This window comes from Flavobacterium sp. FPG59 (assembly GCF_002150205.1).
GTDB lineage: Bacteria > Bacteroidota > Bacteroidia > Flavobacteriales > Flavobacteriaceae > Flavobacterium.
The window spans coordinates 1-57,671 of the sequence record NZ_MTCA01000003.1; the positions used below are offsets into that span (position 1 = coordinate 1).

The 57,671-nt window shown below is 34.5% G+C and carries 44 protein-coding genes and 1 tRNA gene (1 of these 45 running past the window's edge); 17 read left to right on the forward strand and 28 right to left on the reverse strand.

Going from position 1 to position 57,671, the window contains the following annotated elements; genetic code table 11:
- Positions 1 to 224: 224 nt before the first annotated feature.
- The 6 genes from FPG59_RS00585 to FPG59_RS00610 form a co-directional block, all read right to left on the reverse strand.
- Complete coding sequence (locus FPG59_RS00585) at positions 225 to 587, reverse strand: nuclear transport factor 2 family protein (RefSeq protein ID WP_086452684.1); 363 nt, start codon at positions 585 to 587, stop codon at positions 225 to 227.
- 76 nt (positions 588 to 663) lie between these two features.
- On the reverse strand, positions 664 to 1,572 hold the full coding sequence (locus FPG59_RS00590; RefSeq protein WP_086452685.1) for a pseudouridine synthase: 909 nt from the start codon (positions 1,570 to 1,572) through the stop codon (positions 664 to 666).
- 320 nt (positions 1,573 to 1,892) lie between these two features.
- On the reverse strand, positions 1,893 to 2,849 hold the full coding sequence (locus FPG59_RS00595; protein ID WP_086452686.1) for a geranylgeranylglycerol-phosphate geranylgeranyltransferase: 957 nt from the start codon (positions 2,847 to 2,849) through the stop codon (positions 1,893 to 1,895).
- 89 nt (positions 2,850 to 2,938) lie between these two features.
- On the reverse strand, positions 2,939 to 3,877 hold the full coding sequence (locus FPG59_RS00600) for a mevalonate kinase (RefSeq protein WP_086452687.1): 939 nt from the start codon (positions 3,875 to 3,877) through the stop codon (positions 2,939 to 2,941).
- A 51-nt stretch (positions 3,878 to 3,928) separates the two neighbouring features.
- A complete protein-coding gene (locus FPG59_RS00605; RefSeq protein WP_086452688.1) occupies positions 3,929 to 4,123 on the reverse strand; it encodes a hypothetical protein in 195 nt (64 codons plus the stop codon).
- Between the two features lie 41 nt (positions 4,124 to 4,164).
- Entirely contained in the window at positions 4,165 to 5,247 is a 1,083-nt protein-coding gene (locus FPG59_RS00610) for a diphosphomevalonate/mevalonate 3,5-bisphosphate decarboxylase family protein (RefSeq protein WP_086452689.1), read from the reverse strand.
- A 110-nt stretch (positions 5,248 to 5,357) separates the two neighbouring features.
- Between FPG59_RS00610 and FPG59_RS00615 the strand changes: the two genes are divergently transcribed.
- On the forward strand, positions 5,358 to 5,834 hold the full coding sequence (locus tag FPG59_RS00615; RefSeq protein WP_086452690.1) for a TspO/MBR family protein: 477 nt from the start codon (positions 5,358 to 5,360) through the stop codon (positions 5,832 to 5,834).
- Positions 5,835 to 5,881: 47 nt separating this feature from the next.
- Here FPG59_RS00615 and FPG59_RS00620 read toward each other — a convergent pair whose 3' ends face one another.
- From FPG59_RS00620 to FPG59_RS00665, 10 genes are all read right to left on the reverse strand, one after another.
- Complete coding sequence (locus FPG59_RS00620; RefSeq protein ID WP_086452691.1) at positions 5,882 to 6,619, reverse strand: hypothetical protein; 738 nt, start codon at positions 6,617 to 6,619, stop codon at positions 5,882 to 5,884.
- 83 nt (positions 6,620 to 6,702) lie between these two features.
- Entirely contained in the window at positions 6,703 to 7,923 is a 1,221-nt protein-coding gene (locus tag FPG59_RS00625) for an NAD(P)/FAD-dependent oxidoreductase (protein ID WP_086452692.1), read from the reverse strand.
- Between the two features lie 225 nt (positions 7,924 to 8,148).
- Positions 8,149 to 8,556, reverse strand: a complete 408-nt coding sequence (locus tag FPG59_RS00630; protein ID WP_086452693.1) for a GxxExxY protein — start codon at positions 8,554 to 8,556, stop codon at positions 8,149 to 8,151.
- Positions 8,557 to 8,658: 102 nt separating this feature from the next.
- Positions 8,659 to 9,336 (reverse strand): glycerophosphodiester phosphodiesterase family protein, encoded by a 678-nt coding sequence (locus FPG59_RS00635; RefSeq protein WP_086452730.1) that lies wholly within the window; start codon positions 9,334 to 9,336, stop codon positions 8,659 to 8,661.
- 81 nt (positions 9,337 to 9,417) lie between these two features.
- Positions 9,418 to 11,070, reverse strand: a complete 1,653-nt coding sequence (locus tag FPG59_RS00640) for an alpha-amylase family glycosyl hydrolase (RefSeq protein WP_086452694.1) — start codon at positions 11,068 to 11,070, stop codon at positions 9,418 to 9,420.
- A gap of 86 nt (positions 11,071 to 11,156) precedes the next feature.
- Positions 11,157 to 12,962: a glycoside hydrolase family 13 protein gene (locus FPG59_RS00645; RefSeq protein ID WP_254906625.1), complete on the reverse strand. Its 1,806-nt coding sequence runs from the start codon at positions 12,960 to 12,962 to the stop codon at positions 11,157 to 11,159.
- Positions 12,963 to 13,216: 254 nt separating this feature from the next.
- The gene (locus FPG59_RS00650) at positions 13,217 to 15,520 is read right to left on the reverse strand and encodes a glycoside hydrolase family 65 protein (RefSeq protein ID WP_086452696.1); all 2,304 of its coding nucleotides are present in this window, start codon (positions 15,518 to 15,520) and stop codon (positions 13,217 to 13,219) included.
- Between the two features lie 104 nt (positions 15,521 to 15,624).
- Positions 15,625 to 16,281 (reverse strand): beta-phosphoglucomutase, encoded by a 657-nt coding sequence (gene pgmB / locus FPG59_RS00655; RefSeq protein WP_086452697.1) that lies wholly within the window; start codon positions 16,279 to 16,281, stop codon positions 15,625 to 15,627.
- Entirely contained in the window at positions 16,274 to 17,803 is a 1,530-nt protein-coding gene (locus FPG59_RS00660; protein ID WP_086452698.1) for an MFS transporter, read from the reverse strand. The genes pgmB and FPG59_RS00660 overlap by 8 nt, the downstream gene beginning before the upstream one ends.
- 274 nt (positions 17,804 to 18,077) lie before the next feature.
- Positions 18,078 to 19,097 carry a LacI family DNA-binding transcriptional regulator gene (locus FPG59_RS00665; RefSeq protein ID WP_086452699.1) on the reverse strand — a complete coding sequence of 340 codons (1,020 nt, stop codon included), beginning with the start codon at positions 19,095 to 19,097 and terminating at the stop codon, positions 18,078 to 18,080.
- Positions 19,098 to 19,334: 237 nt separating this feature from the next.
- Between FPG59_RS00665 and FPG59_RS00670 the strand changes: the two genes are divergently transcribed.
- From FPG59_RS00670 to FPG59_RS00690, 5 genes are all read left to right on the forward strand, one after another.
- Positions 19,335 to 22,277, forward strand: coding sequence for a SusC/RagA family TonB-linked outer membrane protein (locus tag FPG59_RS00670; RefSeq protein ID WP_086452700.1), 2,943 nt, complete (start codon positions 19,335 to 19,337; stop codon positions 22,275 to 22,277).
- Positions 22,278 to 22,287: 10 nt separating this feature from the next.
- Positions 22,288 to 23,901, forward strand: coding sequence for a RagB/SusD family nutrient uptake outer membrane protein (locus tag FPG59_RS00675; RefSeq protein WP_086452701.1), 1,614 nt, complete (start codon positions 22,288 to 22,290; stop codon positions 23,899 to 23,901).
- A gap of 21 nt (positions 23,902 to 23,922) precedes the next feature.
- Positions 23,923 to 24,921, forward strand: a complete 999-nt coding sequence (locus FPG59_RS00680) for a SusF/SusE family outer membrane protein (protein WP_086452702.1) — start codon at positions 23,923 to 23,925, stop codon at positions 24,919 to 24,921.
- 10 nt (positions 24,922 to 24,931) lie between these two features.
- Positions 24,932 to 25,678, forward strand: a complete 747-nt coding sequence (locus tag FPG59_RS00685; RefSeq protein ID WP_086452703.1) for a SusE domain-containing protein — start codon at positions 24,932 to 24,934, stop codon at positions 25,676 to 25,678.
- Between the two features lie 186 nt (positions 25,679 to 25,864).
- On the forward strand, positions 25,865 to 28,753 hold the full coding sequence (locus tag FPG59_RS00690; protein WP_086452704.1) for an alpha-amylase family glycosyl hydrolase: 2,889 nt from the start codon (positions 25,865 to 25,867) through the stop codon (positions 28,751 to 28,753).
- Between the two features lie 112 nt (positions 28,754 to 28,865).
- Here the strand turns inward: FPG59_RS00690 and acs are convergent, their stop codons facing one another.
- The 9 genes from acs to FPG59_RS00740 all read right to left on the reverse strand — a co-directional run bounded on the left by acs (position 28,866) and on the right by FPG59_RS00740 (position 40,230).
- Entirely contained in the window at positions 28,866 to 30,773 is a 1,908-nt protein-coding gene (gene acs, locus FPG59_RS00695; RefSeq protein WP_086452705.1) for an acetate--CoA ligase, read from the reverse strand.
- A gap of 15 nt (positions 30,774 to 30,788) precedes the next feature.
- Positions 30,789 to 32,687, reverse strand: coding sequence for a propionyl-CoA synthetase (locus FPG59_RS00700; protein WP_086452706.1), 1,899 nt, complete (start codon positions 32,685 to 32,687; stop codon positions 30,789 to 30,791).
- A 15-nt stretch (positions 32,688 to 32,702) separates the two neighbouring features.
- A complete protein-coding gene (locus tag FPG59_RS00705; protein WP_086452707.1) occupies positions 32,703 to 33,065 on the reverse strand; it encodes a response regulator transcription factor in 363 nt (120 codons plus the stop codon).
- A gap of 3 nt (positions 33,066 to 33,068) precedes the next feature.
- Positions 33,069 to 35,774, reverse strand: coding sequence for a sensor histidine kinase (locus FPG59_RS00710; protein WP_086452708.1), 2,706 nt, complete (start codon positions 35,772 to 35,774; stop codon positions 33,069 to 33,071).
- Between the two features lie 351 nt (positions 35,775 to 36,125).
- Positions 36,126 to 36,350, reverse strand: a complete 225-nt coding sequence (locus FPG59_RS00720) for a DUF6814 family protein (RefSeq protein ID WP_086452709.1) — start codon at positions 36,348 to 36,350, stop codon at positions 36,126 to 36,128.
- Positions 36,351 to 36,361: 11 nt separating this feature from the next.
- Entirely contained in the window at positions 36,362 to 37,912 is a 1,551-nt protein-coding gene (locus FPG59_RS00725; RefSeq protein ID WP_086452710.1) for an MFS transporter, read from the reverse strand.
- Between the two features lie 19 nt (positions 37,913 to 37,931).
- Entirely contained in the window at positions 37,932 to 39,311 is a 1,380-nt protein-coding gene (locus tag FPG59_RS00730; RefSeq protein ID WP_086452711.1) for a porin, read from the reverse strand.
- Between the two features lie 101 nt (positions 39,312 to 39,412).
- Entirely contained in the window at positions 39,413 to 39,832 is a 420-nt protein-coding gene (locus tag FPG59_RS00735; protein ID WP_086452712.1) for a helix-turn-helix domain-containing protein, read from the reverse strand.
- A gap of 325 nt (positions 39,833 to 40,157) precedes the next feature.
- A tRNA-Phe gene (locus FPG59_RS00740) sits at positions 40,158 to 40,230 on the reverse strand.
- Between the two features lie 98 nt (positions 40,231 to 40,328).
- Here FPG59_RS00740 and FPG59_RS00745 point away from each other — a divergent pair.
- The 5 genes from FPG59_RS00745 (at position 40,329) to FPG59_RS00765 (ending at position 45,553) form a co-directional block, all read left to right on the forward strand.
- Positions 40,329 to 41,060 carry a type III pantothenate kinase gene (locus FPG59_RS00745; RefSeq protein ID WP_086452713.1) on the forward strand — a complete coding sequence of 244 codons (732 nt, stop codon included), beginning with the start codon at positions 40,329 to 40,331 and terminating at the stop codon, positions 41,058 to 41,060.
- Positions 41,057 to 42,307 (forward strand): hypothetical protein, encoded by a 1,251-nt coding sequence (locus FPG59_RS00750; protein WP_086452714.1) that lies wholly within the window; start codon positions 41,057 to 41,059, stop codon positions 42,305 to 42,307. Before FPG59_RS00745 ends, FPG59_RS00750 begins: the two co-directional genes overlap by 4 nt.
- Positions 42,308 to 42,378: 71 nt before the next feature.
- Complete coding sequence (gene lptC / locus FPG59_RS00755) at positions 42,379 to 42,894, forward strand: LPS export ABC transporter periplasmic protein LptC (protein ID WP_086452732.1); 516 nt, start codon at positions 42,379 to 42,381, stop codon at positions 42,892 to 42,894.
- An 11-nt stretch (positions 42,895 to 42,905) separates the two neighbouring features.
- On the forward strand, positions 42,906 to 43,109 hold the full coding sequence (locus FPG59_RS00760) for a hypothetical protein (RefSeq protein ID WP_086452715.1): 204 nt from the start codon (positions 42,906 to 42,908) through the stop codon (positions 43,107 to 43,109).
- A 347-nt stretch (positions 43,110 to 43,456) separates the two neighbouring features.
- Positions 43,457 to 45,553 (forward strand): peptidylprolyl isomerase, encoded by a 2,097-nt coding sequence (locus FPG59_RS00765; protein WP_086452716.1) that lies wholly within the window; start codon positions 43,457 to 43,459, stop codon positions 45,551 to 45,553.
- A gap of 74 nt (positions 45,554 to 45,627) precedes the next feature.
- On the opposite strand, the gene FPG59_RS00770 is transcribed toward FPG59_RS00765, so the two are convergent.
- Entirely contained in the window at positions 45,628 to 46,542 is a 915-nt protein-coding gene (locus tag FPG59_RS00770; protein ID WP_086452717.1) for a GYDIA family GHMP kinase, read from the reverse strand.
- 60 nt (positions 46,543 to 46,602) lie between these two features.
- Positions 46,603 to 47,919, reverse strand: a complete 1,317-nt coding sequence (locus tag FPG59_RS00775; RefSeq protein ID WP_086452718.1) for a hydroxymethylglutaryl-CoA reductase, degradative — start codon at positions 47,917 to 47,919, stop codon at positions 46,603 to 46,605.
- Between the two features lie 180 nt (positions 47,920 to 48,099).
- Between FPG59_RS00775 and FPG59_RS00780 the strand changes: the two genes are divergently transcribed.
- The 6 genes from FPG59_RS00780 to FPG59_RS00805 all read left to right on the forward strand — a co-directional run bounded on the left by FPG59_RS00780 (position 48,100) and on the right by FPG59_RS00805 (position 56,337).
- On the forward strand, positions 48,100 to 50,271 hold the full coding sequence (locus tag FPG59_RS00780) for a S9 family peptidase (RefSeq protein ID WP_086452719.1): 2,172 nt from the start codon (positions 48,100 to 48,102) through the stop codon (positions 50,269 to 50,271).
- Positions 50,272 to 50,306: 35 nt separating this feature from the next.
- On the forward strand, positions 50,307 to 51,998 hold the full coding sequence (locus FPG59_RS00785) for a peptide MFS transporter (RefSeq protein ID WP_086452720.1): 1,692 nt from the start codon (positions 50,307 to 50,309) through the stop codon (positions 51,996 to 51,998).
- Positions 51,999 to 52,085: 87 nt separating this feature from the next.
- Positions 52,086 to 53,744: a peptide MFS transporter gene (locus FPG59_RS00790; protein ID WP_086452721.1), complete on the forward strand. Its 1,659-nt coding sequence runs from the start codon at positions 52,086 to 52,088 to the stop codon at positions 53,742 to 53,744.
- 3 nt (positions 53,745 to 53,747) lie between these two features.
- Positions 53,748 to 55,259, forward strand: coding sequence for a peptide MFS transporter (locus tag FPG59_RS00795; RefSeq protein ID WP_086452722.1), 1,512 nt, complete (start codon positions 53,748 to 53,750; stop codon positions 55,257 to 55,259).
- Positions 55,260 to 55,311: 52 nt separating this feature from the next.
- Entirely contained in the window at positions 55,312 to 55,770 is a 459-nt protein-coding gene (locus FPG59_RS00800) for a thioredoxin family protein (protein ID WP_086452723.1), read from the forward strand.
- A 111-nt stretch (positions 55,771 to 55,881) separates the two neighbouring features.
- Positions 55,882 to 56,337 carry a thioredoxin family protein gene (locus FPG59_RS00805; protein WP_140344575.1) on the forward strand — a complete coding sequence of 152 codons (456 nt, stop codon included), beginning with the start codon at positions 55,882 to 55,884 and terminating at the stop codon, positions 56,335 to 56,337.
- 11 nt (positions 56,338 to 56,348) lie between these two features.
- Here FPG59_RS00805 and FPG59_RS00810 read toward each other — a convergent pair whose 3' ends face one another.
- Positions 56,349 to 57,671, reverse strand: partial view of a ComEC/Rec2 family competence protein gene (locus FPG59_RS00810; RefSeq protein WP_254906626.1) — the 3' portion only. Its footprint extends 723 nt past the window's final position; the window shows 1,323 of its 2,046 coding nt (coding positions 724-2,046); the start codon falls outside the window, past its right edge — the gene reads right to left on this strand; the stop codon is at positions 56,349 to 56,351.

Here is a 57,671-nt window from a genome sequence, read left to right on the forward strand (position 1 = left end):
ACAACAAGTAGGTTTTCTTAGCCATTAGACATACCAAAAAATGTATAAAAAAGGGCAGATAAACTGCCCTCATTTTTCGTATATGTATCAAATCTATTGCTAATTGGTTGCTCCTCAGCAGAGCCAATGTCCTCTTCAATTTGACTGAGCTAATTTAACTAATCTAAAATTAAAAATTACCAACTATTTTTGACCACATTACCTTTTTTGATATCAAAAACAGCTTACCCGTGGTATACGCGAGAAGCTATTATTTTATCATCTTTAATTTCAAGGACCTCTGCAACAAGTAAATCTTCTTCACCTACAACGGTACGAATATATTCCATAAAAACACGGTCGCCATTTGCAGTAAGTGATTTTACTTTGTAATTCAAACTCGGTAATCGTTCAAAGGCATCTTGCCACCAAGCTCTCAAAGCTTCTTTACCCGTTACAAAACCCTCACTTTCGGGTTTGTACATTTTTAATTTTGGACTATAATGTATGGCTTCATCATCATACAGAGATAGTAATTTTTCTAATTCTTTAGCATTGAAAGTTTCAAACCATTTAAAAGCAATAGATTGTAATTTTTCTGGAGTCATACGTGTTTGTTAGTGTATAAAAAAATCCCTTTTCGAAAAAAAACGAAAGGGATTAAAATGAAATTTTGAAAAGCGTTTAAACGTTTTTCAAATTGATTATTTCTTGTTCCGTAAGCAACCTCCAGTTTCCTCTTGGTAAATTCTTTTTAGTCAAACCAGCAAAAGCAACTCTGTCGATTCGCAATACATCATAGTCAAAATGCTCAAAAATAGAACGAACTACTTTTACATTAGCAGAACGCAATTGCAATCCAATTTCACTTTTTGCTTCACCATCAATGTAACTTACATCTTCTACAAAAACACGGTGACCGTCTAGCGTTAATCCTTTTTGAATTTTTTCTAAATCTTCAAATTTTAGATTTTTGTCTAATGAAACTTGGTAAATCTTAGATGATTTTTGACTTGGTAACGTAAATTTACGAATCATATCAGTGTCATTCGTGAACAACAACAAACCAGTTGTATTTTTGTCCATTCTCCCTACCGCACCAATTTTTGCAGTCGTTGAACCTTTAACCAGTTCCAAAACGTTACGGTATTCCTGACCTTCGTCCATGGCAGTCGTAAAGTTTTTCGGTTTGTTCAACAAGATGTATACTTTTTTCTCCGGAGTCAATGTAGATCCATCAAAATTCACAACATCACCTGGTTTTACCATGTATCCCATTTCGGTTACAGGAATTCCATTTACTTTTACCGTTCCAGATTGTATGTAAATATCGGCATCACGACGTGAGCACGCACCAGAATTGGCAATATATTTATTCAAACGAATTTCGTCTTTTACTTTCGGTCTCTTTGGTGCTTGATTTGGTTTTTTCTCTACTTTGTCAGTAGCAATATCGGCAACTTTAGTAGTAACTTTAACTTTTTTCGGCCCTTGAGCGCGCTTCTGCATGGCAGGTTTTGGCTTATTCGAACTTGGTCTTGAGCTGTTTGCTCTTGGACCACTTTTCTTATTATTGCCTTCCTTGTTATTCATAATATTCCAATAATTTATGCAAAGATACTATTTATATACTTGACAATCAATAACCACCAATTATAAAAACGCTAACTGGCTAGTTAGTAAGCTAATTAATATATTTAAGTATCGTTTTTTTTGGAGCTAATTCCCGCTATCCGTTGCAATCTTTTCTTTTTTAAAGGGAAAAAGAAAAGGATTTTCACTGCAAACGAAGTTCACTGAATTCCGCTGAAAGTAGAAATATAGTGAAGTAATCGGGGTTATCTTCAATGAAACATTTGGTAGTCTTTCAGCGTATTTATGCAACCTTTTTATATGCTAGAACTAGAATAAATTTAAACCCTCATCAATAATTTTTTTCCGTGCCACAGTACACTCGGATTAATGAGTACAATACAAAAAACACCTGCAACAATAAGAAATTTCAAGACGTTGTGAAGCAATAAAAATTGAGATTTAGCATTGGATTTCCACAAGTAAAGCAAGAAAAAAATCAAAACAATAAGGCTGGAGTAAAAGTAAATATCCATGTACCCCACATCATAAATAGCAATCAAAAGATATACAGGCACTATAGTGAGTAGTGTTAATAAAGTAATGACTTTTTTTGATTGTGATTCGCCATACACCACAGGAATAGTCTGGTAACTATTGATTAAATCGCCTTTTAAGTTCTCTAAATCTTTGATCATTTCTCGTATGAGCAGTAATAAAAATAAAAAGGATGCATGAGCAAAAATAACCCCAAGTTGTTGTTTGTAATTTTCAATTTCTTCAAATGGAATCCGCGTATAAAAATACAGAAGTATCGCAAAAAAAGGCATTACAGCTAGTAACGAAGCGGTAAGATTTCCTATTATAGGATGTTTTTTTATTTTATGGGAATAAAACCAAATGAAAAAGATGTATGCTGAAAAGAACAAAAATACACGCCAAGATACAAACAACGCCATCAAAGCTACGATAAAGTTTAGTGTAAAATAGACTTGTAATTTGGTTTTTTGACTCACCAAACGATCCAACATCGATTTAGTAGGTCTGTTGATTAAATCCTTTTGACTGTCGTAAAAATTATTGATGATGTAACCCGAAGCAATCGTAAGTGACGAGGCAAAAACCAGTATAAAAAGATTGAAATTGAGAACAATGTCAAGTGCTCTTTTTTCTGGTGCCAATATAAAAATCGCCGACAGATACTGTGCGATAATAATGACAGGAATGTTATATCCTCGCACAACAGAGAACAAACTTGCAATTTTCATTATAAGAAGTTTGTGTTGTCTGCTTAACATTTTAAATTGGTTAAAGAGTATTTGAGTACGTGGTACAAATGAGTGTATTAAGAAACTCCCTGATGAATGAGTCAGGGAGTTTGTATTTTTTAAAACTGATAAACTACTTCTAGTTTGTAATCTTTAAGAGAAGCTTTGGCTCTTTCTAAGTCTTCGGTAAAACCAAGAATGTAACCACCTCCACCAGATCCGCAAAGTTTCAGGTAATAGTCATTGCTGTCAATACCTTGTTGCCAGATTCCATGAAATTGCTCAGGAATCATCGGTTTGAAGTTATTCAAAACTACTTTTGAAAGTTTCTTAGTATTCATGAATAGTGATTTCATGTCTCCACCCAAGAAATTCTCAACGCAAGCATCGGTGTATTTTACAAATTGATTTTTCAACATGGTTCTAAAACCTTTGTCTTTCAGGTTTTCCATAAAGATATTTACCATTGGAGCGGTTTCGCCCACAATACCTGAATCTAACAAAAATACAGCGCCTTTGCCATCAAAACTTTGAGTAGGAATTCCTGTTGCTTCGATATTATCTTTCGAATTAATCAAAATTGGAATACTCAAGTAACTATTCAAAGGGTCTAAACCAGAACTTTTCCCGTGGAAAAAACTCTCCATTTGAGAAAAGATATTTTTTAACTGCAATAATTTTTCACGAGTTAGGTTCTCTAAAACCGTGATTTTGTGGTGAGCGTATTTATCATAAATAGCTGCAACTAAAGCGCCACTACTACCTACGCCATATCCTTGTGGTATGCTAGAGTCAAAATACATTCCCGTATTAACATCTTCTTTTAACAAGTCAAGGTCAAACGTAACCAAATCCGGTTGATCTGTTTGCAAAGTTTCTAAATAAACAACAAATCGTTTTAAATGCCCGTTTGATTTGATTGCTTCATCAGATGGATTTTCATCTCTTTTTAAAGCGCCGTTGTAAAAGTTATAAGGAATAGAAAGCCCTTTTGAATCACGAATGATTCCGTATTCTCCAAAGAGTAATATTTTTGAATAAAATAATGGTCCTTTCATATGTATTTTTAAATTAACAATTTGGGGTTGGTAATTATACTGTATTTATTTTTATAAATCCAATTGATCGCCTCGATTATCTTCTTGGATTTTAATTTCAATCTGTTCTTGTTCTTCGGCTGATAGCTCCGTCCAAACGGTTTGCTGTTGTGTTTCAAAAACGTTTCTAACTGCTACTAATAATGAAGCATCAGTAGTTGCGAGTAACATTTTGATCAATTTTATTTTTTCTGATTGAATATCCATCACGTTCTTTTTAAGAATGTTTAAAGATACACAAAAAAAGATTAAACAAGCGTTGCTCCGTTTCCTATTTGATCACAAATGTACTGCCCATTTTGACAATAGCCAACTAATTCGTCCTTAATAAATTGTAAAACTTTTTCGCTAACGTTTTCGGGATACAAAACGTGTACATTGGCACCTGCATCTAGCGTGAAACAAACAGGTATTTTGGTCTCATTCCTGAATTTCCAAATGGCATTAATGATTTGTAATGTGTTTGGTTTCATCAAGATAAAATACGGCATGGATGTCATCATCATGGCGTGCAACGTCAAGGCTTCGCTTTCTACAATTTTGATAAACGCGTCTAAATCGCCACTTTCAAAAATAGTAATCAGTGCATCTAAATTTTCATGCGCTTGAGCAAATCGCCTTTCGGCAAAAGGATGGTTGTGCATCAAGTCATGACCAACGGTGCTCGAGACTTGTTTTTCACCTTTATCAACTAGTAAAATTGTATCTTGAAAATTCTTAAAATTAGTATGAATCGCGTGCGGAAATTCCAGTCCAAATAAGTCTGAACTTCCAGGAATGTTGGCCTGATTTCCCCAAACCACGACTTGTCCTTTTACACTTCGGCAAGCACTTCCGGAACCCAAACGGGCAAGTAAAGACGCTTTTTGATAAAAATAATCTTCAGACATGGCTGGGTTTAACGCTTTTTCTAAACTCATCAAGTTCATTGCTAGAGCTGCCATTCCTGATGCCGATGATGCAATTCCGGAACTGTGCGGAAACGTATTTTCGGTATCAATTGTAAAATGATAGTCTTTTAAAAATGGCAAATAGATTTCTATTCGCTCCAGAAATTTTTGAATTTTCGGTTTGAAATCTTCTTTTGGTTGTCCTTCAAAAAGCAAATCAAAAGAGAAAGAACCGTCGTTTTCTTTTTTGGCGAAAGCCAATTTTGTAATCGTTTTGCAATTATTCAACGTAAAACTCACCGATGGATTAGCTGGAATTTGATTCTCTTTTTTCCCCCAGTATTTTACAAGTGCAATATTACTAGGTGCGCTCCATTGAAAACTCCCGCTTTCAACAGTATTGGTATATGATGATGGAATAAAATCGTTTGCTGCAATCATAAAATGAAAAATTTACGCAAAGATACTTTTTTTACTGTATTTGTTTCTTGGTTTAGTACGCAATTAGTTGCAAAGTTTTGAGTACTTTTGGATGGTAAAATAAAAGTCCCATGAACAAATTTCTCAAAATAATCATAGCGGTCGCAGCTTGTCTTGCCATTGGATATACATCAGGAATGGTGACTCGCTCATCTATTACAACTTGGTATCCTACTTTGATCAAACCAAGTTTTAATCCGCCCAATTGGATTTTTGCACCGGTTTGGAGTACCTTGTATGCCATGATGGGTGTGGCTGCAGGATTCGTGTGGAGCGAAATTAAAAGCAATGAAGAGGTCGTAAAAAAAGCCTTAATTTTCTTTTTGATACAACTAGGACTAAATGCTTTATGGTCGTATTTGTTTTTTGGTTTGCATAACCCAATGCTCGCAGGATTAGAAATTATTGTGCTGTGGTTAATGATTTATGAAACCTACATTCAATTTGCAAAAATTAATAAGATTGCAGGGTACTTGTTGATCCCGTATTTGGCGTGGGTGAGTTTTGCTGCGGTTTTGAATGGAAGTATTTGGTGGTTGAATAGATAGCTGACGGTTTTCAGTCACAGTAAACAGTTTGTTCAATTACTAAAAGTTTAGAGGCTTTTGAATTGCAATATTTTACTGCTCATAAATTCCTGGAGCGAAAGTATATTTTGGTGTGCAGCAATTATTTTCGACTTGGGGTCTTTGTTGCAAAAATCTAGAAAAGTAGCAATTTCTTCTTGACGAAGTTGTAAAGTGTCTGTATAAAATTCTGGTTCAATTTGTGTTTTTGCTGCCTCTGTAAACGGTAATATTGGACTTTTTTGATGATTGTTGTTGTCCTTTTTTTTGAACAAACTTCCTATCATTTTACCAATACGAATAAAATCCATGCCGTTTTCAATGGTACCAGTGTAAATACCAGGGTTTTTGAGTGATGATGCATTTTTTTCGAGAGCGTATTGATCTAGTTTGGCTTGTTCCCATTTAGCGTCTTTACTTAATTTTATGGATGTCATATTTTGAACTATTACTTCTTTAAGTTCTTCCGCTTTGGCTGCCAAAGTCATGTTGATGAAACCTTGTTTTATAATTGCGGCTGTAACTTTCAATTCTTTTATTTCATGATTTTTTGCCACAAAAACCAATTGATCATTGGCTTCAGCTGTAATAATAAATTTACCTTCAGTATCTGTTAAAGCGACAATTTTGCTTGTGGCGTTGATAACTTCTACTTTTATTGCTACGGTTTTATCAAAAACTACTTGCCCTTGAAGGCGTTCTGAAACTTGTGAAAAACCACTTTGATAGAGCACAAAAAGAAGTATAGCGAGTAATTTTGATTTCATAGGGATCTGATAATAGGATCGTAAAGTTATCAGAATCGTCTTAAATAAAACTTAGTGAAGTTTTAAACTCTTGTTAATTAAAATTAAATGGAGTTCGCCACAATAAACCCACTTGTCCACGCATTTTGAAAATTGAAACCTCCAGTGATGGCATCGATATTCACAATTTCACCAGTAAAATAGAGGTTTTTATGCAGTTTGCTTTCCATCGTTTTAAAATTAATTTCTTTTAAATCAATTCCGCCAGCTGTTACAAATTCTTCTTTAAAAGTACTTTTTCCATTCACTTGAAAAGTTGCTTTTGTCAATTGATTGGCTAGATTTTGTACTTGCGTTTTGGACAAATCAGCCCATTTTGTTTCAGTTTCGATTCCAGAGGCAAGTACCAAACTTTCCCATAATCTGTTGGTTAGTTCGAAAGGTGATTTTTTGGAAACTGATTTTTTTGCGTGTTCTTGTTTTAAGTCTTTTAGCTTTTTCTCAACATCCGCTGTTTCTTCATCATTCAACCAATTCACGAAAATTGTAAACTGATAATTTTTGTCATGCAAGATTCGGGCTCCCCAAGCGGAGAGTTTCAAAATCGCGGGTCCACTCATTCCCCAATGGGTAATTAATAAAGGTCCTGTTGATGTGAGTTTAGTATCTTTTACGGTTACGGTTACATGTGCTGCAACACCAGGCAATTCTTTTATTCTGGAATCTTTTATGTTGAAAGTGAATAGAGAAGGAACTGGGCTGACAACTGCGTGACCAAAATTTTGCAGCATTTCCCAGACTTTTGGATTGCTACCTGTAGCTAGAATTAATTTTTCAGCGAGATAATTTTCGGTTTGTGTTTCGATCTTCCAAACGTTTTCTCCCGAAACTTCGGGATTGAAAATAGATTGTACGCTTTGTCCCGTAAGTACTGCGATTCCGAGTTTCTGTGTGGCTTTCAAAAAACAATCAATAATGGTTTGTGAGGAATTCGAAACGGGGAACATACGTCCGTCAGCTTCGATTTTTAATTCTACGCCATGTTTCTCGAACCATTCAATCGTATCGCCTGAACAAAACTGATGAAAAGGACCACGCAATTCTTTTTCGCCACGAGGGTAAAATTTTACCAATTCGTTTGGTTCGAAGCATGCGTGCGTTACGTTACAACGTCCACCACCGGAAATTCGAACTTTTTGCAACACTTCTGCACCGCGTTCTAAAATTGCGACCTTCAGTTTTGGATTTTTTTCTACAATATTAATGGCTGTAAAAAATCCTGCTGCGCCGCCACCTACAATTATTATATCGAAATTTTGATTCATTTTTTAACCATTAAGAGAGTTAAGATTTTTAAGCTTATTGATGAGTTCATCAAGAGTTATAATTTACGTAAAGGTTAAGAATTTTGAGCCATTTTTTAAACATTAAAAAAGTTAAGTTTTAATGTTTAATTTTGAATTTATATTTACTTAACAGGCTTAATTCACTTAATGGTTGATTATTTCGAGTCATTATTTTAACCATTAAGAGAGTTAAGATTTATAAGTTTAATCATCAGCTAACCTTGAAAAATATTCGTTAATTAGGGGTTTGCATGATTTTGTGATGTTGGTGGTATTGAAATTGATTAGCAATCCTTGCGGAATACTTAATAGTTTCATGTAGGTCAATAGTTTAGCTTCATCAATTGGGTGGAATTTTTCAACGGTTTTCAACTCTACAATGATAGCATCATTTACAAGTAAATCCAATCGTAGTGGATGCGCGAGTTCTAAATCATAGTAATCTATTTCAATATTTAATTGTTGTTTTACATTGTACCCATTTTTTTCTAACTCATATTTCAAGCATTCTTCATAAATTTTTTCTAATAATCCTGGCCCTAGTTTTTTGTGAACTTTTATGGCATAACCAATAATTTCATAGGATAATTGCGTTATCTCTTTTTTTGTCATAAACATAATTATTTACCTCGTTGCTTAATTGACTTAACTCTCTTAATGGTTTAAAAATAAAATCTTATTCGGAAAAAAGCTAAATAATATCGAAATTTTGATTCATATTCTATCAGTGAAATCGGTTATGATTCCGTTTACGTTGTATGTTTTTATTTTTTGAATGTCTTCTAATTCATTGATGGTCCAAGGGAAAACCTGAAAACCTTTTTCCTGGATATGCGCCGTGTTTTCTATTGTCAATAAATGAAAATACGGATGAATGGATTTTGCTTGTATCGTTTTGGCGAAAGCCAAAGCCAACTCTAAATCGGTTTCTGTTAAAACGCCAACGCCAATTTTATCATTTAACGATGTCACTTGTTGCAACGCAATCCAATCAAAACTTGAAACTAAAAAATGGTCGTATTTCCAACCTCTTTTGTTCACGTATTTTTCAATTAGCGTAACTACTTTATCAGTTGTATCATGACTTTTGAGTTCTATATTGATGAAACACTTTTGGTTTGTCAAATCAAAAACTTCCTCGAGCGTGGGGATTTCGTGTTTACCATCTATTAAAAAAGCTTTTAATTCCTGCAAAGATAATCCATTTACAAAACCTTTTCCGTTAGTTGTTCTATCAATAGTTTCGTCGTGAATTACGATTATTTCACCATCAGCGCTCAAATGTACATCGAGTTCAATGCCATCTACGTGAAAGTCTAATGCTTTTTGAAAGGAAACCAAAGTATTTTCGGGTTCGTATCCTTTTGCGCCGCGATGTCCAATTTTGAGCATTATTTCCGGTTTTGAGGCAAAGGTAAACATAAAAAAAACGCCTTCATTTCTAAAGGCGTTCTAGTGTAAATATTTTTAGACTTATTTTTTCAGTTCTAATAAAACAATGTCAAATTCAGTATCGATTGTCACTTTTCCATTAGCCACTAGCGATTCTTTTCCAGAATAAGCATCTTTCACTTTGGTTCCCTCAGCGAAAATTGTTCCCACTGAAAGTTCTTTAGTGCCAATTTTTAAATCCAATCCAACAACTACTTTATCTGTATAATCTCCTTTTGAGAAAGTTCTTGAAAAAGTATAGGGTTGAGCTGAAATTTGCTTGTGAATTCCTGCTCCAACTGATGGATGATTTTTTCTGAATTGACCTAATTTTTGCCAATGCAACAACGTTGTTTGAGTTTCAGGATTCGATTTTATGGCATCCCAATTCATAAAAGAACGTAAAGTTGCATCACCTTGCGTTCCTTCGATTACTAACGAGCGAGCGCTTTCGTCACCGTAATACACTTGCGATATTCCTGGCGAAAGCAATAATTTGGTTCCCGTTTCCTTATTTTTAGTTCGTTTCGCATCAAATGGTGCACCGTCGTCATGTGAAGACATATAGTTTAAGACACTAAAGCCTTTCAAGTCACTGTTCAGTTTAGTCGAATATTTAGAGAAAATGAATTCGTAGTCTTTTTGAGCATCCCATTTGAATTCGAAATTGATCATGTTGTTGAAACCATTCTTGAAATAGTTTACTTTTTTATCGCCAAAATCAAAATCCTGACCGCCACTGATGCCATAATTGTAAACTTCGGCAATGGTATAAAAAGAGTTGTTGTCTAGCACTTTTGTTGGATTATTTTTTTTCCAAGTTTCAAATGCGTAATCACATTGGGTTTTGAAATCGGCCCAAACAGTTTCGTCAGTATGTTTTACAGTGTCTCCGCGGTATCCGTCAATTCCGTATTCAGTAATATAGTCCGTCAACCATTTGATGATGTAATATTTTGGTGCTCTTGGATATCCGGTACGCGCAAAAAACGCATCGAGTTCTTTCATTTCTTGTTCGTAACGGCCTTCTTTTTTCCATTTTTCGATTAAAAAAGGAGGTAATTCCACTGCTTGATTGCTTTCTGTTTTAACATCAGGTAAGTTGGCTACAAGGGTACAAGCGGTTGTGTTTTCAAAGGATTTGTAATCACAAGTTGGACCTGTTCGAACCCAGTCGTTGGGCCAAACGGTATCAATAGGAGTAACTGGCCCGGTGTGATTGATTACGCCGTCAAGAATAATTCGGATTCCGTGTGAGTGTGCTTTTTGAACTAATGCTGCTAAATCTTCTTTCGTTCCAAAGTTTGGGTCTAAAGCCGTCCAATCTTTGGCCCAGTAGCCGTGAAAGCCATAGCTCAAGCCAGTACCTTCATCGACACCATCGTGAATTTGTTCCACCACAGGAGTGAACCAAATGGCATTAATGCCGAGTTTGTCAAAATAGCCTTCGTCAATTTTTTGAGAAATTCCTTTGATATCACCACCTTCAAAACCACGCAGTTTTCCAGTAGTTTTGCTTCTGTCAAAGTTTAGGTCGTTTAATTTGTCGCCATTATTAAAACGATCCGTCATCAAAAAGTACACATTCGCTCCTTCCCAAACGAAAGGAGTTTTGTTACTTTCAACAACTGTTTGTGCATTGCAGCAACTGTTTAAAGTTATCATTGTCAATAGTAAAAGAGAGTATTTTTTCATTTTTTTAGTAGTAAATAATTTGATTTTGAAACATATAAGTCATATTAGTTACTTTCAGATTTCTTAAATGACTTTTATGGTTTATACTATTTCAACTCTAAAATCAAAACCGATTTAGCTTCGATTTTAATTTCATTGGTAACGTCAAAAGTAAGCTCAGAAATAACGTCTTTTCCTGATTGAAAGTTTTTAATGTTCTCTTTAAAACGATCGGTTTTTATCGTTTTGGTTTCGTTACTGTTGTTCATGATCACCATCACGGTTTCATCATTGTTGTATCTAAAATACACGTAAACATTGTTCTCCGGAATGTAATGCGTCATTTTTCCGGAATGAATGACTGTTTTTGATTTCCTCCAATTGAATAACTTAGCCGTAAAATCAAAGTATTCGTTTTGGGCTACAGATCGTCCTTCTTTAGTAAAAGCGTTGTTTGCATCGCCTTCCCATCCGCCAGGGAAATCTTGACGAATATCAGCATCACCCTTATCTTTGTTTCCGGCCATACCTATTTCGCTACAGTAATACAATTGAGGTATTCCGCGAACAGTTGCAAGAATCGTCATTGCCATTTTGTATTTCCTAATGTCTTTTCCGAAAGTTTCATTGATGCGATTGGTGTCGTGATTCTCCGCAAAAACCAAAATATTGTTTGGGTTGGGATATAAAAAATCATTCGAGAAATTGTCGTAAAACCTCATCACGCCTTTGTCCCATCCTGCATCGTCCTCGTTGAATGCTTTGGTTGTGGCTTCGTAAAGTGTGAAATCCATCACACTTGGTAAGTTTGAGTTGTAGTTTTGGATTGCTGAAATTTTACTGTCTTTTTGCCAATAGGCCATTTGCGCCTGACTTTGCATCCAAACTTCGCCAACGATATTAAAATTTGGGTATTCGTTGGTAATGGCTTTTGTCCACGTTGCAATTCCTGCTGGATCGGAGTAGTTGTAAGTGTCTACTCGAAATCCATCTAAATCAACTGATTCAATCCACCAAATGGCGTTTTGAATCAAGTATTTTAAAGTCAAAGTATTTTTCAAATTCAAATCGGGCATCGATGGTACGAACCATCCGTCAATAGCTACTTTTTTATCAATTTCAGAAGCGTTGATGTCATGAATAACGGTGCGTTTGTGATTGGTTTGGGTGTATTTTTCAAATTGGTTAATCCAATCTTTGGTGGGTAAATCTTTGATCATCCAGTGTTCAATTCCCCAATGGTTGGTGACATAATCCATCACCAGTTTCATGTCTCTTTTATGCATTTCAGAAGACAATCTAGCATAATCAGCATTAGTTCCATAACGGGGATCAATTTTATAGACATCAGATTGTCCATAAGTATGATAAGAAAATTTAGCATCGTTGTCTTCGCATAGCGGCGTGCTCCAAATGGTTGTTGCACCTAAGGATGAAATGTAATCTAAGTTTTTTATAATTCCTTCAATATCGCCACCGTGTCTTCCACCAGGTAAATCTCTATTGTACTTTTCTTGAGTCGAATTTTCACTGTCATTATTTGCGTTCCCATTCGCAAAGCGGTCTGGCATCAATAAATACATCATATCCGATGAGTCGAAACTTTTGCGTTGCGCTGAGTTTTCTCTTCTTTGCTTCAAAGAATATTTTTGTGTAAACGTTTCTTTGTTTTTGTTTTTAAAGGTAAATAGAAAATCAGAGGCGGGGGCTTTTTTGGTGTCAATGGTTACAAAAAGATAGTTTGGATTTTCTGTCTTTTGAACGGAGCTTATTTTTATTCCATTGGAAACCGAGACTTGATATTGAGAAATGTCTTTGCCATAAAACAGAATCTGCAATTCTGTATTTTTCATTCCTGCATACCAAAACGGTGGTTCAATTTTGTCAATTTGAGCGTGTAGCGTTACAGACATAAAAAAAAGGAATAAGGTTATCTTTTTAAAAAAATTCCTGTTAGCTAAAGATAGAGAAATAATTTTGTCCATGGTCAATGATATAATTTTAAAAAGCGAGGTTAGAATAGCTGATGCTATGTCTAGGTGTATTCTACTGTTAAATATGCTTAAGAATCAACATTATGTAAACAATCCCAATGGAAATTGGGATTGTTTTTTCCTAGTAAAGGAATTTTTAAATGATAGATTGTACTACAAGTTCTAACATTTTTTTATACTGCAAGTGCGTTTTCTGGAGAGACCATAACCTGCTCTCCGTTTACTACAATTGTCAATTCTGTATTGCCAACAATAGAGAAAGTAGTTTCTTTGTGATTGATATTCACAGTCAAAATTTGATTTCTGAAATTGATTTTAAACGAATATGCTGTCCATTCTTTTGGGATTTTTGGCGAAAAATGAAGTGTATTATCTTTAACTCGCATGCCGCCAAAACCTTCTACGATACTCATCCAAGTTCCAGCCATAGAGGTGATATGACAACCTTCTTCTACTTCTTTATTATAATCATCAAGATCTAGGCGCGATGTTCTTAAATAGAAGGTATATGCCATGTCCATTTTGTCTAATAAAGCCGCTTGAATAGAGTGTACGCAAGGCGAAAGTGAACTTTCATGAACCGTAAAGGATTCGTAAAATTCAAAATTATTTTTTAGTTCTTCTTTCGTAAAATGATCTTCAAAGAAATAAAAACACTGTAAAACATCGGCTTGCTTGATGTATGGCGAACGTAAAATGCGATCCCAAGACCATTTTTGATTGATAGGTCTTTGGCTTTTATCCAAATCAGCTACGCGAACCAAATCTTTCTCTAGGAAACCATCTTGCTGTAAGTATACATTATGTTCTTCCGAAAACGGAAAGTACATATTGTCCGAAACTTTTTTCCAAGATTGTAATTCTGCGTCTGTGATGTTTACTTTTTCAGTAATTCTTTTGTGATCTGATGGATATTCCAGGGACACTTTCTGAATTTGCTCGTATGTATATTCTAAACACCATTTTGCAATATAATTGGTATAGAAATTATTGTTTACGTTGTTCTCATACTCGTTTGGACCCGTTACACCAAGAATTACATATTGGTTTAAATTTGCTGAAAAATTCGCTCTTTGATGCCAGAAACGAGCAATACCAATAAGGACTTCAAGACCTTTTTCAGGAATGTAGCTGTAATCACCAGTATATCTGTAAAAGTTGTAAATAGCAAATGCTATGGCTCCATTTCTATGAATTTCTTCAAACGTTATTTCCCATTCGTTATGGCATTCTTCACCGTTCATAGTAACCATTGGGTATAAAGCTGCACCATTAGTAAATCCTAATTTAGATGCATTTTCAATGGCTTTGTCTAATTGATTGTAGCGGTATGTTAATAAGTTGCGTGCTACTTCTTGATCTTTTGTTGCCATGTAAAACGGAATGCAATACGCCTCGGTATCCCAATAAGTTGATCCGCCGTATTTTTCTCCGGTAAATCCTTTTGGTCCAATGTTCAAACGAGAATCTTTACCAAGGTAAGTTTGGTTAAGCTGAAAAATATTGAAACGAATTCCTTGTTGTGCCTTTACATCGCCATCGATTGTGATGTCTGACATTTCCCAAATTTTTGCCCAAGCAGTAATTTGATCTTGTAATAATTGCTCGTAGCCCAATGCTAAGGCAGCTTGGATAGCTTTTTCGGCAGCAGTAATAGTGTTTTCATGGTTTAAAGAAACCGTGTAACCACCAATTTTTTGAATAGATGATTTTTGACCTTGACCAACAATAACATCGTAGCTGAACTGAATTTTTTCTGCAGTAGCATCAATGTGCGAAGGTGAAATAGCTGTTTTTTCACCATTGGTTAAAATGGTGTTGTGCATAAACGTGGTAGCCTTAAAGTGCGTTTTAAAGGTTTGGGCCGTTACAAAGGCATCATTAGCAGATTTTTTCACATCTAAAACTTCCCAGAATTTCTCTTCCCAGTTGGCGTCTTCATTTGTAACGCCAGCATCTACATAAGGTTTGTAAATGATTTTAGCATCTTTATTTAAGGGAGTAATTTGGTAATTGATAACTCCAACTTCGTCTAAAGTTAATGATAAAAAACGACGAACTTCAACTGCAATTTGAGTTCCATTTTTCAATGTAGCTTCAAAAGAGCGGTGGTACCAACCTTCTTTCATGTTCAATTCACGACGAAAGTTGCTCACTGACGTACAGGTGTTCAAGTCTAGTTTCTCGTCATTGATTTCGATATCAATACCAATCCAGTTGGGAGCATTTAATACTTTTGCAAAATATTCTGGGTAGCCGTTTTTCCACCAACCCACTTTTGTTTTATCAGGATAATAAATTCCGGCAATATAGCTTCCTTGAAAACTGTGGCCTGAATACTGCTCTTCAAAGTTAGCTCTTTGTCCCATCGCGCCATTACCGATGCTAAATAAGCTCTCGGATGACTTTACGCGCTCTACATCAAATCCTTCTTCAATGATGGACCAATTGTCTGCTTTTATATAATCTTGATTCATTGTAATTTTTGTTTAAAGTTTTGTTCCGCTGCGTTACCTAGAATTTGGTTTCGCCTCGGCTAAGGTTTCAAGTAGTCTCGAAAACTTTAAAATATTTTATCTTTTTATTGTATTAATTGGGCAAGGAAATTTTCATCCATTGCTGTAAAATCGGTAAAAATGTATTTTGCCTCGTGCAAGGTTGCAGCATCACCAATTCCAACGCTAATCATGTTGGCAATGTTTGCGGCTTGAATTCCTGCTACCGAATCTTCAAAAACAATAGCGTTTTCAGGCGCTGCGTTAACTAGTCTAGCTGCGGTTAAAAACACTTCCGGATCAGGTTTGGCATTGCTCACATCATTTCCGTCAACGATGGCATCAAAAAAAGAGGCAATTCCGGTTTTTTCTAAAATAGGTCTTGCATTTTTACTGGCAGATCCTAAGGCGATTTTTTGACCTTTTTCTTTTAAAAATTCTAAAACAGGAACTACTCCTGGTAAAATTTCGCTGGAATCCATGTCAACTAAATAGGAGAGGTAATCTTCGTTTTTTTGAAAGAGCCATTGGTCTTTTTGTTCTTGCGAGGCATCTACTTTTCCTAAATCTAAAATAATATCCAAAGAGCGCACGCGGCTTACTCCTTTTAATAATTCATTGTGTTCGTGTGTAAAATCGATGTCAAGTGAATTAGCAATTTTTTTCCAAGCCAAATAATGGTATTTAGCCGTATCTACAATTACGCCGTCAAGGTCGAATATAAATGCTTTAATGTTATTCATTTAAATTAATTTTCGATTTGTCATTAATGGTTAAAGCTATTAGTCCGGCAAGAATCATAGATGCTCCACCAATTAGTAAAGCATAAATAGGTTCACTGTTAAAAAATTGGGAAACTAAAAACCCTAAGATAGAAGCTGCTACTAACTGAGGAATTACGATAAAAAAGTTAAAAACTCCCATGTAATACCCCATTTTGCTAGATGGTAATGAACCCGAAAGCATTGCATATGGGATTGATAAAATACTAGCCCATGCAATTCCAACTCCAATCATCGGAAGCCATTCCATTGTGAAAACCGTTGGTTCAGAAATAAAATAAACAGAAATTAAACCTAGTCCTCCACAAACTAACGCTACGAAATGAGTAAATTTTCTGCTAGTGTATTTAGCCAATATCGGCAAAAGGAATGCGGCTAAAGCTGCAATTAAATTGTAGTTGGCAAACATTTCACCCACTTGATTTGCGCCAATATTGTAGGCTTCTGAAGTTGTGTCTGTTGTTTTGTAAATGTGTTGTGTAACTGCAAGTGTAGTGTAAATCCACATTGAAAAAAGTGCAAACCAAGAAAAGAATTGTACCCACGCCAATTGTTTCATTATTTTGGGCATGAACTGAAAATCATTCATTATTGTTACAAAACCATTTTCTGTATTATTTGCTTTTTGCATTAAACCAGAAATCAGCATTGCTATTCCACCAAGACCAATTAATCCGATAGAAAGAACGTATAAATCTTTTTTCAGGTCATAATTATAAATAGCAAATGAGAATACAGCACTTATAACTAAAAATAATAATCCTTTACTTAAATGAGATTTACCATTTGCTAGAAACCATTCTTTCGAATGAGTTTCTTTTTGATAAGTTTCTTTGTTGTGGTTTTCAAAAGCTTCTAATTCTGCTGGTGAATATTCTTTAGAAGTTAAAACTGTCCACAATACTGTTAGCAGGAAAGCTATTCCGCCAAGGTAAAATGAATATTTAACAGAATCGGGAATAACTCCTAGTGGAGCGGTATTGCTTACTCCAAAATGCGTAAAAATTAACGGAAGTTTAGAGGCAAAGTAAGCTCCAATTCCAATAAAAAAGCTTTGCATGGCAAAACCAGTCGTTCTTTGTGAATCAGGTAGATTGTCACCTACAAATGCACGAAAAGGTTCCATTGAAACATTTATGGAAGCATCCATAATCCATAGCATACCTGCAGCAAACCACAATGTAGGAGAATTTGGCATTATGAATAAAGCGGCCGAGGCTAAAATGGCACCAGCAAGAAAATAAGGTTTTCTTCTTCCCAATTTAGTCCAAGTTTTATCAGAAAAATATCCGATAATTGGCTGAATTATTAATCCAGTCATTGGAGCGGCAACCCATAAAATAGGAATGTCATCAATGTTAGCGCCGAGGGTTTGAAATATCCTGCTAACATTTGAATTTTGCAAAGCAAAACCCATTTGAATTCCCAGAAATCCGAAACTCATGTTCCAAATTTGCCAGAAATTTAATCTACGCTTTTCCATTATCGTAATTTAAAAATTAATACGATAAGCGCTATGCTTATCAAAACTTATCTTTATTTTCGAAGTAAAAGTTAAAGCTTTGAGGGGTAAATATAAAAAGATATTTGGAACAATTGTTTTGCAAATAGAAATATCAGCAATCTTTTTTTACTACAAGGTTGTAGTAATGAATATAATACAAGAATTTTTAAAAAATCAATTCAGTTTTCAGCTGCAGTTTACAAAAAGGGACTAAAAACTGCAGCTGAAAACTGCGATTTAAATCGGATAACTACTAATTTGTAGATTCTCTCTCAATCAAGTGGGTTTCTATAATTTCGGTTTTGTAATTTTCATCCTCTTCATCTTCGGCTTCAAGTCGGTCAATTAGCATTTTTGCCGCTTTATTTCCCATTTTTACCCCACTTTGACTTACAGTGGTAATAGTAGGTGTAGAATATTTAGAAATGATACCATCTGTAAAAGCAATTACTGCTAGATCTTTAGGGACATTCAAACCTATTTTATTGGCAGTTTTGATTATTGTTACGGCAAATAGTTCGTTTACAGCAAAAACCGCATCAATAGCCTTGTCTTCTAAGAGTTTACTAATAGTGATTTCACAGGTGTTTACGTCTTCAATTTTAATGATTAGATCTTCATTAAATGGAATTCCGTTATCCAATAGCGCTTTTGTGTAACCATCAGTTCTTAATTTTCCCACGCTCACGTAGTCAACAGTAGTTACTAGAGCTATTTTTTTTCGGCCTTTGTCAATCAAACTTTGAACGGCTTCATAAGCTGCAGCTTGATCATCAATAATTACTTTATCACACAAGATGTCATTTGTCACACGATCAAACATGACAACAGGCATTCCTTGATTGATAACTTCAGTAATGTGATGAAAATCAGCTTTAAATTGGGTTTCTTTTGATAAAGATATTATAAAGCCATCAATACTGCCGTTTGCGAGCATTTCCATGTTTAATACTTCTTTGTCAAAAGAATCATCAGATAGACAAATGATTACACTATAGCCGTGTTCATTAGCCACTTGTTCAACACCATTAATTACAGTAGAGAAAAAATGATGCACAATTTCAGGAATGATGATTCCTATGGCTTTAGTTTTTCGGTTCTTTAAACTTAGGGCAATATTATTAGGCTTGTAATTGTAAAATTTCGCGAAAGCTTGAACTTTAAGTCTTGTCTCTTCGCCTATTTCAAGACTATTTCTTAGGGACTTGGAAACGGTGGAAATGGAAACGTCTAATTCTTTTGCAATTTGTTTAAGCGTTATTTTCCTTTTCATATTAATATTTGGTAAAAATTTATTTCTCAATAAAGGTAAAATTTTATTTTTAATATGGTAATTATACTCTCAAAATTTTCAATAAAATAGAAAGTTTTCAACACTATTACGTTTTCGTAACCTGATATTTTTTTTAGGTTGTTGAGTGTATTAAATTTTACATAAATTTAACATTCGAAGTAATTGTTAAAGCTATAACGCAACCAAAACAAAATTAAATTAAAATAAACAAAAAGTATGAAAACAATTTATAAAAAGTTGTTGATTTTAGTACTGTTACTCCCATTTAGTATTCTGGCTCAGAGTACAGTAAGTGGAACTGTTGTTGATAAAACCACTGGTCAACCTTTTCCTGGAGTTAACGTCAACGTTCAAGGTGTTAAAAATGGAGTATCTACGGATTACGAAGGGAAATACCAATTAAATAATGTAAAAGCAGGAGACAAGATTGTTTATTCTTTTATAGGATATACAACTGCTGTTGTGGAATACCTAAGCCAAAAAACAGTTAATGTGAGCTTGCAAGAAGATGCAAACCAGTTAAAAGAGGTAGTGGTGCAAGTAGGTTACGGAACTGTTAAGAAAAAAGATGCTACTGGTGCTGTAACAGTATTAGGGACGAAAGATTTTAACAAAGGAGCAAACGTAACTGCTGAGAATTTATTAAACGGTAGAGTAGCAGGGGTTACTGTGAATACTAGTGGTGCGCCAGGTTCTGGTTCTCAAATTAGAATTCGTGGTGGATCATCTTTATTTGCAAGTAATGATCCTTTAATTGTTATTGATGGATTGCCAATAGAGAATAACTCTGATAAAAACTTTGGTTCAACTTCTATTTTAGCATCAATTAATCCAAGTACTATAGAGTCTATGACTGTTTTAAAAGATGCTTCGGCTACTGCTATTTATGGTTCAAGAGCTTCTAATGGTGTGATTATCATTACTACTAAAAAAGGAAGTAAAAACTTAGCTGTTGATTATAATTTTCAATATGGTAGTGGATCACTTGATAAAACGATTCCAGTATTTAATGCGGATCAATTTAGAGCATTAATTGCTGATAAGCGTCCGAGTGATTTATCTAAACTAGGTACTGCAAACACAGATTGGCAAAAAGCAATTTATAGAAGAACTGATTATGTTGATAATAACGTTTCTATAAGAGGGAATTTATTTAATACAATACCTACTCGTTTAACTATTGGTAATACCTACCAAGAAGGATTACGATTAACAAATACGTTCAATAGAAACACAATTGGTTTAGCTTTAAACCCTTCTTTCTTGAAAGATCATTTAAGAATAAAATTGAATGCAAATTATGCTAACGAGAAAAATAGATTTGCAGAAGGTGTTGAGGGTTCAGCAATTCGTTTTGATCCTACACAACCTATTTACAGCGCAGGTTCTATTTATGGAGGTTTCTTTGAATATTACAATCGTAATGATAATAAATTATTACCACAAACTCCAAGAAACCCTGTTGCTCAATTGTTACAAACATTTGATAAAGGTTTAAATAATAGAATTTTTGGTAACTTTGAGGTAGATTATAAATTTCATTTCATGCCAGCTTTACGAGCTGTAGTAAATGCTGGTTACGATCAAGCTGACGGTGAGAGATCAAAGGTTGCATCTTTATTTGCTGCAAGTAGTGGATCAAATGATAATATTCCTTTTGGTACGAATGAATTTTCAAGAAGTGAAAGAAAAAACAAGTTGCTAGATGCGTATTTAGTTTACAACAATACATATAAAGATTTAGTATATGATGTTACTGCAGGATATTCGTATCAAAAATGGGATTCTTTCAATTATGTAAAAGGAAATACAAACGACCCAAATTTACCAACAGGACCTACTGGTTTCCCGCAAACAACTATTGATTTTGACAGAGTAAATATTGGTTTCTTTGGAAGATCAAACTTAAATTTCAAAGACAAATATTTATTAACTTTATCTTATAGAAGAGACGGTTCTTCACGTTTTGACAAAGATAATAGATGGGCTAATTTCCCCGCTGCTGCATTTGCTTGGAAAATTAAAGAAGATTTATTGTCAAACAACACAACAGTATCTGACTTAAAATTGAGAGTAGGCTACGGTATTACGGGTCAACAAGAAATAGGTAATAATAATGATTACTTACAACAATATAATTTAGGAAGCGGAAGTTCTCAATACTTTTTTGGAACTGTTGCATTGCCAATTGCAGTTTCTGCAAGACAAAGTGCTAACCTTAAATGGGAAGAAACTACAACTTACAATGCAGGTTTAGATTTTGGATTGTATGGAAATAGAATCACAGGAAGTGTAGAGGTTTTTTACAAAGATTCTAAAGATTTATTAGCAGAAGTTGCCACAGCAGACGGAGGTAACTTTTCGAATAGATCTTGGCAAAATATAGGGAGTTTTACTACTAAAGGTCTTGAATTTTCTCTAAGTACAGATGTCGTAAGAACAGATGATGTAAATTGGAATTTAAATTTCAATGCGACTTCTTTTGAAAGAAAGCTCACTAGTTTAAATCCTGTTTCTATTTTTGTAGGAGATAATTTGGCTGGGACAGGAACGCAAGGTCAAGTACATCAAGTAGGTTTTGCACCAAACTCTTTCTTGTTGTACAAACAATTGTATGATGCTAATAGCAGACCTATTGAGGGTGCTTACCAAGACTTTAACAATGATGGTATCATCAATGCTGATGATAAATATGTGTATAGAAATCCAGATCCAAAAGCAGTTTTTGGTTTCGCATCTACCTTAAATTATAAGAATCTTGATTTCTCTTTTAATTTAAGAGCTAGTGTTGGAAACCGTGTTTTTAATGCAGTTAATGCTGCAAGAGCACAGTACAGACAATTAGTACCCGATTCTCAATTAGGAAACATTCCAACATCTGTTTTAGATACTGATTTTACCACAACATCAAACGTAGTTTTGTCGGATTTGTTCGTAGAAAACGCATCATTTTTAAGAATGGATAATATCACTTTGGGGTATACATTCCCAAAATGGTTAGAAGGAAAAGCATCATTACGTTTGTTTGCTGGAATGCAAAACGTTTTTGTAATTTCTGATTATTCAGGACTGGATCCAGAAGTTGCTAATAATGGTGTTGATAATACAATTTACCCTAGACAACGTTCTATTTTAGGTGGGGTTAATGTTAAATTTTAATAATTAAATCATGAAAAAAATAAATTTTATTTATGTACTATTCGCTTTCGCGACCTTACAATCGTGCACCAGTGATTTAGATGTAGTAGCTGAAGATCCTCGTATACTCACACCTGAGCAGTTGTTTGCTACGCCTACAGGATACAAGCAAGCCCTAGCTGGCGTGTATGGAAATCTTAGCCTAACAGGTACTGGTGATGCAGGTTCTTCTTTCTTAAAAGGTATAGATGCTGGAACGAGCCAGTTTGGGAGATGTTTGTGGTACTTACAAAACCTAACTACCGATGAAGTAGTATGGACGTATGAAAATGATGAAGGTACGGCAGAGTTACAAAGAAATACTTGGACCTCAGCAAACCCAATATTATTAGGTATGTACAGTAGAACTATGGCTGAGGTAGCTATTGCGAATGATTTTTTGAGACAATCTACTCCTGAAAAAGTGAACTCAAGAGGTTTTTCTGCTGCAGATGCTGCTGAAATTGCTATTTACCGCAATGAAGCAAGAGTCTTACGCGCTTTTGCTTATTACAATATGATGGACTTGTTTGGTAAAGCACCATTTATTACAGAAGAAGATCCATTAGATTTTAGAGGACCACAGTATGATAGAAAACAGCTATTCACTTTTATTGAAGCAGAGTTAAATGCTGCTATTCCAAATTTAAAAGCAGCAAGAAGTAATGATTATGGTAGATTAGACAAGGCAATGGCTCAAATGATTTTAGCTAAAATGTATTTAAATGCTGAGGTATACATCGGGTCACCTAAATATGCAGAGTGTATGGCAAAGTGTTCTGACGTAATTGCTGGAGGTTATACTCTAAAAACCAATTATTTTGACAATTTTAAAGCAGATAACCATACTTCATCCGAAATGATTTTTACGCTACAGTCCGATGGAGTTAAAACTCAAAATTACGGAGCAACTACAGTGCTTATCAATGGGCAAGTAGGTTCGTTTGAAGGAAACGGTATTGCTGACTTTGGTGTTGGTGGTTGGGGAGGTGCTTTGCGTTTGAGAAAACAATTTGTACAGAAATTTGATGTAGGTCCTTTTGGAACTGATGTTAGAAAATCCTTTACAGGTACAGGCGCAAGAACACTTGAAATTACTGAATTAACTCAAGCAGGTCAAGGTTTTGTTTTAAGAAAATTTTCTAACAGAACAGCGGCAGGTGTTGCGGGTGTAAACTCTACTTTTGTAGATACTGATTTCCCATTATTCCGATTAGCAGATGCCTATTTAATGTATGCTGAGGCGCAAATGAGAAAAGATGGGGCTACTAATTCTAATAGTGCAACAACGGCAAATGCACAATCAGTAACGTATATCAATGCTTTGAGACAAAGAGCTAACAGCGGTTCTACTGCTGGTAACGTAACTCAAGCTGATGTTAACCTTGATTTCGTAATTGATGAAAGATCAAGAGAATTACACTGGGAGGGACACAGAAGACAAGATTTGATCCGTTTTAATAAGTATGGCGGTGGAAATTATAACTGGGCATGGAAAGGAAATATTGCAAATGGCACGTCGTTTGGAACTAATTTGAATGTATTCCCAATTCCTACGGCTTCATTATCTGCTAATCGAAATTTGACTCAAAATACAGGCTATTAGACAATTTTAAAAAAGAACATAATGAAAAACACAATTAAATTATTAATTATTTTCTTGAGTCTCCTTACACTTTCCTGTACGGATGATATCGAAAATAAAGTTTCAGACGAAAAAGCTGAAGGTATATCGCTACTAACGCCTACATCTACATTTAATCTTGTACTTGATGGAGCTAAATTAAATGATTTAGCAACAACTTTTGTTTGGAACGATACCGCAAAAAGCACTACCGCTACAAGTATTAGTTATACTGTAGAAGCAGCAAAAGCAGGGACAAACTTTGCTACAGTAGTAGTAATAGGTGCGCCAACTACGAAACAATTTTTAGATGTATCAGTTGCTACTTTAGACGCTGCTACTAAAGCATTAGGTATGCCGGCAATGGTTGAAGGAGCTATAGATGTACGTGTGAAATCATCGGCAGGAACTTCTAATGTTTTTACGCTAAAAGTTACTCCATACCAACCTAGTTGGGGAGTTATTGGCAGCGCAACTCCACTGGGGTGGGATGCTAGTACTGAAATGACTTTTAATCAAGCTACTGGTACATACTCAGTTACTTTGCCGTTGACTGCAGGTGAGTTCAAATTCCGATTAGATAATAAATGGGATACTAATTTTGGTGATACGGGCAACAATCTTTCTTTAGAACCTGCAGGTGACAATATTGCTGTAACTGCTGGGTTTTATACCATTATTGCTAATTTTACTACTAGAACGTATTCAATAACAAGAGTGACTAATGCATGGGGTGTAATTGGGGATGCAACACCAAAAGGCTGGGATGCAGATACTTTTATGGATTTTAATCCTACCACAGGAAAGTACTCCATAATAATAAAAATGAAATCTGGTGCTTTTAAATTTCGATTAAATCGTGATTGGGGAAATAATTTCGGGGATAACGGAAACGATTTGTCTTTAGACGCAGGTGGAGATAATATCCCAGTAACTACCTTAGGTACGTATTTAATTTCAGCCGATTTTACAGCAAGAACCTATACCATCCAAAAAATATAATTTGACTCTTATGAAAAATATATCAAAATATTTAATTGCTTTACTGAGCATAATTACTTTTTCCTGCACAGATTCAGTAATGGATAGAGAGGAAGTTACAGCTGGGTCACCCCCTGTATTAGCAGTACCTACGTCGGGACTAACAATAGTTTTAGATAAAACAAAACCTAATGATTTAGTGTCAACAATGGTATGGAGTTATGCATCTTATAGCGGTACAAATACAGTAGTAAATTATACTATTGAGTTTGCTAAAGCCGGAACCAATTTTGCAAAACCGGTTGTTATTGCTAGTTCCTTAGAAAAGTTTAAGAAATTTACTGTTAGCGAGTTAAATACTGCTGCACTAGATGCGGGCTTTCTTCCTTTTGTTGAAAGTGCAATTGACGTACGTGTAAAATCTACAGTAGGTACAACAGGAAGTATAGCTCAAACTTCAAATTCTTTTACCATTAAATTGACGCCTTATCCAGCTTGGCCAGATTGGGGAATTATTGGAAGTGCCACACCTACTGGATGGGATTCCGATACCAATTTAGATTATGATTTAAGTACAAAAACCTATTCAATTACTTTGAATATGGTAGTAGGTGAATATAAATTTAGGTTAGATGATGCGTGGAGTACTAATTTTGGTGATAATGACAACAACGGCACTCTAGATGCTGGTGGTGCAAATATTCCAATTACTGTTGCTGGGAGTTACAGATTAGTGATTGACTTTAATGGCAAAACCTATCGAATTACAAAATTATAATTTTGTTGATTAATCTAAAGTAAGCTGTTCCATATTTTGTAACAGCTTCTTTTTTTTAAAATAGTTTTTTTGCCTAGTGTTTACTCGCTACGTTTTCTTAAAAAGCCTTGGTTAAGTAGAGAATATGAAATTTTAATCAAGAGTGAATTTAAGGCAAAGTAGGACTTCTTAAAATATTATCTATTTATGAAAAAAAAAATACTTTTTATGCTGCTTTTTTGTTCGTTTGCAGCATTTGCGCAACAACAAAACATTACGTATACCATTACTCCTGCTACTTTTGAAGAAGGAACTACTGTGACTTTAACCGTGAGTGGTGCTTCTATTAATGAGTCTGCTTGGGGAGTAACGGGCAATGCTTTATATATTTGGGCATGGTCTTTTGACATCAATGATGCAAATATTGTTGATTGTCCTACTAACGGTGCATGGACAGCTTCTAATGAAGCGAACCGATTTACTTATGATTCGGGCTCAGATACCTACACAAAAACATTCACACCAAACACTTTTTATAACAGAAACGGAATTGGAAGAATTGGTTTTTTAGTAAAAGCTAAAGACGGTACGGGAGATAAAAAATCGCAAGATATAATCAATGAAGTAGGTTCATTTCAAGTAACATTGACTGCTCCTTCAGAAAACAGCGCAACTATCATTTCTAGTGGCGGAAGTTTGAATATTTCAGCTTCAAATACGGGTGGTAGTGCGAGTTATGTATTAAAAGCAAACGGAGTAACAGTAAACACAAACCCTGCAACTGCTAACTACAATTTTAATCAAACAGGAATTACTAGCAATCAAAATTACGAGCTTCAAGTAACTCAAGGTGCCGCAACAATTAGTAAAAAATTCAGTGCTATTGTAAACCCAAATGCTGCTAGCCAAACCATACCAATGGGCTTGTTAGATGGTATAAATTATAATACTGCGGATGCCTCAAAAGCTACACTTGTACTTGATGCGCCATTCAAAGACTTTGTTTACGTTGCAGGAAGTTTTAATAACTGGCAACCTACAGACGTTTATGCTATGAAAAAGGACCCGACCTCTGGGAAGTTTTGGTTAGAATTAGCAGGCTTAACATCTGGAGTAAATTACACCTATCAATACTGGGTTGTTGATGCTACTCCAAATGCTGGATCACCATCACTTGTAAAAACAGCCGATCCTTATTCTACTTTAGTTTTGTCTCCTTTTGATGATGGGGGCATTCCTGCTTCAAAATATCCAAACATGCCTGTGTATCCTGCTGGTCAGGAACGTGAGGTAACAGTATTGCAAACTGGTAAAACACCTTTTGCATGGAGTGCTGCTACAACTAGTTTTGTCAAACCAGCCAAAGAAAAACTTGTTGTTTACGAATTATTAGTGCGTGATTTTGATGCTAATAGAAGCTATCAGGACTTAATTAATAAGATTGATTATTTCAAAAATTTGAAAATAAATGCAATTGAATTAATGCCTGTTATGGAGTACGAAGGCAACGAAAGCTGGGGATACAACACCTCATTTCACATGGCTTTGGATAAATTCTACGGAACTTCTGATAAGTTAAAAGAATTTGTTGATTTGTGCCATCAAAACGGAATTGCAGTGATTCTTGATGTGGCGTTAAATCACGCTTTTGGTCGTAATCCTATGGTTCGTATGTGGATGAACGATCCTGACGGTGATGGCTGGGGTTCTCCTTCTGCTGAGAATCCTTATTTTAATACAACAGCCATGCACAGTTACAGTGTGGGTGAAGATTTTAATCATCAGCAACCTAGAACACAAAACTACGTGCAACGGGTCATTAAACAATGGGTTGAAGAATATAAAATTGATGGATTTAGATGGGATTTAACCAAAGGGTTTACCCAAAATTGTCCTGCTAATGTGGCTGGTGGTCAGGAAAATTGTACTGGAAATAGACAGCAAGATAGAGTAGAGGTATTAAGAAAATATGCTGACTATTCTTGGAATTTAGATCCAAATCACTATGTTATTTTTGAACATTTAGGCGGAAATGACGAAGAACAGCAATGGGCAAATTACAGATTGAATGAAACTCCAAGTAAAGGAGTAATGATGTGGGGAATTTTGACGGGTCAATACAACAATCTTACAAAAGGATTTGCTGGTAACATATCAGGAATGAACGCTTCCAGTAGAGGATTTACGGCTCATCGATTAATGGGTTACGCTGAAAGTCATGATGAAGAACGTTTGATGTACAATAACTTACAGACCGGTAACAGTTCTGAGGCCAATCATGATGTTAAAAACTTGAATATTGCATTATCCAGAATGTCTGCTTTGGGAGCCGTTTCATTATTAGTTCCTGGACCAAAAATGATTTGGCAATTTGGGGAGCTAGGTTGGGACAAATCTATCTTTTCTTGTAACAATGGCGTTGTAAACACACCTTCTGATGGTGCTTCTGGCGATTGTAAGCTAGATACAAAACCACAACCGCAATGGACTGGTAACTGGCTTGGGGATACCAATAGAAGTAAAATTTACGATGATTGGGCCAAAATGATTACTATGAAAACAATCGAACCGGTTTTTTCTGGTACTGCAAGTATTGCAAACACGAGTTCGTTATACCCTAACATTAAAATTACAAACAGCGCTTTGGCTTCAAGCCAATTAAAAGATGTTTTAATCCTAGCTAATTTTAATGTAACCGCTCAAACAGTTCCATCTGGTTTTGCTTATACAGGTACATGGTATAATTTGATGGACAATAGTGAAATTGTAATTTCAAGTACATCACAACCAATATCTTTACAGCCAGGTGAATTTAAAATATACGGGAATAAAACAGCTTCTTTGGCAATTGCCGATTATGAAGAATCACCAACGATTGCGTTGTATCCAAACCCAGCATCTGATTATTTTACATTGAATGAAACTATTTCTAAAGTTCAAATTTTTTCTATCACGGGACAATTGGTTAAAAGTTTTGATGCTACTAAAACAGCAGGATCTCCATTTTTAGTTAGTGATTTGAATCAAGGGCTTTATATTATAAAAACATTGGATGAAAATAATGTCATGAAGGTATTGAAGTTATTGAAGAATTAATATTTGGTTGAATTAGTGAAAAACTGCTGTCCCTAAAAAGGCAGCCGTTTTTGTATAAAAAAAACTGCTCCAGAAATGAAGCAGTTTTTCAACAACAAATTAAAACTAAAAATTAAATTTTACCATCTTTGATTTCGTCCACAATTTCAGGGTTTAATAAGGTTGAAGTATCTCCAAAATTAGAGTAATCTCCTTCGGCTATTTTACGTAGAATTCTACGCATGATTTTGCCAGATCGGGTTTTGGGTAGACCAGAGACAAACTGAATTTTATCCAACTTTGCAATTGGACCTATGTGATCAGATATGTGTTGATTAATTTCTTTACTCAGATTTTCTCTATCACGATATTCTCCAGTTTCTTTTAGAATTACAAAGCCATACAAAGCATTTCCTTTAATATCATGCGGGAAACCTACAATGGCTGATTCCGCTACCGCTGGATGTTCGTTGATAGCATCTTCAATAGGGGCTGTTCCAAGGTTGTGACCAGAAACAATTACAACATCGTCTACGCGGCCTGTGATTCTGTAATACCCAACTTCGTCACGCAAAGCGCCATCTCCAGTGAAATATTTGCCTGGAAAGGTAGAAAAATACGTGTCTTTGTAACGTTGATGATCACCCCAAATAGTTCTAGCAATTCCTGGCCAAGGGAATTTAATACACAAGCTTCCCGTTACTTGATTGCCTTCAATTTCGTTACGTTTTTCATCCATCAAAACAGGTTGGATTCCCGGTAATGGTAAAGATGCATAAGTAGGTTTAGTTGGTGTTACAAAAGCAATTGGCGAGATCATGATTCCTCCGGTTTCGGTTTGCCACCAAGTGTCCACTACAGGACATTTTTTATCACCTACGTGGTTGTTGTACCAGTGCCAAGCTTCCTCATTAATAGGTTCTCCCACGGATCCAATGACTTTTAAAGAGGTTAATTGGTAGCGTTGTACAAATTCGATACTTTCTTTCGCTAAAGCTCTAATCGCTGTTGGAGCAGTATAGAATTGAGTGACTTTATGTTTCTCAATAGTTTGCCAAAACCTACTGAAATCAGGATAGGAGGGAACGCCTTCGAAAATTACTGTCGTAGCTCCATTCAATAAAGGTCCGTATAATATATAGGAGTGTCCAGTGATCCAACCAATATCAGCAGTGCACCAAAAAATATCATTTTCTTCGTAATTAAAAACATTCTTAAACGTATATGCGGTATACACCATATAGCCTGCAGTAGTATGAACCATTCCTTTTGGTTTTCCTGTAGAGCCAGAGGTGTACAAAATAAACAACGGATCTTCGGCATCCATAATTTCAGCCACGTTATTGTCTGAAGCAGCGTCTAGAAGTGGCTGCAACCATTGGTCACGTCCTTCTTTCATAGGTACCGTGGTATGAATTCTTTTTGCAACTAAAACTTTTTCTACGCAATCGCAACTCAATAAGGCTTCGTCAACAATACTTTTTAAATCAATTGTTTTATTGCCGCGATAGCCACCATCTGAAGTGATGACCATTTTACAAGTGCTGTCATTAATACGAGCCGCCACCGCCGATGCCGAGAATCCTGCAAAAACAACCGAGTGAATAGCGCCAATTCTTGCACAAGCCAGCGTAGTTATGGCTAGTTCTGGAATCATAGGCAAATAAATGCATACGCGATCCCCTTTTTGTATACCTTGCTCTTGTAAAACATTAGCCATTTTGCACACACGCTCGTGTAGTTCGTTATAGGAAATGTGCAAAGCGGTTTCGGTTGGGTCGTTGGGTTCAAAAATGATGGCAGTTTTTGTTCCGTTTTTGGCTAAATGCCTGTCAATACAATTTTTAGTGATGTTTACTTTGGCTTCGGTAAACCATTTTATCTCGGCTTCGGCCATATTAAAATCAACCACTTTGTCCCATTCTTGGTACCAAGTAAAGTTTTCGGAGGCTACTTTGTCCCAGAATTTTTTTGGTTCACGAACTGATTTTTTGTAATGTTTAAAATATTCTTCTAAAGTATTAATTTTATAGTAACTCATGATGTTTGATAAATTTTATAAATTATAACTACCTATTTTATGTTTTTGTACTGTTTGTGTAATTTCGTCAATAATGGCTTCGTCATCAATTGTAGATGGAATTTGAAAGTTTTCACCATCAACAATACTTCGCATTAGTTTTCTCAAGATTTTTCCGGATCTTGTTTTTGGCAAACGTTGCACTACAACTACATTTCGTAGTGAAGCAACGGCCCCAATTTGCTGCCGAACAAGTTTTATAATTTCTTGTTCTAATTGGTATTGTTCCATTTCGGTTCCAAGTTTAGTTACGACCAATGCCAGTGGAACTTGTCCTTTTAACTCATCGTGAATTCCTATAACAGCACATTCTGCAACGCAAGGATGAGCAGCCACAACTTCTTCCATTTCGGCGGTTGATAAACGGTGTCCCGCTACATTAATAACATCATCGGTTCTTCCGGTAATAAAAATATAACCGTCTTCATCTTTATAACCACCGTCACCAGAAAGGTAATAGCCATCAAATTTGCTAAAGTAACTGGCTTTAAATCGGGCTTCATTTGCCCAAATTCCTAATAAGTTTCCGGGTGGCAATGGTAATTTTATGACCACAAGCCCTTCATCATTTGGACCTAGTTCTTGGCCGTTTTCATTGAAAATCTTAATGTCATAGCCACAAACTGCTTTTGTAGCCGAACCAGATTTGACAGGCATTTTTTCGATTCCAAGGGAGTTGGCAATCATGGGCCAACCAGATTCGGTTTGCCACCAATGGTCTATAACAGGAATCGGGATGTGTTCTTGATACCATTCTAAAGTGGCATTGTCACAGCGTTCTCCTGCTAAAAATTGATTTTTTAAACAACTTAAATCGTATTGTTTGATGAATTCTCCGTTAGGATCTTCTTTTTTGATGGCTCTAATGGCAGTTGGTGCTGTAAACATGGTGCCTACTTTATGCTCCGAAATGATTCTCCAAAACGTACTCGCATCAGGAGTTTTGATAGGTTTTCCCTCAAATACGATGGTTGTATTTCGGTTTAATAATGGACCGTACAAAATGTAGCTGTGACCTACTGCCCAACCCATATCCGACGCTGCCCAAAAAACTTCATCTTGATTTACGTTGTAAATATGTTTCATCGAGAATTTCAATGCAACGGCGTAACCTCCAGTGTCTCTTACAATTCCTTTTGGTTTTCCTGTAGTTCCAGATGTGTATAAAATATAAAGCGGATGATTAGAAGGTAAGGCAACACAGGCTGTCTCTTCGGAGCCGTACACTAAGGCGTCATAATCTACATCATACTTCTTAAACGGGATTCTAGCGCCTAATTTTCTATTGAAAACGATAACTTTTTTTGGTCGGTGACTCGCTAATGCAATGGCTTCATCGACTAATGGTTTGTAGGCAATTAATCGATCTACTTCTATTCCTGATGAAGCAGTAATAATGGCACGTGGTTTACAATCATCAATGCGGATAGCCAATTCATGTGGTGCAAAACCACCAAAAACAACCGAATGTATTACTCCGATTCGTGCGCAAGCTAACATAGCAAATGCTGTTTGCGGAATCATAGGCATGTAAATAATGGCCGTATCCCCTTTTTTTAACCCTAATGCAAGCATGCCACCTGCTAGTTTTGCTACTTCGGTTTTTACCTCAGAGTAGGTATATTTTTTTACGGTTTGTGTTACTGGAGAATCATATATTAGGGCAACTTGGTCGCCGTATCCATCTTGAATGTGTTTGTCAAGGGCTAAATAACAAATATTTAATTCGCCATCTTTGTACCATTGCGGATATCCATTTTCGTCTTTCGATAAAATGGTCGCGGGTTTATTGTACCACTCAATTGCATCAGCTTGTTGTGCCCAGAATTGTTCTGGTTGTGCAATACTGTCTTCGTAAATTTTGTTATAATTCATGGTATTGAATGTTTTTTAGGATAGTAAATCCTGGACTTGTTCTACTAACTTTTTGATCGAAAAAGGTTTTACTACATACAAGTTAGCACCTAATGAAAGCCCTTTTTCAATGTCTTTTTCTTTATTTTTTGCCGAAAGGAAGATTACCTTGCAATGTTGCAAACGTTCTTCTTTTTTTATTTGTTCCAATGTTGCAAAACCATCCACCATGGGCATCATGACATCTAGAATAATAACGTCTGGGAGTTTAGTTTGCAAAATGTCCAATGCTTCTTGTCCGTCACGGGCTATAAAAACCTCAAAATTGTTTTTTTTGAAAGTATATTCTAATGACATTACAATGTTTGGTTCGTCATCTACAATTAAAATTTTTTTCATGTTTTAATTCGTTTCGCTTGTATTATAATTGGGTAATGTAAAAGTAAAAGTGGCGCCTTCAACCTCATTCTTTTCACTCCAAATGGTTCCTTTATGATGTTCTATAATTTGTTTGCAAATGGCTAATCCTAATCCGCTGCCTATTGGTTTTTTTATGTTTTGGTTCCGAGATTGATAGAATTTATCAAAAATAGCTTCGGCATCTTCTTCTTTAATACGTTTGCCGTTATTGTGAATTTTGACAGCTACATTTGTTTCATTCTCAAGGATAGAAATAGTTATTTTTCCATCCGTTTCTGAACAAAATTTTATAGCATTAGACAATAAATTATGGATTACTTGTATGATTCGTTCTTCATCATAAAAAGCCTTAATGACCTGATCGGTTTTGTCAAATTCAATTGTGATTTTTTTGTTTTTAATTAATTGATTTAATGACGCTACTGTTTTTGAAATCGTTTTTGTAATGTTGTTTTTTGACAGGTAGATTTTCTGTTTTCCCGTTTCAAATTTTTCTAAATCCAAAATTTTATCAATCAACCTATTCAACCGATCCGACTCTGAAATGATGTTTTGCAAAAATTGTTTTCGCATTTCTTCGGGAACAGCGTCATCATCATACAAAATTTCGCTTGCTGCGCGAATTGCTGTTATGGGCGTTCTTAATTCATGTGTTACGGTGTCTAGAAATTCATCTTTTTGGATGTCTTTATTGACTAATTCTTGATTCGCATTTTTGAGTTGTTCTGATATTTTTTTTAATTCGTTTGATGTGTCCGTCAATTTCTTGTTAATGATGATGTTTTCTTTGGATTCCTCTAAAATTCGCAACACTTCGGGAAGGCTTATTTTATCTTCTTTGACTACACTTGCAATTAATATTTTGGCGGAAGCCGTACCTATGTGACCGGTAAGTAAATTTTCGGCAAATTTTATAAAGCGGGCATCGGCTGTGGTTATGTTTTTATCAATGTTGTATTTTAAATTAAAAATAGTAAGGGCACGTTTAGTTCTTTCTTCTCCCAAAAAACGGTGTAATACTTTTTGAATGTCAGAGACGTAAGCAGTTCCTTTCCATACAAAGGCATTTTCATGATTGGTAATGTACTTGTCAATATCCACAAACATTTCGGCATAATTTCGTTCTCTATAATTCCCTTTAAAACTTACAGAAACTGCCGCGTAACTCATGGTATTAATTAATAAACTCCAAAAAATAGCATGCGGAATAGGCTCTAAATAATCAAGACCCATCAGTTGAAATGGCCTTAGCCAAGAAATACCCATTGGCCCTTCAAGAATAAAAGGATTTGTTGCATTTGTCATTCCCACGGCATACGGTATGAGTAAAGAATACACACATACTGCAAACCCTAATAGTATTCCTGTTATGGCTCCTTTTTTTGATCCTCGTCTCCAGAAAAGAGCGCCAAAAAACGCAGGGCCTAGCTGCGCAATGACTACAAAAGCTACTAAACCTATAGATACTAACGAATAATCTAAGATAAACAAGCGATAAATAATGTAAGCAATAATAATGAGTGAGAATATACCAATCTTGCGACTGTTCACAATGCGTTTACTGTTTTTAACTTCTGAGGTGTTTTTTAAAGACCCTATAAATCCATAAGGAATAAGCAAGTTGTTGCTTAACATGGTGGCAAGAGCTATTGAGGATACAATAATCATAGAAATAGCTGCCGAAAATCCGCCAAGGAAAACCATAACAGTCAAAGTTGTGTTATTGAAATACTGCGGAATTAATAAAGAATAAGTATCGGCATTCAGTCCTTTTCCTTCAAAAAGAATGTTGCCGCCCCAAGCTATAGGGAACACGAATAAATTAAACAAAAGTAAGTACAACGGAAATAACCATACTGCTGTTCTTACATGCGTTTCTTTATTATTCTCTACTATGGCTGTATGAAATTGTCTTGGTAATAAAAAGATGGCAAACATTGATACGAGGCACAAGAAAAACCAGTTAATACCATCACTTAGTGTACCTATGGTATTTTTTTTATCAAAATCTTTTAGCACCGCTGCTTGTTTGTAAATATCATCAAACCCATCATAAACAAAATAGGTTACGTATATGCCTATAGTGATAAAAAACACTAATTTTAAAACAGATTCAAGTGCAACTGCGGTAACAATACCACTTCTTTTCTCTGATGCATCTACATATTTTGTTCCATAATAGGAGGCAAACAAGGCAAGTGCAAGACATACATAAGTTGTGGTGTCTGTAAAAATGTTAGAACTCGCTTGAGTTTTAGTTACAATGTGAAAGGTGTCCGAAATGGCTTTGAGCTGTAACGCTATGTAAGGTAATATTCCGCAAATGCAAACTAGTGTTACTATGGCACCTAGACATCTACTGTTTCCGTAGCGTAACGAAATAAAATCAGCAATGCTGGATATTTTATTTACACGTGAAATTCTAATAATTTTTTTTAGTAAAATAATCCAAGTAGGAATTATTAATACGGGACCTAGATAAATAGGGAGATAGCCTAAACCAGAATCGGCTGCTACGCCTATACTCCCATAATACGTCCAGGCAGTGCAATATACCGCCAGAGACAAGGAATATACATAAGGATTATTAGCCCATATAGAGTGACTTCTTTTTTCTGACCAGTAGGCTATGAAAAAAAGAATAGATACATAAATTAATAAGATGAATAAAAGAGCTACACTACTCATAATATCGTTTTATGATGATGAAAGATACAATTATAGAAAAAAGCCAAACCGAAAAAATATAAATATATGTAATGGGAAATCCAAAAAGAGATTCGGAACTGTCAAATAAAAGAATGAGTGGTAAATTCAAAGCTATTAGCATTAGCAAGGAAAGAATTACCATTTTTTGTTCATGTCTTTTTTTCATAAAAGGATGCATTTAGAAATCTATTGGTTTGAAATGGTCCGTTCTAATAACCATTTATCTTATATTTTTTTCTTTAGTTTTCTTAGTATCGAATGCTACAATTAAATAAAACAATCTCCACATATTGATGCAGAGATTGTTATGGTTTTTAAAATTAGTTTTTGCTATTCATCCATTTCATTATAATCACCCGAAAATGCAAAATAGCCAAAAGTGACCAATCCAGTTACAATAAGGGGTAGTAAAATAAAGAACATAATAATTCCAAATACTAAGTCGTCTTGCTTGCCTGATGTAAGTTTAGGTCCAAACATTTCAACGCTGTAAAAGGCTGCTGCCAAGGCTAGTAGTATCCATACTATTCCTAAAAGTTTTTTAATTGAATTCATAATGATATGTTTTAGTCGTGAAGAGTATTGTTTTTTCTGTTTATATAAATCATTCCAATAACAAAGCAGATACCTGCAATGATGATTGGGTACCATAAACCCTCTAGATAATACTCAGGGTTAGCTGGCGTAGGCCCAGTTCCTTTTGCTGTAGTTACTAAAAATGTTGAAATAGCAGGAAGTAATCCACCAAATATACCGTTTCCTACATGATACGGCAAAGACATTGATGTATATCTAATTTTTACAGGGAACATTTCTACTAAAAATGCTGCAATTGGACCATAAACCATAGTAACAAAAATCACTTGAAGAAACACAAGGAATACAAGCATCCATTTGTCTGCATCGTTAATTGTTTTGGTAATTTTAGTTTCAATTTTTTCAGCTCCCTTGTCATCTAACATTATCTTTCCATTCTCAAAATGTTTTGTTTTTAGTTCCTCAGCAACTGTACCATCTGTGTATGATTTAGAAGTCGTGTAGATAGAGTCGGTTTTAGTTTCGCTGATTTCTTTTAAAGATGGAACCGTTTTAGTTTGCGCTACGATTTCAGTTTTTAAAGCTAAATCAGTAGTTTGAAACATGGCTCTGTAAATAGGTCTATACGCAATGATTGCAATTAATAAACCAGCCATCATGATTGACTTTCTTCCTATTTTGTCACTCAACCATCCAAAGAAAACAAAAAATGGAGTTCCTAATATTAAGGCTATTCCTAACAATGTTTCTACTTGAGATGCCTCAACAAACATTACTGTTTTTAAAAAACTCATTGCGTAAAATTGACCTGTATACCATACTACACCTTGTCCCATTGTAGCTCCAAAAAGTGCTAATAAAACAAATTTTAAGTTGTAGCGGTTACCAAAACTTTCTTTTAGTGGATTGGTACTTGTTTTTCCTTCTGCTTTTGCTTTTGCAAAAACAGGTGATTCATCCATATTTTTTCGAATCAAGTAGGATATACCCACCATAACTATAGATACCCAAAACGGCACTCTCCAGCCCCATTCGTCAAAGGCCTCTTTAGTTAGCAACCCTTTTGTTACTAAAATTACTACTAACGAAACAAATAAACCAACAGTAGCAGTTGTTTGTATCCAGGAGGTCCAGTATCCTTTTTGACCAGCTGGAGCATGCTCTGCCACATACGTTGCAGCACCGCCGTATTCACCACCAAGTGCTAAACCTTGTAACAAACGTAAAATCAATATTAGTATAGGTGCCGCAAAGCCAATTGTTTCATAAGTAGGGATACATCCCATGACAAAGGTAGCACCACCCATAAGCATTAACGTGACCATAAAGGTGTACTTTCGACCGATAATGTCTCCTAATCTACCAAAAAATAACGCTCCAAAAGGACGTACCACAAAACCTGCAGCAAATGTTGCTAGTGTAGATAAAAACGCAGCAGTAGGATTGTCTGATGGGAAAAATTTTGTTGATAATACAACAGCTAAACTACCGAAGATGTAAAAATCGTACCATTCAATCATGGTACCCATTGAGGATGCGGAGATAACTTTCCAGATTCCTTTTGTTGATTTTGTACTCATAAATATTTTTTTTAATTGGTTATAAATAGATTTGAAGTTGTACTACAAACTCTCCTAAGGATCCAGATTTGTTTGTTAGCGAAGTGTATACGGGTCTAGTTGAATATTGTGCTGTAATTTTAGCGTGATGTCCGTCAAGGAAAAAATTTGATCCTATGTCAAATTGTGTGCTTGTTTGCGCTAAAGCATCAAAGTCTTTGTAAGTGACTGCTCCAAAAGGTTGGATTCTCACTTTTGGTTTCGCCTCTTTGTTAGGCAATAAAAAACCTGCTTGCGTGTACCAGATAGTTCCAGAGCCTATTGTAGGCTGCGCATTACCAGGACCGGCTATGGCTCTATTCCCTGTGAAATTAGGGTCTAATGTTCCTACGTTCATAATACCTACATTACGTAGATAGTTAGGTCCAAAATCATAATCATATAATACACTGTATGCAGTTACCGCCATTTTCTTTTCTTTTTTTCCAATAGGTAAATCCATAAAAGCATCAGCAGATAAAAGGGTAATATCGTGTTTGTTTATGGTGTTGTTAACCAATGATCTAGTAGCATCCGGAGCTGTGTAAAAACCTGCACCTAGATTGAATACTTTTTTAGTACCCAAATAACTTCCTACTTTAAAAGGAAGTACGTTTGCCTCTTGCTCTAAAAATTGATATTCTAAGTATCCTGCTTTAGACCATTTTGTCAAGCCACTATTGTCAACCGCTACTGCGTTTGCAGCATTTGTGGTATTTACGGGAGCAAGGTTTGTAGCGTAAGGCTTATTGTAGCTCAAGCGATATTCTAGTTTACCATATTTACCTTTGGCAAAAAGCCCCACTTGTCTAGCAAATTGATCTGAGTTTTCTATTAATGGCCAGTTAAAAATAGGAGCGTCTATAGTTAAGAAGTTCAAAGTAGATCCCATGGTCATTCTTGATAGTCCCATGTAGTAATGCAATCCTGCACCCAGTGACATACTAAATTTTTTGTCTTTTGCAGGTAGAACTACTGCATATTCGTTCCAAGCGTCATGAAAAAACAAACCTGGTTTTTTACCTGCGCCATAACCACCTGTTCCAGATGTTCCTGCTGCGCCGCCATTGGTAAAGGTTTGGTTATTAATCCCGAAATGGGTTAAAATCATGTATCGTTTAGAAACTTGTGCATAAGCTAGGAAACGCAAACGTCTGTTTCCTATGTCTGTTGCTGTTGATGTTGCTTCGCCACCAATCATTGTTCCGGGATTCATCTCAGAGGAGCGCATCCAGATCTGGTTCCACGCTATAACACGCATGAATTTTGAACCATCTTCATTTAGGTTAAATTTCAAGCCTCCACCGTACTCTGTGGATCCTTGTGAAAAACCTTGTAGCGATAGTAAGAGGACCGACGCTTTAAACAATATTTTTTTCATAAATAAAATTTTAGTTAGTTAATGGTTGGTTAATAAAGTGCCAAATTCTATTTTTTTATTGTGAAAAAAAATTTAGATATATTTTTGTGTAAAGTCTATAGTTAATCTTTGAAACGTTCCCATTTTATTAGCATGAATTTATCACCTAGCTCTGTAATAATCATTCCTGCGCCGGATATAAGTTCTTTTTTCTTTATGTATTCTATTAATTCTAAGTGATTTAAAATTTTGTAAGTAGGATGGTAGTTGGTATGAGATGGTTTTTTGATATTAAAAGATTTTACCCAATTGCTAACGGTAACATGCGAAACTCCTATAATGCGTTCAATTTCTCTATAACTCAAGCCTTCTAGATAAAGTTGCAAGGCCTTAGTTACGTAGTAGTCGTCTATTTTTTTACCCAATTTATTTACGGTAAAAAAATACTTGCATTTTTTGCACAAGTACCTTTGTTTATTGTTGATGATGCCACTTTTTGTGATATGAGTTTCTTGACATTTTGGACAGGCTAAAATCTCCATGTATATAAATTTTGCATAAATATAGTAAATTAGCAATTACTATATTTGTAATAAAATAAAAAATATCAAATAAAATTACAAACTGTCTATTTTTATCAATGAATTGTTGTTGTATTATCAGTAAAATAAGGTTTTGACTGTAAAGTGATTTTGAAAAATGGAAGATTCAATGCATCAATAGTAAAATTGCTACAAATAGATTTATGGTGTTGTGAAGAATAGTTTATTGGTATTGCAGAGTGTTTAAAAAAAGTAAAAACTTGTTTTCAATTTTTTTGAGAGGCATATAAAAACAAAAAACCCGAATATTTCTATTCGGGTTTTGTGGTACCTCCAGGGATCGAACCAGGGACACATGGATTTTCAGTCCATTGCTCTACCATCTGAGCTAAGGTACCGTGCTATTGCGGGTGCAAATATAGAATCATTTTTTGTTTCTCCAAAACAAATTTTAAAAAAAATGAATTTGTATCTTCGTGATCGTAAATATTGAATTATGGTTTTAGTTATAGATGTGGGCAATACAAGGATTAAAGCAGCTGTCTTTGAGGGGAATATGTTTCTAGAGGTTTTTGTATTTGTTAAAGAGGAGCTTCAAAAAAATTGTGCAAATATTTTAAAAAAATATCCTTTGCTCATTCAAGTTGTAGTTTCGTCAGTTGGTTTTGTTGATGAAATTGCCTTTTTAAAGCTTGAATCTAAATTTAAAATACACTTCGTAACTCGTGAAGAAGAGTTTCCTTTTGTAAATAAATACGCAACACCAGCAACATTAGGAATCGATAGGATGGTTTTGGCGGCTGGAGCTGTGTTGCAATTTCCGGGACAAAATAGGCTAGTTATTGATGCAGGCACTTGTGTGACCTATGATTTTATAGATGAACAAGATCATTATTTGGGAGGTGCTATTTCACCTGGCTTAAGATTGAGGTACGAATCCTTGCATAATTTTACAGCTAAATTGCCATTGCTTACACTCGAAAATCCTAAAGAGCTTATTGGCGATTCTACTAATAGTTCCATTCATTCCGGTGTTGTTAACGGATTGGTTTATGAAATTGATGGATTCATAGCAGATTACAAGTTGAAGTATCCAAATTTTATAATAATTTTAACGGGCGGCGATACAGTTTTTTTGGCTAAACGATTAAAAAATACCATATTTGCCAATTCAAATTTCCTTTTGGAGAGTTTGAATCGAAAATTCCATTATAATATCAAAAAATGATTAAAAAAATTTTAATAAGTTCTTGCTTGTTTTTTTCAATAGCAACTTTCGCACAAGAAGGATCGGCATCTCCATATTCTTTTTACGGTATAGGTCAAGTAAGGTTTAGAGGCGCCCATGAATATCGTTCTATGGCTGGAGTAGCAGTAGAGCAGGATAGTATTCATATCAATTTGCAAAATCCGGCTAGTTATGCTAATTTGAAATATACAAGTGTAGCACTTGGTGGAACCTATGGAACTACAGCTTTAAAAAGCGATTCAAAGTCTGCAAATGCAACAAGAACAACTATAGATTACTTAGCTGTTGGTTTGCCAATGGGTAAATTTGGACTAGGTTTTGGTTTAATACCATACTCATCTGTAGGATACAAAGTACAATCAACTTCTACTGAAGTGGGTGCAACTAATAGTCGTTTTGATGGTAAAGGCGGCATGAATAAGGCCTTCGTTGGTTTAGGTTATAAAGTGGCTCCCAAATTTAATATAGGAGCTGATGTGAGTTATAATTTTGGAAAAATTGAAACTAATAGTTTTCAGTATGTGAATGATGTTGCTACTGGAACTCGTGAGTTAAACACTGCTGATTTATCAGGTGTTAATTTTAGTGTTGGAATGATGTATGAAACCAAATTGTATAAGAAAATTAATGCTTACACAAGCTTAACGTATACTATAGAGAGTAATTTGAGGTCTAATAATTCTAGAAATATAGCCACGGCATTGTATAATTCAGATTTTAATATTGCTGTTGTTGATGTTTTGGCTGATATTAATTCGGCTACTGATTTAATTTTACCAAGTAAAATAGCATTAGGTGGAGGTATTGGAGAGTCTAGAAAATGGCTTTTAGGGGGTACAATTGAGTACGGAAAAACTTCTGGTCAAGCCAATGAATATAATAATAACGCTAATGTAGGATACGGAAAATATGGAAGTGTTGCGCTTGGAGGTTATTACATCCCAAAATACAATTCTTTTACTAGTTATGCTAAACGTATTGTGTATAGAGGTGGTTTAAGATATGAAAAAACGGGTCTTGTTATTAATTCAGAATCTATAAATGACATGGGACTTACACTTGGTGTAGGTTTGCCACTTAACGGAACTTTTTCGAATGTAAACATTGGATTTGAAATGGGAAAAAGAGGAACTACAAAAGCTAATTTGATTCAAGAAAATTATGCTAATGTTAGTTTTGGTTTTTCTCTTAATGAAAAATGGTTTGAAAGAAGAAAATTCTACTAGGATTCTTTTTTTTTTGCTCTTAATAGCGGTATATGACAATTACGAAACGTTTTTTTTTAAAATTTGCAGCCATGGGCAGTTGTGTATTTGCACTTGTAAGTTGCGAAAGTAATTTTAAAAACATTCAAAAAATCAATTTCTCTGAGTTTGTACCTAGTAGTGATGCTGATTTAGTAGACTTAAAATATACTGATTCGGGAAGAATTACCGCGGTTTTAGTAAGTCCAAAAATGCTAGATTACGCTACCGTTGATTTTCCTTTTACTGAATTCCCAAAAGGTATTGATGTAACATTGTATGACAAGAAAGGAAAAAAAACGTTTATTCAATCAAAATATGCAGTTTCTTACAAAGCTACTAATATGATTGATTTGCAAGGAAACGTAAAAATCTTCACCGAAGACGGTCAAAAATTAGAAACAGAGCAATTGTATTTTGACCAAAAAAACGAATGGTTTTTTACCGAAAGAAAGTTTAAATTATCAGGTGCCAAAGGCGTTTCAAACGGTCAAGGAATAGATTTTAGCAAAGACTTTAAGATCATTAATTCACAAAAAATAACGGGAGAGGTTCAAACAGAAGAATAAAACGTATCATCATGAAATATTTTAAATACACTCAATACATTTACCTACTTTTTGCAGCCTATCTTATTTTTGATGGGGTGAAAAAACTTAATAATCCAGCTCTTGGTGAAGCTTGGTTGAATTTCATTATTGCAGCTTTTGCAGTATTTATGTTTTTCTTCAGACGTAGATTTGCTAAAAAATTTGAAGAGAGAAATAAAAACATGAAACCATAAAACAACTTGGTTTGTTTATTTGTCAAGATAGCTTTCTTTGGTAAAATTGGGGTTTTAACTTCAATAAAATAGAACGGTTTTAGGTTTAGTAATATTAGTTTTAAGTGATTTTCAGATCTATTTTAATGTTTATTTTAAAGATTAAATAATCATGAAAAAAGCCTTAAAAAGTGTTTAAAACCCTCTAAAATCATTGGTTTAAGCTAAATTAAAAATACTAAATAATGCTTGAAGGCTTTATTTTATTGGGAAAACAAATTTTCTTGCAAAATAAAAGGCTACTAGTATAATTATTAATTAGATAATTGTATTTTCGCAAACTGAATATAAAAATTAACAACAATAAAATGGCAGTTTTACAAAAAATTAGACAACGTTCACTTCTCTTGATACTCGTTATTGGGTTTTGTTTATTAGCATTTATCATAGGTGATATATTCAACAGTGGTGGTTTTAGCAGTACTTCAAAAGATGTAGGTAGTGTTGATGGAAAAGACATTTCATTTGAAGATTTTAGAGTTAAAGTTAGTAATGTTGAAAAAAGTGGTCAAGGAATTACTTCTACACAAGCTGCAAATAGAGTATGGGATCAAGAGGTTTCTGTTGCTTTATTAACATCCGAGTTTGAAAAACTAGGATTGCGTGTAGGCGAAAAACATTTGTTAGAGGTTTTTAAAGCGGATCAAAACATAGGTGGTAATCCATTGTTTTTAAATGCTGCTGGCGTTTTTGATGTTGCAAAATTTAAACAATATTTTAAAGCAAATCCAGAGCAAGCTCAGTTTTTAAAAGATAGAGAAAAAGATGCTGATTTGAATGCTAAATTTCAATTGTACAACACACTTATCAAAGCTTCAGTTTTTACAACGGATAGCGAAGGTAAGTTGAAGTACGAAATGGAATCTAACAAAGTAAATTTTGCTTATGTTGCTGGTTTGTATTCAACAATTAAAGATAGTGAAGTTAAAATTTCTGATTCAGAAATTGTTGACTTTATGAACAAAAACAAGAAAAAATACAAAGCTGACGAATCTCGTGAAGTAGAATATGTTTTAATTGAAGACAAAGCTTCACCTGCTGATGAAGCTGAAATTAAAACTAGAATCAATGGGTTGTTATCTGGTAGTGTTGTCTACAACCAAAAAACAGGTAAAAATGATACTTTGCCAGGATTTAGAACTACTGCAAATGTGGTTGAGTTTGTAAATTCAAATTCAGATATTCCTTATGACTCTACATACATTGCTAAAAAAGATTTACCAGCTGTAGATGCTGATAAATTGTTTAACCTTGCTCCTGGTGCTGTTTACGGACCTTATATGTTTGGTAAATACATTTGTTTGTCAAAATCATTAGGTAAGAGAGCTGCTGTTAATGTTAAGGCTAGTCATATTTTAATAGGATATGAAGGTTCTCAAGTTCCAAATCAAAAAGAAAAAAGAACTAAAGAGGAAGCAAAAGCTAAAGCAGAAAGTATTTTAGCTCAAGTTTCGGCTAATCCAGATAGTTTTATGATGTTGGCTTTTACAGCTTCTGATGATTCTTCTGCACAACAAGGTGGTGATTTAGGTTACTTTGGTCCAAACCAAATGGTAAAACCGTTTAATGATTTTGTATTTAATAATGGTATTGGTAAAGTAGGTTTAGTAGAAACTGAATTTGGTTTCCACGTAATTAAAGTTACTGATAAACAAGACGGAATTCGTTTAGCAACTGTTGCTCAAAAAGTAGAGGCTTCTGAGGCTACTGCTGATAAAATATTTACGCAAGCTACAAAACTAGAAATGGATGCTGCTGATAAAGATCTTAATGCAGTTGCAAAAACATTAGGATTAAAAGTTGCTCCTGCAGTTTCTGTAAAAGGATTAGATGAGAATTTTGGTTCTCTTGGAAATCAAAGAACAATTGTTCGTTGGGCTTTTGAAAAAGGAGTAAAAGTTGGTGATGTAAAACGTTTTGAGGTTGCTAATGTTGGTCACGTTATTGCTAAATTGAAAAGCATTGACGATTCTGGACTAATTGCAGTTTCTGTTGCAAGACCTTACGTTGAGTCTATTTTGAAAAACAAAAAGAAAGCAGAATTAATCAAAGCTAAAATGAATGGTTCTTCTCTTGAAGCTATTGCAAAAGCAGTGGGAGGAACAGTACAGCAAGCTAAAGGATTAACTATGGAAAATACCATGTTGCCGAGCGTAGGTCCAGAACCAAAAGTAGTAGGTAATGCATTTGCATTAGCAACTAACAAACTTTCTGCACCAATTGAAGGTAATACAGGAGTTTATGTGGTAAAAAATGTAGGAGTTGTAAAAGCGCCAGCCTTAAAAAGCCATGCTGCTTATGTTACAAAACTTAAAACTCAAAGTGCATCAGATGCTAATAGAGTTATTCCTGCTCTTAAAGAAAACGCAAAAATTGAAGATAACAGAATGGATTTTAATTACTAATCCAAGCTGATCAAATATAAAAAAACCCGATGCTGACAAAGTATCGGGTTTTTTTTATGAATATAAATGATGAGCTACAAGATCATCTCCTCATAAGGAATTACAGTCTCATATCCTTTTGACTTGAAATAAGCGGTTGGGTTATGTTCTGATACTGCCATTACAAAATCTCCTCCCCAAGCGCCAAGGCTTTTTACAACACCATCAAAATCTGGAAATGAAGTATCTTTCACTATTGTAGTTTCTAAAATGGAACTCAAATGGGTTTCGTGTTGTGCCAGAGCATCCATAAATGGTAAAAGAGTTGAAGCATTGTAAACTGCAGTTGTAAGTTGGTTGTTTTTTACTATTGTTTCGGCTAAGTTGTTTTTTTTATTTTTTTGATAGGCTGCAATAGCTGTTTTACTATTTTGCTTTTTATTGAGATACACAAAATAAATATTTTTTGTAAATTCAGGATTGAATTCAATTTGTTTAACGGTTGGATTGCCGTCATTTATCTGAAAAAGAATAGGCGTATCATTTTGTGCGCAAGCAATATCGTATCCGCTACCTCCAAAGCTATTTTTTAACAACGTGAAGGCATCAATTTGTAACCATTGGGCAATGTTGTTAATTAAAGTAGATGACGTTCCTAAGCCCCAATTTTTAGGAAAACTGAGTTCAGTAGTAACAGTGTATCCATTAGCATTGAGAATGAATTCAGGATTCAATTTATAAGCTTCGTGTAAAATAGTGGTGAGTGTACTTTTTACAGTTTCCGTTTGATCTTTAGTCCCATTAGTAATATCAGAAAATGAAAGCGTGTCTTGAAACCATATTTGACCATCAAAGTCATAACTTATCCAAACTATTTCATTGTTTTTACTTGTTTCTACACAAAGATTTTGTCCTTGTTTTGTTGGCAATGCAAAGGCTTGTGCGCTATCAAGAACAAGATATTCTCCTGTTATTAAAAGTTTACCATTACTATAAAATGTTTTTTTCATCAGTATTGTTTTAATCCAAATCAAGGTTTTTAATTTTGATTGGAAAATCAAAAATCAATCTTATTTTCTTAGGCTTTCAATAAAGGAAACTACGGCGCTATGAGAAACAGCATTCTTCTTGAAATGATTTTGAATCAAAAGACGTTCTTCATTGCTGGCCTCAAATTGATTGATTATATTATTTAAGTGCATTTTCATGTGACCTTCTTGAATGCCGGTGGTAGTCAACGAACGCAAGGCTGCAAAATTTTGTGCTAACCCTGCAACTGCAACATATTGCATGAGTTCTTGTGCAGAAGGTTTTTCTAGCATTTCGAGAGAAAGTTTTACAAGAGGATGCAGCGATGTTAACCCTCCAACGGTTCCTAATGCTAACGGAATCTCCAACCAAAAAGTAAAAATTCCATCTTCTATTTTGGCATGGGAAAGACTAGAATAGGTTCCGTTACGGGAAGCATAGGCGTGAATTCCGGCTTCAACCGCACGGAAATCATTACCTGTAGCCAGTACAACCGCGTCCACTCCGTTCATGATTCCTTTATTATGAGTAACAGCACGGTATGGTTCTATTTCGGCAATTTGAACAGCTTGCACAAATTTCTCTGCAAATACCTGTGGGTTTGGTATTTGTTTTTCATCTAATTCAGCAACAAGACATGAAACTTCAGCTCTTACAATGCAATTTGGCACATAATTTGAAAGAATACTCATTACTACTTCAATTTCTTTCTCTGACGTTGAGAATAAATCATAGTGTTGTGCTTCTTCTTTTAAGGTTTTGGAAAATTGTTCCAAACACGAATTTATAAAATTAGCACCCATGCTATCTTTAGTATCAAAAGTAGCATGTAACTGGTAATAGTTTGGTAATAAATCAGTTTTATCTTTTAGAATTATATCGGTAATTCCACCGCCGCGTTTTTGCATATTAGCGGTGATAGACTCTGTTTCGGAGAAAAATTTATTTTTGTTTTGAGCAAAAAACAGGCTTAGTTTAGATACATCACCTTTGAATATAAAATGAACTTGGCCAATTTTTTCAGTATTGATGACCGAAGTTTTAAAACCTCCTCGTGTAGCCCAGAATTTGGCAGCTTTGGATGCTGCTGCTACGACAGAGCTTTCCTCAATAGCCATTGGGATGGTGCGGTACTTGCCGTTTATCAAAAAATTGGGTGCAATTCCAAGGGGTATATAAAAATTCGTAATCGTGTTTTCTATGAACTCATCATGAAGTTGTTGAATTTTTTCATCGTTGTTCCAATAATTTTTAATTACCGCAATTGCTTCAGATGGATTGGAGAAATATTCTGTTGCAATCCATTTGATTTTTTCTTCTTTTGATAATTTTGAAAATCCACTTATGGTCTTGTTCATTCTCAATTGATTAGGGTGTACTATACTGCAAAGATACGTTATTAGCGGTTTTATTTGCAATCTAAATCATTTCAATAAGAGTGAGTTTTGGCAAGCTGTTTTTACATTTAACATAAAAAATAACTGATTATTGTAATTTTTTCACTAAAATTGACGGTTTTTTATCTCTAATCTAATAGTATGTATTCAAAAAATTATATCGCTTTATTTTTATTTGTTTGTTTTTCGGTTATTGGACAACAAAAAATAACCATTGATGAAATGTACAACGGTACCTTTCGAACCAAAGGAATGGATGAATTGCAATCCTTAAAAAACACGAATCAATACACTGTTTTAAACGTAGATATGCAATCTAGGAGTATGCAAATTGATTTATATGATTTTGCAACTTTAAAGAAAACGGTAACTTTAATTGATACTAAATCACATCAAGAGTTGGCTAGTGGAATAGACAGTTATTCCTTTGATGCTTCAGAAAAAATGATATTACTGGCTTGTAATTCCAATCAAATTTTTCGTCATTCATTTACAGCCGATTATTATTTGTACGATATAACTACAAAAAAGTTGAAAAAACTTTTTGATTTTCAAGTTCAAGAGCCAACCTTTTCACCTGATGGAAAAAAAATTGCTTATGCTAGAGAGAATAATCTGTATGTTTATGATCTAGCTACTGCTAAATCTACTGCTATAACAACAGACGGACAAAAAAATAGTATCATAAACGGAATTACAGACTGGGTTTACGAAGAAGAATTTGCTTTTGTGAAAGCTTTTGACTGGAGTACTGATAGTAAAAAAGTAGCTTACATCCGTTTTGATGAAAGTAAAGTACCTGAATTCTCTATGTCTATGTTTGCTAAAGATTTATATCCTACAATGCAAACTTTTAAATATCCAAAAGCAGGTGAAAAAAATGCAGTAGTATCTTTACATATTTATGATGTAGATGCAAATGCAGGAAAAAATATAAAGCTGGACAATTATAATGACTTTTATATTGCCAGATTAAAATGGACAAATGACAGTAATCTTGTTTCGGCTCAGGTTTTAAACCGTCATCAAGATAATTTAGATTTAATCTTTGTTGATGCCACAGCTGGAACTACAAAAGTAGTTTTGAATGAAAAGGACAAAGCCTATGTTGATGTTACTGATAATTTGACTTTTCTTAAAGACAATAGTTTTATTTGGACGAGTGAAAAAAATGGTTTTAATCATATTTACTTATATGACAAAAATGGAAGTTTAAAAAATCAGGTTACCAATGGAAATTGGGAAGTAACTAATTATTATGGATATGATGAAAAGACTAATTCGGTTTTTTATCAATCTGTAGAAAACGGTTCCATTAATAGAGATGTATATAAAGTTTTGCTTAATGGCAAAGGAAAAGTACGACTGTCTCAAAACACAGGTACTAATGCAGCTACTTTTAGTCCAAATTTTCAATACTACATCAATACATATTCTAGCGTTTCGCAGCCTACTACTTATACTTTAAATGAAGCCAAGGCAGGAAAACAAATTCAAGTAATAGAAAATAACGAGGCTCTTGCAACCAAATTAAAGAAATACGACCTACCTGCCAAAGAGTTTTTTGTCTTGAAAACAGAAAAAGGAATAGAATTGAATGCATGGATTATAAAACCTAAAGATTTTGATCCAAACAAGAAATATCCAGTATTCATGTACCAATATTCAGGTCCTGGATCTCAACAAGTAAATAATGAATGGAACAGTACTGATGATTACTGGTTCATGATGTTGTCACAACAAGGGTATATTGTGGCTTGTGTTGACGGACGAGGAACCGGTTTTAAAGGCGCCGATTTTAAAAAAGTGACTCAATTGCAGCTAGGTAAGTACGAGGTAGAGGATCAAATTGATGCTGCCAAAGTAATAGGTAATTATTCATTTGTAGATAAATCTAGAATTGGTATATTTGGCTGGTCTTATGGTGGTTTTATGGCCTCAAATTGTATTTTAAAAGGCAATGATGTTTTCAAGATGGCAATTGCTGTGGCACCTGTTACCAACTGGCGTTTTTACGATAGCGTATACACAGAGCGTTACATGCAAACTCCACAAGAAAACGCTAGTGGATATGATGATAATTCCCCTATAAACCACGTGAATAAATTAAAAGGAAAGTACTTGTTGATTCATGGATCTGGAGATGATAATGTACACGTTCAAAATGCTATGCAAATGATGGAGGCTTTGATACAAGCCAATAAGCAATTTGATTCTCAGATATATCCGGATAATAACCACGGAATTTATGGTGGTAAAACTAGAGTTCAATTGTATACAAAAATGACGAATTTCATTAAAGAGAATTTATAATAGCGATAATTAAAAAACAAACCAAATTAATAAAAATGAGTGAAACAGCAGTAAAAACAGGACATCCAAAAGGACTTTGGGTATTATTTGGAACCGAAATGTGGGAGCGATTCAATTTCTATGGAATGCGAGCTATCTTAACCTTGTTTTTGGTAAATTCATTGATGATGAAAGAAGAAGATGCTTCCTTGATTTACGGTGGATTTTTAGGACTGTGTTATTTAACTCCTATGTTAGGTGGATTTATTGCCGATAGATTTTTTGGAAACAGAAATTGTATTTTACTTGGCGGATTGATGATGGCTGTGGGGCAATTTTTATTGTTTACTAGTGCCTCAGTTTTTGGTTCCAATTTGAGTTTAGCAAATATACTCATGTGGTCAGCACTAGGTATTATAATTTTTGGAAATGGTTTTTTTAAGCCAAATATTTCTTCTATGGTTGGGAGTTTGTATCCAAAACAAGAAAAGACAAAATTGGATACAGCTTTTACTATTTTTTATATGGGTATCAACTTAGGAGCTTTCTTAGGTCAAACAATTTGTCCTTACCTTGGGGATGAAGTTGTAAATGGAGTGCAAAATGTTCACGCGTTTAAATGGGGATTTTTAGCAGCATCAGTTGCTATGTTAATTGGTACAGCGGTTTTTTACATTTTGAAAAATAAATATGTAGTTACTCCAGAAGGTAAGCCACTTGGGGGATTGCCAAAATACAATGATAATTCAGATTACGAAGAAGGGGAATCACAAACAGCTGTTTTCTCAACAAAATCATTAATTGGAGCTTTTATAGCTTTTGTAGCTTTGTTTTTTGCTTTTAGATTTCTGTTAGATGGAGACAATTTTATTAAAACAATTATTTATCCAATCATTTATGCAAGTGGATTAACGCTTGCAGGACTTATTGTATCAGACAGTTCATTAACTAAAGTTGAAAGAGATAGAATTTTTGTTATTTACATCGTTGGTTTCTTTATCATATTTTTCTGGGCTGCATTTGAGCAAGCTGGTTCTTCTTTAACATTTATTGCAGCAAATCAAACAGATAGAACTTTCATGTTTGGATGGCAAATGCCCGCTTCAATGGTTCAAGTTTTTAATGGAATTTTTGTTTTTGGTTTTGCATTACCATTCAGTATTTTGTGGGATAAATTAAGAGCTAACGGGAAAGAACCTTTGTCTACAGTAAAACAAGCCATTGGTTTAGGATTGATTGCCTTGAGTTATTTTATTATTGCTTATAACGTTAAAGATTTAGGAAATAGCGGGTTATTAGCTATCAAATGGTTAATTCTTTTGTATTTAATTCAAACTTTTGCTGAATTGTGTTTATCTCCAATTGGTTTGTCATTAGTAGGTAAATTGTCGCCAAAACGTTTTGCTTCATTATTATTTGGAGTTTTCTTCTTGTCAAATGCTGCTGGTTATGCATTGTCGGGAACTTTAGGTTCAATTATGCCTGCTACCGGAGACAAATTTTTGAAAGCAGAAAAGTTAGGTATTAATTTACAAGGAGTTTTAGACAAAACAATAACACCATCAGCAGAGCAGTTGGTTCTTTTAGAAAAAAATCAAATTAGCCCAACTAATCCTGTTTTTGCTGGTTTTGAAATTCATAATTTATTTGAATTTTTTATGGTATTTGTTGTTTTAACAGGAGTTGCAGCAGTAATATTATTTGCTTTAACGCCAGTAATCAAAAAAATGATGCACGGTGTGCGTTAATTAATTTCTAAAAAATAGTTGTATATCTTTCAAACCTGCAATTCGCCACTGTGAACTTGTAGGTTTGTTTTTTTAAATTGTATTATTATGTGGAAAAGTCATCCTAAAGCCTTGCCTTATTTGTTTTTGTCCGAAATGTGGGAACGTTTTGGTTATTATTTAATGATCGGAATTTTTACCTTATATCTAAAAGATGTTGAGGCTGGATTTGCCATGACGGAGAAAGAAGCTTCTGATTTATATGGAACTTTCATTGCTTTGGTATTTTTAACACCATTTATTGGAGGATTAATTGCCGATAGATATTTAGGATATAAAAAGTCAATCGTGATGGGTGGTATCATGATGGGGGCCGGTTATTTTATGATGGGAATTCATAGTTTGCCTATGTTATATGTAGCCATGACATTAGTTATTGTAGGTAACGGATTCTTTAAGCCTAATATTTCAACGTTATTAGGTAATTTTTACAACGAAGATCAATATAAAGAAAAGAAAGACGAAGGGTACAATATTTTCTATATGGGGATAAATGTTGGTGCTTTTATTTGTAATTTTTTTGGTGCGGCTTTGCAAATTTTATTAGGATGGCAGTATGCTTTTATGGCTGCTGGTTTAGGAATGTTTATAGGTGTAATAGTTTTTCTTCTGGGAACTAAGCACTATGGTGATAAAACCGAAAAGAAAGGAATTCAAGAAGGGGATATGCCTTTTTCAAAAATTGTATTGTACATTTTAGTTCCATCGGTAGTTTTTGGGGTAATAGGTTGGTTAATCAAAGGGGTGCAGTCTGATATGAATTTAGACAGTTCTATTTTTGGATCTGATAGTACTGATGCATTTATTTTTGCTTGTCTGCCCGTAATTTACTTTTATGGAAGTTTGTATTTTAAAGCAAAACCTGAAGAGAAAAGACCAATTGGTGCATTACTTTCCATATTTGCAGTAGTGATTTTATTTTGGGCTGTTTTTAAATTAAATGGGTCGGCATTAACAACTTGGGCTGATAGATATACTGATAGAGAAATTACAGGTACTACACAAGTTGTTTTTAGTAATTTAAAATTAGCTAAAGACATTGAATATAAAAAGGACTCAACAGAATTGTACGATGCTAGTTTTAGATTGCAAAAAGAAAACGGTGCCGTTAAAAAAGTTGTAGATTATCCAGTATATTTTAGAAATGTAGCAAAAAGTAAAACACCTCAAGAAGGTTCGACAGTTTCTATTTGGGCTACAAATTTGAGTCAATCTATCAATCCAGGTTGGGTTATTATTTTGACGCCACTTGTTGTTGCTTTTTTTACGTTTTTAAGAAGCAGAAAAAAAGAACCTTCAACACCAACAAAAATTGCATTCGGATTGTTAATATCGGCATTGTCTGTTTTGGTAATGATTGCTGCTGTTCACATTGGTAGTAACGGAATGGAGAAAGTGTCTGTATGGTGGCTTGTTGCAAATTACGGAATCATAACCATTGGAGAATTATTTCTCAGTCCAATGGGATTGTCAATTGTCTCTAAATTGTCTCCTAAAAACATCACTGCTTTAATGATGGGTGGATGGTTTTTATCTACATCCATTGGAAATAAATTATCTGGAGTTTTGGCAAGTATGTGGGATCAATATGACGATAAGGCTAATTTCTTTTGGGTTAATTTTGCCTTGCTTATGTTTGCGACACTTTTAATGTTTGCTTTAGTTAAAAATTTAAATAAAGTAATGAAAGACCACGGAATTAATTAAGGTATGGAAATCAATCAGTCATTTGAAGAAATTCAAAGTTTTAAAGGAAAGTATCCAAAACAATTGTGGTATTTATTTTTTAGCGAAATGTGGGAACGGTTTTGTTTCTACGGTATGCGTGGTATGCTCGTGGTTTTCATGGTGAATCATTTAGCTATGAATGAAACGGTAGCTAACCTGCAATATGGTGCTACTCAAGCTTGGGTATATGCCTTTACATTTATTGGAGGATTATTTGCTGATAAAATTTTAGGTTTAAGAAAGTCACTTTTTTGGGGTGGAATTTTAATGATTGTAGGGAGTGTTATTCTGGCCATTGATCCTAAGAATTTGTTCTTTATTGGTTTGGGTTTCACAATTGTTGGAACGGGTTTTTTTAAACCCAACATCTCATCAATGGTGGGACAGTTATATAAAAATGACGATCCACGCAGAGATGCTGGTTTTTCATTCTTTTATATGGGTGTAAATCTTGGAGCATTGATTGGTGGTTATATTTGTATTGCTGTAGCCGAAGGGTCTATGTGGCAATCTTTAGTTCCAGAAAATTTAAGATGGAATGTAGGCTTTGGGTTTGCCGCGGTTGTGATGATTATAAGCTTGCTAACCTTTACTCAAACTCAAAAAAGTTTAGGCCCAATAGGACTTTCTCCCTTGATGGATATTGACAAATCAAAGAAAAAAAACTTTGAAATAGCAACTTATATAGGTTCACTTTGTATTATTCCAGTAATAATAATTATGGTTGCAAATACCCAGTATACTGATTATTTTATGATTTTTATTGGTCCTGCCTCTATATTGTATTTGTTTTATGAAATGAAGAATTTTTCTTTAGCAGAAAATAAAAAGCTTTTAGCTGCTTTAGTGTTTATCATTTTCTCAATCTTCTTTTGGGCTTTTTTTGAGCAAAGTGGAGGTTCTTTAAGCTTATTTGCTGCAAATAATTTAAACAATGATATTTTAGGAGTTGAATTAAGTCCAAATGGAGTAAACAATGCAGCCAATTCGTTTTTTGTTATTGGTTTTGCAGCATTAGTGGGCTTGGTTTGGTTGTGGATGGCGAAAAGAAAGATAGAACCTAATACAGTTATTAAATTCGGTTTGGCCTTTGTATTTCTTGCTGGAGGTTTTTGGATATTTTATTACACTAAATTCTTTGCTGATTTAAACGGAAGAACCTCATTAGGAGTTTTTACTTTTGGTTGGTTTATCATCACATTTGGAGAATTGTGTTTATCACCAATAGGAATGTCAGCAATGACTAAACTGTCTCCACAAAAAACACAAGCCGTAATCATGGGGATGTGGTTTCTAGCTAGTGCGTATGGGCAGTATTTTGCTGGAATATTAGGTGCAAATATTGCAGAAGCATCTGAAAATGCATCCAACTTAGACAAACTTTACGTATATGCTGATGGGTATTACCAATTGGGGATTTATGCTTTAATTGCAGGTTTAGTTTTGATTTTAAGTTCGCCACTCATTAAAAAATTAATGCAGGAAGTAAAGTAGTAGCTATTTTTTTGGTACTATTTTTGAATATATTTGTAAAAAATAAAACACAATGAAAAAAATTATAATTACGCTTTTGCTGATAACTTTTTCAGTTGCTACGCAAGCACAAGAGTTGGTTTGGGAAACTAATATTAACAAGGCAATGGAAGTTTCAACCAAAACCAAAAAACCGATGTTGTTGTTTTTTACAGGAAGTGACTGGTGTGGCTGGTGTATTAGGTTGCAAAAAGAAGTACTTAAAACACCTGAATTTTCAAAATGGGCAAATGATAATGTAGTATTGGTTGAACTTGATTTTCCTAGAAAGTCTACCCAAACAGAGGAAATTAAAAAACAGAATAATGAATTGCAAATGGCTTTTGGTATACAAGGTTTTCCAACAGTACATTTTGTAAATGCTAAAACAGTTGATGGTAAGGTTAATTTTGAAGGTTTAGGAAGTACGGGATATGTTGCCGGAGGACCAGCAGCCTGGTTAACAGAAGCTAATAAAATTTTAAAAAAGTAATTTGGTAAGGTTTTGTTGTTTTGTAAAGATTAATTGAATATAAATCTTCTTTTTATTGTTGATTATTCTGTTTTTTTGTTATTTTTATAAAAACTTTTTAAGACCTACATTATGATTAAGAATTTACTTTTTGTGTTTATACTTTCGTATAGCTTTAATATGAATGCCCAATCCTTGAATTGGTTAACAGATGTAAATGCTGCTATTGAAATTAGTAATAAAGAAAACAAGCCTTTATTATTGTTATTTGCAGATAAAAATGCTTCAAATACCCTGTTGTTTTCTCAGGTTTTAAATACTCTTGATTTTGCTTTATGGTCTAGGGATAACGTAGTAATTGTTAAAATTGATCTCACCCAAGGTGATGGGAATGAGTATATTGATCGTAACTTAAATTTAAAAAGCGCTTTTGGTGTGGATGTTATTCCTTCAATATGTTTTGCAAGAGCTAGTTCTAGAAAAGGTAAGATTAATTACCAGTTGATAGGTAAAATGGCTTACGAATCTGGAGGTGTAAAGACCTGGTTAGCTGATGTTAAAACGCTTTTAACAGTTGCCGAAGAATAATTAATTCTAATTTACTTAATACTATAATATCCCTTTTCACGCGTCATGTGAAAAGGGATTTTTTGTTTGTCACAACTCTTTTTCCAAGTTTGTTGTATATACTTAAAGTTAGATCCATCTGCTACAACCATTTTGGGTTTTAACTCCAGTAACACACGGTCTAAATTTACTTTTGTTGATTGTGTTAATAGCAAAACATCGGGATTTATATTTGCGATAAGTTGATTAGCGCTGTCTAATACAAAAATTCTTTTTCCCTGGAAATAGATGAAGTTCCTTAAAGACTGTTTTTTTTCTATAATACCATTAGTACTCAATAGGTATGTTTTTAAGTTACTTTTTGCTTTGTTTACTTTGTTAGTGTTGCTATATATCTCGCAAATAGTCCCTTTTTTTATAGTAATTAACGTCTCCTTGGGTAAATGAAAAACAATTAATTCGCTATTTTTTGAGTCTTGCCAGCGGGTGTAGATGCACGCTCCTTGCATTACTATAATTGAGGTCAACACTCCAACTAATTTATGGAAATTTGGTTTTTTAACCCAAAGTACAATACAAATTAAAGAGGCGTAAGCGCTAAGTAACATGAATAAGTGTAGTGGTATATCCTTAATGATGAACTGTTCATAGGAGGCAATACTATGGATGATTTTATTTAGAAAATAGATGCTCCATTCAAACAATTGAGCTAAAAATTGTGGTGCATCATATAAAGCAGCGCAAAGCATTACGAGAACCCCAATTATCATTATTCCCCCTAACAATGGTATTACTATTAGATTGGTTATAAAAAAGAGTCCTGGAAATTGATGGAAATAATAAATACTTAATGGAAGGGTGCCAATTTGTGCTGCAAATGATACGGTTAAAATATCCCAAAAATATTTTGTTAATTTATTTTTTGGTTGATATAACAGGTTTAACATTGGCTGTAGCCAAATTATAAAAAATAGCGCTAAATAGCTTAGTTGAAATCCTACGTCAAATAAAAATGAAGGTTCAAAAAGTAAAATTATTAGTATGGAAACGATTAAGGTATGATAGATGTTTACGCTGCGTCTAAGATGGCTTCCAATTGCAATAAAAGAGAACATTGTCACAGAGCGTACCACTGATGGTGCTAATCCAGCAAGTATACCAAACAAAATAAGTGATGTTAATATAATAAATAGTTTTAGCCATGAACCTTTTTTGTTGTTTGGTATAGGTTTTAAAATCAATGTCATAAACATTAGTATGAAACCGATATGAAGGCCTGAAACGGATAGGATATGTACAGCACCTGCATATTGATAGTCTTTAATTATATCTGGTGCGATGTCTTGTTGTTGCCC

What these genes read in the sequence shown, in the direction of transcription:
- FPG59_RS00585 (WP_086452684.1), bottom strand. Translation starts at nt 587, where the DNA reads ATGACTCCAGAAAAATTACAATCTATTGCTTTTAAATGGTTTGAAACT.
- FPG59_RS00590 (WP_086452685.1), bottom strand. Translation starts at nt 1,572, where the DNA reads ATGAATAACAAGGAAGGCAATAATAAGAAAAGTGGTCCAAGAGCAAAC.
- FPG59_RS00595 (WP_086452686.1), bottom strand. Translation starts at nt 2,849, where the DNA reads ATGTTAAGCAGACAACACAAACTTCTTATAATGAAAATTGCAAGTTTG.
- FPG59_RS00600 (WP_086452687.1), bottom strand. Translation starts at nt 3,877, where the DNA reads ATGAAAGGACCATTATTTTATTCAAAAATATTACTCTTTGGAGAATAC.
- FPG59_RS00605 (WP_086452688.1), bottom strand. Translation starts at nt 4,123, where the DNA reads ATGGATATTCAATCAGAAAAAATAAAATTGATCAAAATGTTACTCGCA.
- FPG59_RS00610 (WP_086452689.1), bottom strand. Translation starts at nt 5,247, where the DNA reads ATGATTGCAGCAAACGATTTTATTCCATCATCATATACCAATACTGTT.
- FPG59_RS00615 (WP_086452690.1), top strand. Translation starts at nt 5,358, where the DNA reads ATGAACAAATTTCTCAAAATAATCATAGCGGTCGCAGCTTGTCTTGCC.
- FPG59_RS00620 (WP_086452691.1), bottom strand. Translation starts at nt 6,619, where the DNA reads ATGAAATCAAAATTACTCGCTATACTTCTTTTTGTGCTCTATCAAAGT.
- FPG59_RS00625 (WP_086452692.1), bottom strand. Translation starts at nt 7,923, where the DNA reads ATGAATCAAAATTTCGATATAATAATTGTAGGTGGCGGCGCAGCAGGA.
- FPG59_RS00630 (WP_086452693.1), bottom strand. Translation starts at nt 8,556, where the DNA reads ATGACAAAAAAAGAGATAACGCAATTATCCTATGAAATTATTGGTTAT.
- FPG59_RS00635 (WP_086452730.1), bottom strand. Translation starts at nt 9,336, where the DNA reads ATGCTCAAAATTGGACATCGCGGCGCAAAAGGATACGAACCCGAAAAT.
- FPG59_RS00640 (WP_086452694.1), bottom strand. Translation starts at nt 11,070, where the DNA reads ATGAAAAAATACTCTCTTTTACTATTGACAATGATAACTTTAAACAGT.
- FPG59_RS00645 (WP_254906625.1), bottom strand. Translation starts at nt 12,962, where the DNA reads ATGTCTGTAACGCTACACGCTCAAATTGACAAAATTGAACCACCGTTT.
- FPG59_RS00650 (WP_086452696.1), bottom strand. Translation starts at nt 15,520, where the DNA reads ATGAATCAAGATTATATAAAAGCAGACAATTGGTCCATCATTGAAGAA.
- pgmB (WP_086452697.1), bottom strand. Translation starts at nt 16,281, where the DNA reads ATGAATAACATTAAAGCATTTATATTCGACCTTGACGGCGTAATTGTA.
- FPG59_RS00660 (WP_086452698.1), bottom strand. Translation starts at nt 17,803, where the DNA reads ATGGAAAAGCGTAGATTAAATTTCTGGCAAATTTGGAACATGAGTTTC.
- FPG59_RS00665 (WP_086452699.1), bottom strand. Translation starts at nt 19,097, where the DNA reads ATGAAAAGGAAAATAACGCTTAAACAAATTGCAAAAGAATTAGACGTT.
- FPG59_RS00670 (WP_086452700.1), top strand. Translation starts at nt 19,335, where the DNA reads ATGAAAACAATTTATAAAAAGTTGTTGATTTTAGTACTGTTACTCCCA.
- FPG59_RS00675 (WP_086452701.1), top strand. Translation starts at nt 22,288, where the DNA reads ATGAAAAAAATAAATTTTATTTATGTACTATTCGCTTTCGCGACCTTA.
- FPG59_RS00680 (WP_086452702.1), top strand. Translation starts at nt 23,923, where the DNA reads ATGAAAAACACAATTAAATTATTAATTATTTTCTTGAGTCTCCTTACA.
- FPG59_RS00685 (WP_086452703.1), top strand. Translation starts at nt 24,932, where the DNA reads ATGAAAAATATATCAAAATATTTAATTGCTTTACTGAGCATAATTACT.
- FPG59_RS00690 (WP_086452704.1), top strand. Translation starts at nt 25,865, where the DNA reads ATGAAAAAAAAAATACTTTTTATGCTGCTTTTTTGTTCGTTTGCAGCA.
- acs (WP_086452705.1), bottom strand. Translation starts at nt 30,773, where the DNA reads ATGAGTTACTATAAAATTAATACTTTAGAAGAATATTTTAAACATTAC.
- FPG59_RS00700 (WP_086452706.1), bottom strand. Translation starts at nt 32,687, where the DNA reads ATGAATTATAACAAAATTTACGAAGACAGTATTGCACAACCAGAACAA.
- FPG59_RS00705 (WP_086452707.1), bottom strand. Translation starts at nt 33,065, where the DNA reads ATGAAAAAAATTTTAATTGTAGATGACGAACCAAACATTGTAATGTCA.
- FPG59_RS00710 (WP_086452708.1), bottom strand. Translation starts at nt 35,774, where the DNA reads ATGAGTAGTGTAGCTCTTTTATTCATCTTATTAATTTATGTATCTATT.
- FPG59_RS00720 (WP_086452709.1), bottom strand. Translation starts at nt 36,350, where the DNA reads ATGAATTCAATTAAAAAACTTTTAGGAATAGTATGGATACTACTAGCC.
- FPG59_RS00725 (WP_086452710.1), bottom strand. Translation starts at nt 37,912, where the DNA reads ATGAGTACAAAATCAACAAAAGGAATCTGGAAAGTTATCTCCGCATCC.
- FPG59_RS00730 (WP_086452711.1), bottom strand. Translation starts at nt 39,311, where the DNA reads ATGAAAAAAATATTGTTTAAAGCGTCGGTCCTCTTACTATCGCTACAA.
- FPG59_RS00735 (WP_086452712.1), bottom strand. Translation starts at nt 39,832, where the DNA reads ATGGAGATTTTAGCCTGTCCAAAATGTCAAGAAACTCATATCACAAAA.
- FPG59_RS00745 (WP_086452713.1), top strand. Translation starts at nt 40,329, where the DNA reads ATGGTTTTAGTTATAGATGTGGGCAATACAAGGATTAAAGCAGCTGTC.
- FPG59_RS00750 (WP_086452714.1), top strand. Translation starts at nt 41,057, where the DNA reads ATGATTAAAAAAATTTTAATAAGTTCTTGCTTGTTTTTTTCAATAGCA.
- lptC (WP_086452732.1), top strand. Translation starts at nt 42,379, where the DNA reads ATGGGCAGTTGTGTATTTGCACTTGTAAGTTGCGAAAGTAATTTTAAA.
- FPG59_RS00760 (WP_086452715.1), top strand. Translation starts at nt 42,906, where the DNA reads ATGAAATATTTTAAATACACTCAATACATTTACCTACTTTTTGCAGCC.
- FPG59_RS00765 (WP_086452716.1), top strand. Translation starts at nt 43,457, where the DNA reads ATGGCAGTTTTACAAAAAATTAGACAACGTTCACTTCTCTTGATACTC.
- FPG59_RS00770 (WP_086452717.1), bottom strand. Translation starts at nt 46,542, where the DNA reads ATGAAAAAAACATTTTATAGTAATGGTAAACTTTTAATAACAGGAGAA.
- FPG59_RS00775 (WP_086452718.1), bottom strand. Translation starts at nt 47,919, where the DNA reads ATGAACAAGACCATAAGTGGATTTTCAAAATTATCAAAAGAAGAAAAA.
- FPG59_RS00780 (WP_086452719.1), top strand. Translation starts at nt 48,100, where the DNA reads ATGTATTCAAAAAATTATATCGCTTTATTTTTATTTGTTTGTTTTTCG.
- FPG59_RS00785 (WP_086452720.1), top strand. Translation starts at nt 50,307, where the DNA reads ATGAGTGAAACAGCAGTAAAAACAGGACATCCAAAAGGACTTTGGGTA.
- FPG59_RS00790 (WP_086452721.1), top strand. Translation starts at nt 52,086, where the DNA reads ATGTGGAAAAGTCATCCTAAAGCCTTGCCTTATTTGTTTTTGTCCGAA.
- FPG59_RS00795 (WP_086452722.1), top strand. Translation starts at nt 53,748, where the DNA reads ATGGAAATCAATCAGTCATTTGAAGAAATTCAAAGTTTTAAAGGAAAG.
- FPG59_RS00800 (WP_086452723.1), top strand. Translation starts at nt 55,312, where the DNA reads ATGAAAAAAATTATAATTACGCTTTTGCTGATAACTTTTTCAGTTGCT.
- FPG59_RS00805 (WP_140344575.1), top strand. Translation starts at nt 55,882, where the DNA reads ATGATTAAGAATTTACTTTTTGTGTTTATACTTTCGTATAGCTTTAAT.